33 protein-coding genes, 7 tRNA genes and 2 pseudogenes (2 of these 42 only partly in view) are annotated in these 57,671 nt (G+C 65.7%); 38 read left to right on the forward strand and 4 right to left on the reverse strand.

Features of this window, described 5'->3' with window-relative positions; translation table 11 throughout:
- From gltX to AC5QPF_RS09135, 11 genes are all read left to right on the forward strand, one after another.
- On the forward strand, nucleotides 1-1,072 hold the 3' portion of the coding sequence (gene gltX, locus AC5QPF_RS09085; protein WP_494962904.1) for a glutamate--tRNA ligase. Its footprint begins 410 nt before the window's first position; only the last 1,072 of its 1,482 coding nucleotides appear in the window; its start codon lies beyond the left edge, outside the window; its stop codon occupies nucleotides 1,070-1,072.
- Between the two features lie 299 nt (nucleotides 1,073-1,371).
- A tRNA-Ala gene (locus AC5QPF_RS09090) sits at nucleotides 1,372-1,447 on the forward strand.
- Nucleotides 1,448-1,523: 76 nt separating this feature from the next.
- Nucleotides 1,524-1,599: transfer RNA gene (locus AC5QPF_RS09095), tRNA-Glu, on the forward strand.
- A 53-nt stretch (nucleotides 1,600-1,652) separates the two neighbouring features.
- Nucleotides 1,653-1,728 (forward strand) — tRNA-Ala (locus AC5QPF_RS09100).
- Between the two features lie 44 nt (nucleotides 1,729-1,772).
- Nucleotides 1,773-1,848: transfer RNA gene (locus tag AC5QPF_RS09105), tRNA-Glu, on the forward strand.
- Between the two features lie 168 nt (nucleotides 1,849-2,016).
- Nucleotides 2,017-2,556, forward strand: coding sequence for a TetR family transcriptional regulator (locus tag AC5QPF_RS09110; RefSeq protein ID WP_494962905.1), 540 nt, complete (start codon nucleotides 2,017-2,019; stop codon nucleotides 2,554-2,556).
- Nucleotides 2,557-2,578: 22 nt separating this feature from the next.
- Nucleotides 2,579-3,412 carry an alpha/beta fold hydrolase gene (locus AC5QPF_RS09115; protein ID WP_494962906.1) on the forward strand — a complete coding sequence of 278 codons (834 nt, stop codon included), beginning with the start codon at nucleotides 2,579-2,581 and terminating at the stop codon, nucleotides 3,410-3,412.
- Nucleotides 3,413-3,456: 44 nt separating this feature from the next.
- On the forward strand, nucleotides 3,457-3,897 hold the full coding sequence (locus AC5QPF_RS09120) for a thioesterase family protein (RefSeq protein ID WP_494962907.1): 441 nt from the start codon (nucleotides 3,457-3,459) through the stop codon (nucleotides 3,895-3,897).
- Nucleotides 3,894-4,337, forward strand: a complete 444-nt coding sequence (locus AC5QPF_RS09125; protein ID WP_494962908.1) for a GNAT family N-acetyltransferase — start codon at nucleotides 3,894-3,896, stop codon at nucleotides 4,335-4,337. The genes AC5QPF_RS09120 and AC5QPF_RS09125 overlap by 4 nt, the downstream gene beginning before the upstream one ends.
- A gap of 103 nt (nucleotides 4,338-4,440) precedes the next feature.
- Nucleotides 4,441-5,427, forward strand: coding sequence for a tRNA-dihydrouridine synthase (locus AC5QPF_RS09130; protein WP_494962909.1), 987 nt, complete (start codon nucleotides 4,441-4,443; stop codon nucleotides 5,425-5,427).
- 91 nt (nucleotides 5,428-5,518) lie between these two features.
- A complete protein-coding gene (locus AC5QPF_RS09135) occupies nucleotides 5,519-5,962 on the forward strand; it encodes an Hsp20 family protein (protein ID WP_494962910.1) in 444 nt (147 codons plus the stop codon).
- Nucleotides 5,963-6,014: 52 nt separating this feature from the next.
- Here AC5QPF_RS09135 and AC5QPF_RS09140 read toward each other — a convergent pair whose 3' ends face one another.
- The 3 genes from AC5QPF_RS09140 to AC5QPF_RS09150 form a co-directional block, all read right to left on the reverse strand.
- Complete coding sequence (locus AC5QPF_RS09140) at nucleotides 6,015-6,251, reverse strand: hypothetical protein (protein ID WP_494962911.1); 237 nt, start codon at nucleotides 6,249-6,251, stop codon at nucleotides 6,015-6,017.
- A 41-nt stretch (nucleotides 6,252-6,292) separates the two neighbouring features.
- Nucleotides 6,293-9,223 carry an EAL domain-containing protein gene (locus AC5QPF_RS09145; protein ID WP_494962912.1) on the reverse strand — a complete coding sequence of 977 codons (2,931 nt, stop codon included), beginning with the start codon at nucleotides 9,221-9,223 and terminating at the stop codon, nucleotides 6,293-6,295.
- 63 nt (nucleotides 9,224-9,286) lie between these two features.
- Entirely contained in the window at nucleotides 9,287-10,165 is an 879-nt protein-coding gene (locus AC5QPF_RS09150; RefSeq protein ID WP_494962913.1) for a LysR substrate-binding domain-containing protein, read from the reverse strand.
- Between the two features lie 128 nt (nucleotides 10,166-10,293).
- On the opposite strand from AC5QPF_RS09150, the gene leuC reads away from it, so the two are divergent.
- The 24 genes and pseudogenes from leuC to AC5QPF_RS09270 all read left to right on the forward strand — a co-directional run bounded on the left by leuC (nucleotide 10,294) and on the right by AC5QPF_RS09270 (nucleotide 53,073).
- A complete protein-coding gene (leuC, locus tag AC5QPF_RS09155) occupies nucleotides 10,294-11,727 on the forward strand; it encodes a 3-isopropylmalate dehydratase large subunit (protein WP_494962914.1) in 1,434 nt (477 codons plus the stop codon).
- Complete coding sequence (gene leuD, locus AC5QPF_RS09160) at nucleotides 11,724-12,371, forward strand: 3-isopropylmalate dehydratase small subunit (protein WP_494962915.1); 648 nt, start codon at nucleotides 11,724-11,726, stop codon at nucleotides 12,369-12,371. Before leuC ends, leuD begins: the two co-directional genes overlap by 4 nt.
- Before the next feature lie 127 nt (nucleotides 12,372-12,498).
- Nucleotides 12,499-13,263, forward strand: a complete 765-nt coding sequence (locus AC5QPF_RS09165) for a methyltransferase domain-containing protein (RefSeq protein ID WP_494962916.1) — start codon at nucleotides 12,499-12,501, stop codon at nucleotides 13,261-13,263.
- Nucleotides 13,264-13,317: 54 nt separating this feature from the next.
- On the forward strand, nucleotides 13,318-14,400 hold the full coding sequence (gene leuB, locus AC5QPF_RS09170; RefSeq protein WP_494962917.1) for a 3-isopropylmalate dehydrogenase: 1,083 nt from the start codon (nucleotides 13,318-13,320) through the stop codon (nucleotides 14,398-14,400).
- 69 nt (nucleotides 14,401-14,469) lie between these two features.
- Nucleotides 14,470-15,582, forward strand: a complete 1,113-nt coding sequence (gene asd, locus AC5QPF_RS09175; RefSeq protein ID WP_489020867.1) for an aspartate-semialdehyde dehydrogenase — start codon at nucleotides 14,470-14,472, stop codon at nucleotides 15,580-15,582.
- A gap of 195 nt (nucleotides 15,583-15,777) precedes the next feature.
- A complete protein-coding gene (locus AC5QPF_RS09180; protein WP_494962918.1) occupies nucleotides 15,778-16,788 on the forward strand; it encodes an aspartate-semialdehyde dehydrogenase in 1,011 nt (336 codons plus the stop codon).
- 169 nt (nucleotides 16,789-16,957) lie between these two features.
- On the forward strand, nucleotides 16,958-19,975 hold the full coding sequence (locus AC5QPF_RS09185) for a FimV/HubP family polar landmark protein (RefSeq protein WP_494962919.1): 3,018 nt from the start codon (nucleotides 16,958-16,960) through the stop codon (nucleotides 19,973-19,975).
- 92 nt (nucleotides 19,976-20,067) lie between these two features.
- A complete protein-coding gene (gene truA / locus AC5QPF_RS09190) occupies nucleotides 20,068-20,940 on the forward strand; it encodes a tRNA pseudouridine(38-40) synthase TruA (protein ID WP_494962920.1) in 873 nt (290 codons plus the stop codon).
- Nucleotides 20,941-20,977: 37 nt separating this feature from the next.
- Nucleotides 20,978-21,598, forward strand: a complete 621-nt coding sequence (locus tag AC5QPF_RS09195) for a phosphoribosylanthranilate isomerase (RefSeq protein WP_494962921.1) — start codon at nucleotides 20,978-20,980, stop codon at nucleotides 21,596-21,598.
- A 240-nt stretch (nucleotides 21,599-21,838) separates the two neighbouring features.
- The gene (accD, locus tag AC5QPF_RS09200; RefSeq protein WP_494962922.1) at nucleotides 21,839-22,759 is read left to right on the forward strand and encodes an acetyl-CoA carboxylase, carboxyltransferase subunit beta; all 921 of its coding nucleotides are present in this window, start codon (nucleotides 21,839-21,841) and stop codon (nucleotides 22,757-22,759) included.
- Nucleotides 22,756-24,042: a bifunctional tetrahydrofolate synthase/dihydrofolate synthase gene (folC, locus tag AC5QPF_RS09205; protein ID WP_494962923.1), complete on the forward strand. Its 1,287-nt coding sequence runs from the start codon at nucleotides 22,756-22,758 to the stop codon at nucleotides 24,040-24,042. Before accD ends, folC begins: the two co-directional genes overlap by 4 nt.
- Before the next feature lie 4 nt (nucleotides 24,043-24,046).
- A complete protein-coding gene (locus tag AC5QPF_RS09210) occupies nucleotides 24,047-24,727 on the forward strand; it encodes an SPOR domain-containing protein (protein ID WP_494962924.1) in 681 nt (226 codons plus the stop codon).
- Between the two features lie 99 nt (nucleotides 24,728-24,826).
- Complete coding sequence (locus AC5QPF_RS09215; protein WP_494962925.1) at nucleotides 24,827-25,381, forward strand: CvpA family protein; 555 nt, start codon at nucleotides 24,827-24,829, stop codon at nucleotides 25,379-25,381.
- Nucleotides 25,382-25,422: 41 nt separating this feature from the next.
- Entirely contained in the window at nucleotides 25,423-26,928 is a 1,506-nt protein-coding gene (purF, locus tag AC5QPF_RS09220; RefSeq protein ID WP_458975854.1) for an amidophosphoribosyltransferase, read from the forward strand.
- A 16-nt stretch (nucleotides 26,929-26,944) separates the two neighbouring features.
- Nucleotides 26,945-28,156 (forward strand): O-succinylhomoserine sulfhydrylase, encoded by a 1,212-nt coding sequence (locus AC5QPF_RS09225; protein WP_494962926.1) that lies wholly within the window; start codon nucleotides 26,945-26,947, stop codon nucleotides 28,154-28,156.
- On the forward strand, nucleotides 28,153-28,926 hold the full coding sequence (locus AC5QPF_RS09230; RefSeq protein ID WP_494962927.1) for an SDR family oxidoreductase: 774 nt from the start codon (nucleotides 28,153-28,155) through the stop codon (nucleotides 28,924-28,926). The genes AC5QPF_RS09225 and AC5QPF_RS09230 overlap by 4 nt, the downstream gene beginning before the upstream one ends.
- 225 nt (nucleotides 28,927-29,151) lie before the next feature.
- A tRNA-Val gene (locus tag AC5QPF_RS09235) sits at nucleotides 29,152-29,227 on the forward strand.
- Nucleotides 29,228-29,305: 78 nt separating this feature from the next.
- Nucleotides 29,306-29,382 (forward strand) — tRNA-Asp (locus AC5QPF_RS09240).
- Nucleotides 29,383-29,480: 98 nt separating this feature from the next.
- Nucleotides 29,481-29,557, forward strand: a tRNA-Asp gene (locus AC5QPF_RS09245).
- A 319-nt stretch (nucleotides 29,558-29,876) separates the two neighbouring features.
- The gene (locus tag AC5QPF_RS09250; RefSeq protein ID WP_494962928.1) at nucleotides 29,877-30,647 is read left to right on the forward strand and encodes a thioesterase domain-containing protein; all 771 of its coding nucleotides are present in this window, start codon (nucleotides 29,877-29,879) and stop codon (nucleotides 30,645-30,647) included.
- Between the two features lie 65 nt (nucleotides 30,648-30,712).
- Nucleotides 30,713-49,381: pseudogene (locus tag AC5QPF_RS09255) on the forward strand (non-ribosomal peptide synthase/polyketide synthase); the annotation flags it as partial.
- A 117-nt stretch (nucleotides 49,382-49,498) separates the two neighbouring features.
- Nucleotides 49,499-51,301: pseudogene (locus AC5QPF_RS09260) on the forward strand (amino acid adenylation domain-containing protein); the annotation flags it as partial.
- 133 nt (nucleotides 51,302-51,434) lie between these two features.
- Complete coding sequence (locus AC5QPF_RS09265; protein WP_494962929.1) at nucleotides 51,435-52,829, forward strand: diaminobutyrate--2-oxoglutarate transaminase; 1,395 nt, start codon at nucleotides 51,435-51,437, stop codon at nucleotides 52,827-52,829.
- 22 nt (nucleotides 52,830-52,851) lie between these two features.
- Entirely contained in the window at nucleotides 52,852-53,073 is a 222-nt protein-coding gene (locus AC5QPF_RS09270) for an MbtH family NRPS accessory protein (protein WP_494962930.1), read from the forward strand.
- A gap of 69 nt (nucleotides 53,074-53,142) precedes the next feature.
- Here AC5QPF_RS09270 and AC5QPF_RS09275 read toward each other — a convergent pair whose 3' ends face one another.
- The gene (locus AC5QPF_RS09275) at nucleotides 53,143-54,333 is read right to left on the reverse strand and encodes a PepSY domain-containing protein (RefSeq protein WP_494962931.1); all 1,191 of its coding nucleotides are present in this window, start codon (nucleotides 54,331-54,333) and stop codon (nucleotides 53,143-53,145) included.
- A gap of 234 nt (nucleotides 54,334-54,567) precedes the next feature.
- Here AC5QPF_RS09275 and AC5QPF_RS09280 point away from each other — a divergent pair, with 234 nt between their 5' ends.
- From AC5QPF_RS09280 to AC5QPF_RS09290, 3 genes are all read left to right on the forward strand, one after another.
- Entirely contained in the window at nucleotides 54,568-55,548 is a 981-nt protein-coding gene (locus AC5QPF_RS09280; protein ID WP_494962932.1) for a TauD/TfdA family dioxygenase, read from the forward strand.
- A gap of 151 nt (nucleotides 55,549-55,699) precedes the next feature.
- Nucleotides 55,700-56,134, forward strand: a complete 435-nt coding sequence (locus AC5QPF_RS09285) for a hypothetical protein (RefSeq protein WP_494962933.1) — start codon at nucleotides 55,700-55,702, stop codon at nucleotides 56,132-56,134.
- A 136-nt stretch (nucleotides 56,135-56,270) separates the two neighbouring features.
- Nucleotides 56,271-57,671: the beginning of an amino acid adenylation domain-containing protein gene (locus AC5QPF_RS09290; RefSeq protein ID WP_494962934.1), read on the forward strand. The gene runs 1,965 nt beyond the window's last position; the window shows 1,401 of its 3,366 coding nt (coding positions 1-1,401); the start codon lies at nucleotides 56,271-56,273; the stop codon falls past the right edge of the window.

The following is a 57,671-nucleotide window of genomic DNA, read 5'->3' on the forward strand; positions in this document are numbered from 1 at the left end:
GTCGGCCGAGGAAGTCCAGCGCCGCCTGGCCGCCGGCGAGCCTCACGTGATCCGCATGAAGGTGCCGAGCGAAGGCGTCTGCGTGGTCCCGGACATGCTCCGTGGCGACGTCGAGATCCCGTGGGACCGCATGGACATGCAGGTGCTGATGAAGACCGACGGCCTGCCGACCTACTTCCTGGCCAACGTGGTCGACGACCACCTGATGGGCATCACACACGTCCTGCGCGGCGAAGAGTGGCTGCCCTCGGCGCCCAAGCTGATCAAGCTGTACGAATACTTCGGCTGGGAGCAGCCCAAGCTGTGCTACATGCCGCTGCTGCGCAACCCGGACAAGAGCAAGCTGTCCAAGCGCAAGAACCCGACTTCGGTGACCTTCTACGAGCGCATGGGCTTCATGCCGGAAGCCATGCTCAACTACCTGGGCCGCATGGGCTGGTCGATGCCGGACGAGCGCGAGAAGTTCTCCCTGGCCGAGATGGTCGAGCACTTCGACCTGTCCCGCGTGTCCCTGGGCGGGCCGATCTTCGACATCGAGAAGCTGTCCTGGCTCAACGGCCAGTGGCTGCGCGACCTGCCGGTGGAAGAGTTCGCCGCGCGGGTACAGAAGTGGGCATTCAACAGCGACTACATGATGAAGATCGCCCCGCACGTGCAGGGCCGGGTGGAAACCTTCAGCCAGATCGCCCCGCTGGGCGGCTTCTTCTTCGAAGGGGCGCTGAAGCTGGACGCGAAACTGTTCGAGCACAAGAAGCTGTCCGCCGACCAGGTGCGCCAGGTCATGCAACTGATCCTGTGGAAGCTGGAGAGCCTGCGCCAGTGGGAAAAAGAGCGCATTACCGCGGTCATCCAGGCCGTGGTCGAGGCCCTGGAGCTGAAGCTGCGTGATGCCATGCCGCTGATGTTCGCCGCGATCACCGGCCAGGCCAGCTCGGTCTCGGTGCTCGACGCCATGGAAATCCTCGGCCCGGACCTGACCCGCTATCGCCTGCGCCAGGCCCTGGACCTGCTGGGCGGCGTCTCGAAGAAAGAAAACAAGGAATGGGAGAAGCTGCTGGGCACCATCGCCTGACAGCCGACGCCTGTTTTTTCGCGGGGCGAATCCGCTGCCTGAGGCTCTGTGCCGGGGCAGGGGGTTCGCCCCGCGGCATTTCCGGGCCCTGCGCGGGAGCGTCAATCCCCCGCAAATACGGGGCTTTTGCCAGGGGAGGGCGGTAAGTGATTGTTATCTGGGAAAAATTTTTTGAATTTTGTTGAAAATATATTTGACAGGTCTGCAATCCGATCTTAATATGCGCCCCGTCCACAGCGATGAACGAAAACGAAACGCGAAGCACCCAGCCAAGCGGATCAAGTTCAAAGCGACATTGTGGGGCTATAGCTCAGCTGGGAGAGCGCCTGCATGGCATGCAGGAGGTCAGCGGTTCGATCCCGCTTAGCTCCACCAAATTCCAGATCGGCAGTCAATTCCAGCGACTGCGGTCAGATCGGTTCGAAGAACCGGTCAATGGTAGAAGGGTTGCGTCCCCTTCGTCTAGTGGCCTAGGACACCGCCCTTTCACGGCGGTAACAGGGGTTCGAGTCCCCTAGGGGACGCCAGTTTTGCACAAGCGATGTCGAAAGAGGTCGCTGGGCCGAGAGGCTAGAAATCCGGGGCTATAGCTCAGCTGGGAGAGCGCCTGCATGGCATGCAGGAGGTCAGCGGTTCGATCCCGCTTAGCTCCACCAATTCCGCCAGGATTCGTGAAAACGGATCTGCACGAAGGTTACAAGTCCCCTTCGTCTAGTGGCCTAGGACACCGCCCTTTCACGGCGGTAACAGGGGTTCGAGTCCCCTAGGGGACGCCATTTTATCCGCTCTGCGGAATTTCAAGGCTCATTCGATTATTGAATGAGCCTTTTGTTTTTTCCCTCGAAAAAGTTTTTTGCCCTGGCGCGACAAGCGGCCGGGCAAAAGGCTTGCCTTTAAATATTATGAGCATAATATTACCTCCATAATATTTTCAGGTGCCTGCCATGAGCGACAAGAAAGCCAAGACCCGTGAACGCATTCTCGATGCCGCCCGCTGCGCGCTGGTGCAGCACGGTCCTGCGGATCCCAGCGTCAACCAGGTGATGAACGCCGCCGGCCTGACCGTCGGTGGCTTCTACGCGCACTTCGAGAGCAAGGACGCGCTGATGCTGGAAGCCTTCCGCGAACTGCTCGGCGAGCGTCGCGCCTTGCTGGCCCAGGTCGACCCGGCGCTGGATGGCCAGGCCCGTCGCGCGCTGGTGGCGGCGTTCTACCTGTCGCGCAAGCACCGTGATTCCACCGAGGGCGCCTGTCCGTTGCCCAGCGCACTGAGCGAGATGACCCGCCTGCCGGATGCCTTCCGCGAAGTGCTCGCCGAGCACATCGAACTGATGGCCGCGGCGCTGGTAGACAGTCCCGAGGACGCCGACAAGTTCTTCGCCGACCTCGCCCTGATGGTCGGCGGCCTGGCCCTGGCCCGGGCCCTGGGCACCGATGAGCTTTCCGACCGCATTCTGCGTGCCGCCAAGACGGCGGTGATCTGATCCACCCCACTGGAGCGAAGCGATGAATACCTTGAGCTGGATTCGTGGCGTCAACGGCACCCTGGGGCGGCTGATCCCTGGGCATATCGCCAGCAAGATGCACCGGGCGTTCACCACGCCCTACACCCAGCCACCGCGGGACTGGGAACTGCCGGTGCTGGCGCGGGCCGAGCGCATCACCCTGCGCTTCGGGCTGTCCGCCCTGCGTTGGGGGCAGGGTCCGACGGTGCTGCTGATGCATGGCTGGGAAGGCCGGCCGACACAATTCGCGAGTCTGATCGACGCGCTGGTAGAGGCCGGCTACACCGCCGTGGCCCTGGACGGTCCGGGTCACGGGCGTTCGCCCGGTGACGAGGCGCATGTCGGCCTGTTCGCCCGGGCCATGCTGGAAGCTGCTGCCGAGTTGCCGCCACTGAAGGCGGTGATCGGTCACTCCATGGGCGGCGCCAGCCTGTTGCTCGCCTTGCAGTGGGGCCTGCGGGCCGAAGCCGTGGTCAGCATCGCTGCGCCATCGCGCCTGCTGGGCGTTGTGCGCGGTTTCGCCCGGCGCCTGAACCTGCCGCCACGGGCGCGGGCGGCGTTCATTCGCAAGGTCGAGCGGGACGTGGGCGTGGCCATCGAGCACCTGGATGTCAGCGGCTACCAGCTGGACCTGCCTGGCCTCATCGTGCACGCCAAGGATGACCAGTTGGTGCCAGCCGGCGAAGCGCAACTGATCCACGACGCCTGGTTCGACAGCCGTCTGCTGATGCTGGAGGAGGGGGGGCACCAGCGCGTGCTGTCCGACCCGCGTGTGGTGAGCGGGGTGCTCGACCTGCTGCAGCGCAGCGCCACGCCGGTGCGCCAATCGGCGTAAGCATCCGTTACACTCATGCCCGTTCATCACACAGGGGAGCGGGCATGAGCTGGGATCTGGCAACGCCATTCGTCATCGACCTGCGGGTCGCTGCCGAGGATATCGACGGGCTGGGGCACGCCAACAACGCGGTCTACGTCACCTGGCTGGAGCGCTGTGCCTGGCGCCATTCCCAGCGACTGGGGCTGGACCTGGTCGAATACCGTCGCCTTGACCGGGCCATGGCCGTGGTCCGGCATGAAATCGACTACCTGGCCAGTGCCTACGAAGACGACGAGCTGCAACTGGCGACCTGGATCGTCGACTGGGACCAGCGCCTGAAGATGACCCGACGCTTCCAGCTGGTGCGCCCGAGTGACGGCACCACGCTGCTGCGGGCCCAGACCACCTTCGTCTGCATCGAGTTGTCCACAGGCAAGCCCAAGCGCATGCCGCAGGAGTTTCTGGAGGGTTACGGGCAGGCGCTGCTGGAGAAGCAGGCGTGATTCGCCAGGCGCTGGAGGGTGACGAAGCTGCGGTGCATGCGGTGGTGCAGGCGGCTTACCTGCCTTATGTCGACAGCATCGGTGTCCGTCCGGGGCCGCTGGATGACGATTATGCCGACCTGGTTCACCAGCGGCAGGTCTGGTTGCTGGAGGATGCACAGCGGGTTTGTGCCGTGCTGGTGCTCTGCCCCGAGCCTGAAGCGATGCTGCTGTCCAATGTGGCCGTGGATCCCGCCTGTCAGGGGCGGGGTTTCGGCCGGCAACTTGTCGACTTTGCCGAAGTCCGCGCCCGTGAAGCCGGGTTCTCGTTGATTCGCCTGTACACCAATGCCGCCATGAGCGGGAACATGGCGCTCTACCAGCGCTTGGGTTACCGCGAGACCCACCGTGGTGTCGAGCACGGGTTCAACCGGGTGTTCATGGAAAAGAACCTGGCTTGAGCCAACTCCTACGGTCTTGCGTCCGTCATGTCGGCCTCTTCTCTTGTGGTTGTGGGAAACATCCCCGTTTACCATGTGTGCACTTTTTCCGAGGTTCTCCCCCATGCAAATTGCCCTGGCCCCGATGGAGGGGCTGGTCGACGACGTCATGCGCGATGTGCTGACTCGCGTCGGCGGCATCGACTGGTGCGTCACCGAGTTCATCCGCGTCTGCGACCGTGTCCTGCCCGAAGCCACGTTCCACAAGATGGCGCCGGAGCTCGAGCAAGGCTCGCGGACGCCAGTGGGTGTGCCGATGCGCGTGCAGTTGCTGGGTTCCGATCCCGCCTGTCTGGCCGACAACGCGGCCCTGGCCTGCGAGCTGGGCGCGCCGGTGATCGACCTGAACTTCGGCTGCCCGGCCAAGACCGTGAACAAGTCCCGCGGCGGTGCGGTGCTGCTCAAGGAGCCGGAACTGCTGTTTCAGATCGTCAGCGCGGTGCGCAAGGCGGTGCCGGCGCATATCCCGGTGACCTCGAAGATGCGCCTGGGCTTCGAGACCCCGGACGGCGCCCTGGATTGCGGCCGCGCCCTGGCCGAGGGCGGCTCGACGCACCTGGTGGTGCATGCGCGGACCAAGGTCGAGGGCTACAAGCCGCCGGCGCACTGGGAATGGGTGGCCAAGGTGCAGGACGTGGTCAAGGTGCCGGTGTTCGCCAACGGCGAGATCTGGACCCTTGAAGACTGGCGGCGCTGTCGTGAGGTCAGCGGCGCAGAGGACATCATGCTTGGCCGCGGCCTGGTCTCGCGCCCGGACCTGGCCCGGCAGATCGCCGCCGTGCGCGATGGCGTGGACTTCGTGCCGATGGACTGGCAGGCGCTGCTACCGCTGATCCAGGCCTTCTGGTGCCGGGTCCGGGTCGAACTGACCCCGCGCGCTGCGCCGGGCCGCCTCAAGCAGTGGGTGGCAATGCTGACTCGCACCTACCCGGAAGCCACCGCGCTGTTCAGCGAGCTGCGCCGGGAAACTGACTGCGACCGCATCGGCCTGCTGCTCGGCGTGCCGCCGCTGGTCGCTGGCCTGCAGGAAAATTTTCATACTGGTGCTTGAAATCGATTCGGTGGTCCACATCTAGGGAGTACGCGATGCCGAAGTCGGGTCGCGTAGTAACCCAACTCGCTGATATTCAGGAGATGTACCAATGACTACCGCTTTCTCTCTTGCTCCACTGTTCCGCCATTCCGTTGGCTTCGACCGTTTCAACGACCTGTTCGAATCCGCGGCGCGCAATGAGGCGGGTAGCAGCTACCCACCCTACAACGTTGAAAAACATGGCGATGACCACTATCGGATCGTTGTTGCCGCAGCCGGTTTCCAGGAGCAGGACCTCGACCTGCAAGTGGAAAAGGGCGTGCTGACCGTCACTGGCGGCAAGCGCGACAGCAGCAACGCCAGCGTCACCTACCTGCACCAGGGCATTGCCCAGCGTGCCTTCAAGCTGTCCTTCCGCCTGGCCGACCATATCGAAGTGAAGTCGGCGGGCCTGGCCAACGGCCTGCTCAGCGTCGACCTGCTGCGGATCGTGCCGGAAGAGGCCAAGGCCAAGCGGATCCCGATCAACGGGGACAAGCCTGCGCTGAACTGAGTCGCGGGTGAATGAAGAAGGGCGCCGAATTGGCGCCCTTTTTTGTGGTTCTTCACGGTATATCGGGAAACTTGGGGGTTGAATGTTCGGTGTCGGTGTCGGTGTCGGTGTCGGTGTCGGTGTCGGTGTCGGTGTCGCCCGCAATGGATAAGCTCGCGATACCGATACCGCCACTAAACCCAAAGCTTCCCGGTATTCCGTGATGAACCTTTTTTGTGGCTGCGGGATTTGTGTTGCTCTCTCCGGTCTCATCGCCGGCAACGCCGGCTCCCACAAGGACCGAGTGCACCGCCAGTCTCTGTGGGAGCCGGCGTTGCCGGCGATGAGGTCCTAGAGACCACCCTCGAAATCGGCGGGAGCCTCCAGTAACAGGGCTCGAAACGCATTCAACGGCAATGGCCGGCTATGCAGGTACCCCTGGTACAGGTGACACCCCTGCCGTTCCAGGAAATCCAGCTGCTCCGACAACTCCACCCCCTCCGCGATCACCGCCAGGTCCAGGCTGCGGGCCATGGCCACGATGGCGCGGACGATTTCCGCGTCGTTGGGGTCCACCGGCGCATCGCGGACGAAGGACTGGTCGATCTTCAGCGCATCCACCGGCAAACGCTTGAGGTAGGTCAGCGATGAATAGCCGGTGCCAAAGTCGTCCATGGCGAAACTCACCCCCAGCGCCTTCAGCTCGCGCATCTTGCTGATGGTGTCCTCCAGGTTCTGGATGACGATACCTTCGGTGATCTCCAGCTTGAGCATGCGATAGGGCAGGCGATAGTCGTCGAGGCTGCGCCGCACCCGCTCGACGAAGTCATTCTGGCGGAACTGCCGCGGGCTGATGTTCACGCACAGGCTGAAGTCCTCGGCATCGATCAGGCGGTCCTGCAGCATCCGCGAACAGGCATCGCAGGCCTCGTCGAGGATCCAGTTACCCACTTCGAGGATCAGCCCGCTTTCCTCCAGTACCTGGATGAACTGAGCCGGTGGTTGCTGGCCCAGCAGCGGGTGGTGCCAGCGCAACAACACCTCGGCACCGACGATACGATTGTCGCGGGCATCCACCTGGGGCTGGAAGTGCAGGGCCAGCTCGCCGCGGGTGAGAGCCATGCGCAGGTCGCTTTCCATGCGCAGGCGCTCGCTGGCGGCCTTTTGCATGGTGGTATGGAACAGTTGCGTGGTGTTGCGACCGGAATCCTTGGCCCGGTACAGGGCGATATCGGCACGCTTGAGCAGGTCGGCCGGGGTCGAGCCGTGGTCGGGGATCAGCGCCACGCCAATGCTCGGCGTCACCTGCAGGCGCTGGCCGTCAAGTGACATCGGCTCGGCCAGCAGCTCGCGCAGGGTGTCGGCCAGTTCGCGGACCTTGTCCGTGACCTCCTCGCGACTGCCTTCCAGGCCGCTGAGCAGCACTACGAACTCGTCGCCGCCGAGGCGCGCCACTGTGTCTTCCATGCGCACGCTGGCTTCCAGGCGCGCGGTGATGATTTTCAGCACCGTGTCGCCCACTGGATGGCCGAGGGAGTCGTTGATGTGCTTGAAGTGATCGAGATCGAGGAATAGCAGGGCGCCGCGCAGGTTATGGCGTTTGAGCAGGGCGATCTGCTGGCTCAGGCGGTCCATCAGCAGGGCGCGGTTGGGCAGGTTGGTCAGCGGGTCGTGATAGGCGAGGTGGCGGATCTGCGCCTGGGCGTTCTTCAACTGGCTGACATCGCGGGCGGTCAGCAGCAGGCAGTCGGTTTCGTTAAGGGTGATGGGCTCCACCGAGACTTCCAGGGTCAGCAGGTCACCGCTCTTGCTGCGCCCGAGCATTTCCCGGTGATGCACCCGCCCGCGCTCGCGGACCTCTGCTTCCAGCAGATCGTGCTGCTTGTCATCGGCCCATACGCCGACCTGCAGTGCGGTGCGCCCCAGCACTTCGCCGGCGCCGTAGCCGGTCAGGCGGCAGAAGCCGTCGTTGACCTCCACGTAGCGCCCGGTCTCGCGCTCGCTGATGGTGATGGCGTCGGGGCTGGAGTGAAACGCCTTGGCGAATTTTTCCTCGCTGGCCTTGAGCGCCGCCTCGGCGCGTTGCTGCTGGGTGATGTCGCGCAGGGTGGTGACGCTGCAGGTCTGGTCGTCGACCTTGATCAGGCGACTGGAAATCACGCAGGTCAGGGCCTGGCCGTTCTTGTGGTTGACCACCACGGCGACGTTGTTCAGCGCCTGGTCGCGGATCACCTGCTCGATGCGTCGCGCGCGCTGCGCCGATTCCGACCAGAGACCGATCTCCTCGGCACTACGGCCCAGCACCTGGTCGGCGCTCCAGCCGAAGGTCTGGGTGAAAGCCGGGTTGATTTCGATGAACTGGCCGTTGTCCTGGCGGGTGACGCAGATCGGGTCGGGGCTGACCTGGAACAGTCCGGCGAACTTCTCCTCCGAGGCGATCAGGCGCTGTTCCCGTTCCACCTGATCGGTGATGTCCAGCAAGGTCCCGGCCATGCGTAGCGGGTTGCCTTGTTCATCGCGGTACAGCCGCGCGCGGCTTTCCAGATAGCGCGAGCTGCCGTTTTCCAGCTGGATGCGGTAGGTGATCTGGTAATTGCCCGCCGGCCCCTCGCGCAGGCTGCGGTAGGCCTGGCGCATGCTGTTGCGTTCGTCTTCCGGGACGCCGTCGAAGAAGGCTTCGAAGGACTCGTGGAAAGGCACCGGCGGCAGGCCGTGCAGTTGCGCGGCGCGTGCCGAGCCGTAGAGCATGCCGCTGGGGATATGCCAGTCCCAGGTACCCAGTTGCGCCGAGTCCAGGGCCAGGTCGAGACGTTCCTGGCTGTCCTTGAGGGCGTCTTCGCGCTCGCGCTGCGCGGTGATCTCGCGGATCACCCCGATCATCTGCGGTCGTCCCTGCTTGTCCTGGGTCAGGCTGCCGTTGATCTCCAGCCAGTGCAGGCTGCCGTCGGGCCAGCGGATGCGATGGCGCATCGCCTGTTCTTGCGGCTCCCCGGCCAGCACTGCATGGAACGCCTGCAGGGTACGCACGCGATCCTCAGGGGGCAGCAGGTCAAGGTAGTCCAGGTCGTTGGGCAGCGGCTGGCGCGGATCGTAGCCGAACAGCGCCTGGGTGCCACGGGACCAGCTGATCCGGCCGCTCTCGACATCCCAGAACCAGGCGCCGAGGCGGGCGCCATTGAGGGCCGCCAATAGTTGCGGGGCGTTTTCCCAGGTTTGCTCCGACTCCTGGGGATCGGCTGCGTGGATGCGTGGAAGGCGCGGAAAACGTGTTGATTTGGGCATCGATACCAGACCTTTGGCGAATACGCTTCCTTGGTACAGGCCTTCCCGGAGCGACCGGTGGCCTCAGGGTTTTCTCGCATGGCTGTCGAGCAGTGCCATAAAGGCTCTGGCTGCGTTCGATAACGTTCGTTCCGTATGAAGTATGTAGCCTAGCTGGCGAGTCAGCTGTATGCCCGGCAAGCTGATGGAAGCCACCTGTTCGTCGAGCATGGTCCGCGGCAGAACGCTCCAGGCCAGGCCGATGGAGACCATCATCTTGATGGTTTCCAGGTAGTTGGTGCTCATGGCGATGTTCGGCGTCAGGCCTTGAGCCTCGAACAGGCGCTGGACGATATGGTGGGTAAAGGTGTTGCCACCGGGGAAAACCGCTGGATGGTGGGCGATATCGTCCAGACCGGCGGCGGCCTTCTGCGCCAGCGGGTGTTCCGGGGCCACCACGAAATCCAGCGGGTCATCCCACACCGGCACCGCACGCACCAGGCTGTGGGGCTCCGGGGCCAGGGTGATGACGGCGATTTCGGCGCGACCATGCAGGATTTCCTCGTAGGCTACTTCCGAATCGAGAAACTGGATGTCCAGGGCGACGGCCGGATACTGCCGGGTAAAGGCCCGCAGCAGCGGCGGCAGGCGATGCAGGCCGATATGGTGGCTGGTGGCCAGGGTCAGGCGCCCGCTGACTTCGCCGGTCAGGTTGGTCAGGGCGCGGCGGGTGTCGTCCAGCACATTGATGATCTGGTAGGCCCGGGGCAGCAGGGCGCGGCCGGCCTCGGTCAGGCTGACCTCGCGGCCCAGGCGGTCGAACAGGCGCACGTCCAGTTGTTGCTCGAGGCCGGCGATGCGTTTGCTGATGGCGGGCTGGGTCAGGTGCAGACGTTCGCCGGCCCCGGAGAAGCTGCCGGTTTCGGCGATTGCGATAAAGGCGTTGAGATTGGCCAGATCCATGGTTTCGGATTCCTTTTGGTTATCCAAAGCATAAAAATTATGAATTTGAGTTATCCAATCTATCGCCATACCATCAGCCGTACAAGCCAAGGGGTTATTGGCATAGAAAGACTGATGAGGAACGCCTGATGTCCGGCAAAACGCTCTACGACAAGCTCTGGGATTCGCACTTGGTCAAGCAGCGCGACGATGGTTCGGCGCTGATCTACATCGACCGCCACATCATCCACGAAGTGACCTCGCCACAAGCCTTCGAAGGCCTGCGCCTGGCGGATCGCAAACCGTGGCGCATCGATGCCAACATCGCCACCCCGGACCACAACGTACCGACCACGCCGGAGCGCAAGGGCGGCATCGACGCCATCGTCGACCAGGTGTCGCGCCTGCAGGTGCAGACCCTCGACGAGAACTGCGACGAGTATGGCATCACCGAATTCAAGATGAATGACGTGCGTCAGGGCATCGTCCACGTCATCAGCCCGGAGCAGGGCGCCACCTTGCCGGGCATGACCGTGGTTTGCGGCGACTCGCACACCTCGACCCATGGCGCCTTCGGCGCGCTGGCCCACGGCATCGGCACCTCCGAGGTGGAGCACGTGCTCGCCACCCAGTGCCTGGTCGCCAAGAAGATGAAGAACATGCTGGTGCGCGTCGAGGGCGTATTGCCCGTGGGCGTGACCGCCAAGGACATCGTCCTTGCCGTGATCGGCAAGATCGGTACCGCCGGCGGCAACGGCCATGCCATGGAATTCGCCGGCAGCGCCATTCGCGACCTGTCCATCGAAGGCCGCATGACCATCTGCAACATGTCCATCGAAGCCGGCGCTCGCGTTGGCCTGGTGGCCACCGACGAGAAGACCGTCGCCTACGTCAAGGGTCGTCCGTACGCGCCGAAGGGCGAGCAATGGGAGCTGGCCGTCGAGGCGTGGAAAGACCTGGTTTCCGACGCCGACGCGGTGTTCGATACCGTGGTCGAACTGGACGCTGCGCAGATCAAGCCGCAGGTCAGCTGGGGCACCTCCCCGGAAATGGTCCTGGCCGTCGACCAGCGCGTGCCGGATCCGGCTGCCGAGGCCGATCTGGTCAAGCGTGGCTCCATCGAGCGCGCCCTGAAATACATGGGCCTGAGCGCCAACCAGGCGATCACCGACATCCAGCTGGACCGCGTGTTCATCGGTTCCTGCACCAACTCGCGGATCGAAGACCTGCGCGCTGCGGCGGAAATCGCCAAGGGCCGCAAGGTGGCCGCGACCATCAAGCAGGCGATCGTGGTACCTGGCTCCGGCCTGGTGAAAGCCCAGGCCGAGCAGGAAGGCCTGGACAAGATCTTCCTCGAAGCCGGCTTCGAATGGCGTGAACCGGGCTGCTCCATGTGCCTGGCGATGAACCCGGACCGCCTGGAGAGCGGCGAGCACTGCGCGTCGACCTCCAACCGCAACTTCGAAGGCCGCCAGGGGGCCGGTGGTCGTACCCACCTGGTCAGCCCGGCCATGGCCGCCGCCGCCGCCGTCACCGGCCGTTTCATCGATGTACGCGAGTTGATCCAAGGGAGCGCAGCATGAAAGCCTTCAACCAACACACCGGCCTCGTCGCCCCGCTGGACCGTGCCAACGTCGACACCGACCAGATCATTCCCAAGCAGTTCCTGAAGTCGATCAAGCGCACCGGTTTCGGTCCGAACCTGTTCGACGAGTGGCGTTACCTGGATGTAGGCCAGCCGTACCAGGACAACAGCAAGCGGCCGAAGAACCCGGACTTCGTCCTCAACCACGACCGCTACCAGGGTGCCAGCGTGCTCCTGGCCCGCGAGAACTTCGGTTGCGGCTCGAGCCGCGAGCATGCTCCGTGGGCCCTGGAAGAATATGGCTTGCGCAGCATCATCGCGCCGAGCTACGCCGACATCTTCTTCAACAACAGCTTCAAGAACGGCCTGCTGCCGATCATCCTCAGCGATGCGGAAGTCGATGAGCTGTTCAAGCAGGTGGAAGGCAACCCTGGTTACCAGTTGACCATCGATCTGCAGGCACAGACCGTGACCCGTCCCGACGGCAAGGTACTGGGCTTCGAGATCGATGCGTTCCGCAAGCACTGCCTGCTCAACGGCCTGGACGATATCGGCCTGACCCTGCAGGACAGCGATGCCATCGGTGCCTTCGAGGCCCGCCACCGCGCCAGCCAGCCATGGTTGTTCCGCGACGCCAAGTAATTGATCGACGCGGTCTCCTTGTGGGAGCGGGTTTACCCGCGATGACGGTAGTGATGCCACCATCGCAATCGCGGGTGAACCCGCTCCCACAGGTTCCTCGGCAAGCCGGAAGTTTTTGGAGAGGCAAATGACCAACAGCACCCACAAAGACGTCGTCCAGCGCCAGTTCGGCGAACAGGCCAGCGCCTATCTGAGCAGTGCCGTGCATGCCCAGGGCAGCGAATTCGCCTTGCTCCAGGCCGAACTTGCCGGGCATGACACCGCACGGATCCTCGACCTGGGCTGCGGCGCCGGCCATGTCAGCTTCCACGTTGCACCGCTGGTCGCCGAAGTGGTGGCCTACGACCTGTCGCAGCAGATGCTCGACGTGGTCGCCGCCAGCGCCACCGAGCGTGGCCTGGGCAATATCGTCACCGAGCGCGGCGCCGCCGAACGCCTGCCGTTCGCCTACGCCTCCTTCGACTTCGTCTTCAGCCGTTACTCCGCGCACCACTGGAGCGACCTCGGCCTGGCCCTGCGCGAAGTGCGTCGGGTGCTCAAGCCGGGTGGCGTGGCCGCGTTCGTCGATGTCATGTCGCCGGGCAGCCCGTTGCTGGACACCTACCTGCAAAGCGTCGAAGTGCTGCGTGATACCAGCCATGTGCGCGACTACAGCGCCGCCGAATGGCTGCGCCAGGTCAGCGAGGCCGGCCTGTATGTGCGCAGCCACACCCGCCAGCGCCTGCGCCTCGAATACACCTCCTGGGTCGAGCGCATGCGCACCCCGGAGCCGATGCGCGCCGCCATCCTCCAATTGCAGCAGGCGATGGGCGAAGAAGTACGGCAGTATTACCAGATCGAAGCCGATGGTTCGTTCAGCACCGATGTCCTGGTGCTGTGGGCCGAGCGCTGAGTTTTTTCCGGCGGGCCATCGCGGCGCGCCGCTTGAATTGAAATAGAGGAAAGCATGAGCAAGCAGATTCTGATTCTCCCGGGTGATGGCATTGGTCCGGAAATCATGGCCGAAGCGGTCAAGGTCCTCGAACTGGCCAACGACAGGTTCCAGCTCGGCTTCGCCCTGGAGCACGACGTGATCGGCGGCGCCGCCATCGACAAGCACGGCGTGCCGCTGGCCGATGAGACCCTGGCGCGCGCACGCGCTGCCGACGCCGTGCTGCTGGGCGCCGTGGGCGGGCCGAAATGGGACAAGATCGAGCGTGACATCCGCCCTGAGCGCGGCCTGCTGAAAATCCGCTCGCAACTGGGCCTGTTCGCCAACCTGCGTCCGGCGATCCTCTACCCGCAACTGGCCGATGCCTCCTCGCTGAAGCGTGAAATCGTCTCCGGCCTGGACATCCTCATCGTCCGCGAGCTGACCGGCGGCATCTACTTCGGCGCGCCACGCGGCACCCGCGAGCTGGAAGGCGGCGAGCGCCAGTCCTATGACACCCTGCCCTACAGCGAAAGCGAGATCCGCCGCATCGCCCGCGTCGGCTTCGATATGGCCCGCGTGCGTGGCAAGAAACTCTGCTCGGTGGACAAGGCCAACGTCCTGGCCTCCAGCCAGCTGTGGCGTGAAGTGGTCGAGGAAGTGGCCAAGGACTACCCGGACGTCGAACTCAGCCACATGTACGTCGACAACGCCGCCATGCAACTGGTCCGCGCGCCGAAGCAGTTCGACGTGATGGTCACCGACAACATGTTCGGCGACATCCTGTCGGATGAGGCTTCCATGCTCACCGGTTCCATCGGCATGCTGCCGTCGGCCTCCCTGGATGCCAACAACAAGGGCATGTACGAGCCGTGCCACGGCTCCGCACCGGATATCGCCGGCCAAGGCATCGCCAACCCGCTGGCGACCATCCTCTCGGTGTCGATGATGCTGCGCTACAGCTTCAACCAGCAGGTTGCCGCCGAGGCGATCGAGAAGGCCGTCAGCGTCGTGCTGGACCAGGGACTGCGTACCGGCGACATCTGGTCCGACGGTTGCACCAAAGTAGGTACGCAGGAAATGGGCGACGCAGTAGTCGCAGCGCTGCGGAATCTGTAATCTCTCTGGCCCGCTGCCCAAAACACAACCAAGGGGCGGCGGCCCACTTTTAGCGAAGGTGTAGTTGCGATGAAACGTGTAGGTCTGATCGGTTGGCGCGGAATGGTCGGTTCCGTGCTCATGCAGCGGATGCTCGAAGAGCAGGATTTCGATCTTATCGAGCCAGTGTTCTTCACTACCTCCAACGTCGGTGGCCAGGGCCCTGCAGTGGGCAAGGACATTGCGCCGCTGAAGGATGCCTACAGCATCGACGAGCTCAAGACCCTGGACGTGATCCTGACCTGCCAGGGCGGCGACTACACCAACGAAGTCTTCCCCAAGCTGCGCGAAGCCGGCTGGCAGGGCTACTGGATCGACGCCGCCTCGTCCCTGCGCATGCAGGATGACGCGGTCATCGTCCTTGACCCGGTCAACCGCAAGGTCATCGACCAGCAACTGGACGCCGGCACCAAGAACTACATCGGCGGCAACTGCACCGTCAGCCTGATGCTGATGGGTCTGGGCGGCCTGTTCGAAGCCGGCCTCGTCGAGTGGATGAGCGCCATGACCTACCAGGCGGCCTCCGGCGCCGGCGCGCAGAACATGCGTGAGCTGATCCGCCAGATGGGCGCCACCAACGCCGCCGTGGCCGATGAACTGGCCAATCCGGCCAGTGCCATCCTCGACATCGACCGCAAGGTCGCCGAGGCCATGCGCAGCGACGCCTACCCGACCGAGAACTTCGGCGTACCGCTGGCCGGCAGCCTGATCCCGTGGATCGACAAGGAACTGCCGAACGGCCAGAGTCGCGAAGAGTGGAAGGCCCAGGCCGAGACCAACAAGATTCTCGGTCGCTTCAAGAGCCCGATCCCGGTGGATGGCATCTGCGTGCGCATCGGCGCCATGCGTTGCCACAGCCAGGCGCTGACCATCAAGCTGAACAAGGACGTGCCGCTGGCCGATATCGAAGGTCTGATCAGCCAGCACAATCCGTGGGTGAAACTGGTGCCGAACCAGCGTGAGATCAGCATGAAGGAGCTGACCCCGACCAACGTTACCGGCACCCTGAACATCCCGGTGGGTCGTCTGCGCAAGCTGAACATGGGGTCCCAGTACTTGGGCGCCTTCACCGTCGGCGACCAGCTGTTGTGGGGCGCGGCAGAACCGCTGCGTCGCATGCTGCGGATCCTGCTGGAGCGTTGATCGCTTCCTGATGACACGAAAACCCGTGCTGGCAACAGCGCGGGTTTTTTGTTTTTCGCGTACAGTGCGCTCCCCCAAAATTCGCGGGGCCCCAATCGCGGGCAACGCCCGCTCCCACAATGTCTGCGGCGACGCTGAACCTGTGGGAGCGGGCGTTGCCCGCGATGAGGCCCTGAAGGCCAGAGGAAATTCCAGATGACCCAAACCTTCGACATCGCCGTGATCGGCGCCACCGGCACCGTCGGCGAAACCCTTGTGCAGATCCTCGAAGAGCGGGATTTCCCGGTGGGCACTCTGTATCTGCTGGCCAGCAACGAATCTGCCGGCAGTGCCGTGACCTTCCGCGGCAAGAACCTGCGCACCCGTGATGTCGACGACTTCGACTTCGCCAAGGTGCGCCTGGCCTTCTTCGCCGCCGGTCCGGCGGTCACCCTGAGCTTCGCCCCACGCGCCACCGCGGCCGGCTGCACGGTGATCGACCTGTCCGGCGCGCTGCCCGCCGAGCAGGCGCCCGCCGTGGTTCCGGAAGCCAACCCGCAGTTACTGGACGGCCTCAAGACCCCGGCGGTCATCCACAGCCCCAGCGCTGCCGCCGTCGCCCTGGCCGTGGCTCTCGCGCCGCTGAAGGGCCTGCTGACCCCGCTGCACATCGGTGTCACCGCCTGTCTTGCCGTCTCCGCCCAAGGTCGCGAAGCGGTCAGCGAACTGGCCCGGCAGACCGCCGAACTGCTCAACGCGCGCCCTCTGGAGCCGCGTTTCTTCGACCGGCAGATGGCCTTCAACCTGCTGGCTCAGGTCGGCGCCAGCGACGAGCAGGGTCACGGCCTGCTGGAACGTCGCCTGGTGCGCGAGTTGCGCGAACTGCTCGGCATGCCTTTACTCAGCATTTCAGTGACCTGCGTTCAAGTCCCGGTGTTTTTTGGCGATAGCTACACTGTGACGCTGAATACTCAGGACGCGGTGGATCTTGCCGCGGTGAATGCGGCACTGGACGCAGCCGAAGGTATCGAACTGGTCGAGGAGGGGGACTACCCGACGCCAGTGGGCGATGCCGTCGGCCAGGACGTGGTGTATGTGGGACGTGTGCGCGGCGGTATCGACGAGGCGCGGCAACTCAATCTCTGGCTGACTACCGACAACGTGCGCAAAGGCGCGGGATTGAACGCCGTACAGCTGGCTCAATTGTTGATAAAAGACCTTGTGTAAAAGATACTTGGCGACACTTTGCACACTGACCGTTAAATGCCGCAGGCAACTAGCCGGCGGCCAATAATGGCAGTTTGAACATGACAGCGATCATGTCGGTATTTAGCCTCAACGGCGGTTCTTCACTTCTTCTCGGATACCGGGGAAGTTTCAAACAAAGGATGAGGTCATGCTTCGAATTCGCAAACTGGTATTAGCAATAGCCGCCGCGTCGGCGCTGTCTTCCGGTATGGCGCATGCCCTCGGGTTGGGCGAGCTGACTCTCAAGTCGGCGCAGAACCAGCCACTCAATGCGGAAATCGAACTGCTCGACGTGCGCGACCTGAGCGCCGCCGACGTCAAGCCGAGCCTCGCCCCGGCGGAAGAATTCGCCAAGGCCGGCGTCGAGCGCCAGCCGTTCCTCAATGACCTGACCTTTACCCCGGTGATCAACCCGGCGGGCAAGAGCGTGCTCAAGGTTACCTCCAGCCAGCCGCTGCCGGAGCCGATGGTCAAGTTCCTGGTCCAGGTGATGTGGCCACAGGGGCGCCTGCTGCGCGACTACAGCGTGCTGCTGGACGCCTCCAAATTTTCCCCGGAAACCGCCCAGGCCGCCGCAGGCGTCACTCCGGCGGTCAGTGCACCGAGCAACTACACCACGGTGCGCCGCGACACCCTCTGGGAAATTGCCTCGCGCTCGCGCCAGGGCGGTTCCGTGCAGCAGGCCATGCTGGCGATCCAGGCGCTCAACCCGGATGCCTTCATCAACGGCAACATCAACCAGTTGAAGACCGGTCAGGTCCTGCGCATGCCGGACCAGCAACAGATCCAGGCCATCCCGCAGGCCCAGGCGGTGAAAGAGGTCAACGAGCAATACGCCGCCTGGCGCCAGGGCCGTCGCCTCGGCCCGCAGGCACGCCAGCTCGACGCCACTCGCCGTGACGCCACCCAGGCCGCACCGGCACGCATCGCCCAGCAGGACAACCTCAAGCTGGTCGCCCCCGGCGGCAAGGGCGCGGGCAGTGACAAGGCGCTGAGCGACAAGCTGGCGATGACCCAGGAAAACCTCGACACCAGCCGTCGTGAAGGCGACGAGCTGAAAAGCCGCGTGGCCGACCTGCAAAGCCAGTTGGACAAGCTGCAGCGCCTGATCGAACTGAAGAACGACCAACTGGCTCGCCTCGAGGCGCAGAGCAATTCGCCTGCCGTGCCGGTCGCCACGGCTCCGGTCATCGACGCGCAACTGCAACCGAATCCGGCACCGACCGCCGAGCCGGTGGTGACCCCGCCGCCGGCAGCGGTCGACACCGAGCCGCAGCAGGCCGCCACCCCGGCGCCAACCGATACCGCCGCCACGCCGGCCGTGGAGGAGGGCAACCCGAGCGCGCTGGACAACATTCTCGGCAATCCGCTGCTGCTGGCGCTGATCGCCGGCTCCGCGCTGCTGGTATTGCTCCTGCTTCTGTTGTTGCTGGCGCGCAAGCGCAAGGCCCAGCAGGAAGCGGAAAAACACATGCGCATGGCCCGCGCCCTGGCTGAGGAAGGCGAGCTGGGCCCAGACCTGGACCTGCCACCGAGCAGCTTCGACGGCCTCGACATTGCCCCGCCGACGGTCACGCTGGCGCCTGCCGTGGTTGCCGCCTCGGCTGCGGCGGCCACTGCCGCCGAACAGGTCAGCGAGCCGCGTGCGGTCGAGCCGAAGGTCGATCCGTTCATGGCCGAGATCGACGACTGCATCGCCCATGGGCGCCTGATGCAGGCCTCCAACCTGCTGGAGCCGGCGGTGGAGAAATTCCCGCAGCGCAGCGATCTGCGCCTGAAGCTGATGGAGGTTTATGCTCGCCAGGGCGACCGCGACGGTTTTGTCAGCCAGGAGCGCCAGTTGCAGGCCAACCCGCAGAATCTCGCCGAGGTCGAATCGCTGAAGAGCCGTTTCCCGGCCATGATCGCCCTGGCCGCCGCGGCTGCTGGTGCTGCCGTGGCTTCCGGGCTGGACGAGAAGTTCGTCGAAGACCTCATGTCGGACGAGCCGCAGCCAGAAGCGGACGCCGAACTTAAAGCCGACGACGAACTGGACAGCGCCTTCGACCTGAGCCTCGACGACCTCGATGGCCTGGAGTTGGAGGCTCCGGCCGACCAGGCAGCAGTCGCCGCCAGTACCCAGGCGTCGGCCGAGCCGTCGCTGGACGACCTTGATTTCGACACCCTGCTGCAGGACAACCCGGAAGCACCGCAGGCCGAGCCGCCACAGCTCGACCCAGAGCCGGCCGGCCTCGCCGACGACCTGGACTTCGACAGCCTGCTGCAGGAGCACGCTGCTGCCCAAGCCGCCGAACCCGAGCCCGAGCCCGAGCCGCAGCCCGTGGCCGCGGACGACCTGGACTTCGACAGCCTGCTGCAGGAGCACACGGCTGCCCAGGCTGCCGAGCCGGAGCCGCAACCTGAGCCAGAGCCACCGGTGGTGGACGACCTGGACTTCGACAGCCTGCTGCAGGAGCACACGGCTGCCCAGGCTGCCGAGCCGGAGCCGCAACCTGAGCCAGAGCCATCGGTGGTGGACGACCTGGACTTCGACAGCCTGCTGCAAGAGCATACTGCGGCCCAGGAACAGCCTGCCGCGCAGCCTGAGCCGGAACTGTCGGCACTCGACGACGACCTGGACTTCGACGCGCTGCTCGACGAGCACACCAAAGCACCGTCCGCTGCCTCCGATGACCTGGCCGACTTCGACCTGAGCGTTCCCGACGAGACCCCGGCCGTGGCGACTGAAAACCATCCACCGCTGGATATCGAAGCGGAGCTGGCGGCGTTCGACAACGACCTGGGCCTGGAGGCCGACCTGCCGGATCTGGAGTTACCGGACGACTTCGACCTGTCTCTGCCGGGCGAGGATGATGCCGCGTCGAAGAACTTCGCTGCCGAGCTGGACAACGTCAATGCCGAGCTGGACAAGCTGTCCGCCAGCCTGGAGACGCCGTCGCTGGAGCCGCACTTCACTGCTGAAGACGCCGCCAGCCTGCCGCCGGAAGATGCCGAGTTCGACTACCTGTCCGGCACCGACGAAGTCGCCACCAAGCTCGACCTGGCCCGTGCCTATATCGACATGGGCGATCATGACGGCGCCCGCGACATCCTCGACGAGGTCTACAAGGAAGGCGACAAGGACCAGCGCCGCGAGGCCAACGAGCTGCGTTCCAAGCTTTCCTGAGGTGTGATCCATTTGGGGCCGCAAAGCGGCCCCAATGCTGTTGACTGTCGCTATAATCGCCGCCATTGCGTAACCGACAGGCTCTCACTCCCTTGGAAATCATCGAAAACCCCGCCGAAGTTGCGGCCGAAGGCTATTCCCGCATCGCTCTGGGCGTCGAATACAAAGGCACCCGCTACCGTGGCTGGCAGCGCCAGGGCGATGGCGTGATCAGCGTCCAGCAGACCCTTGAAGAAGCCCTGTCGAAAGTAGCCGACGAAACTATCACCATCCAGTGCGCCGGCCGCACCGACGCCGGCGTTCACGCCAGCGGCCAGGTGGTGCATTTCGACACTCGCGCCATCCGCAACCCCAAGGCCTGGACCATGGGCGCCAACAGCCATCTGCCCCATGACATCAGCGTGACTTGGGCGGAAACGATGCCGGCCAACTTCCACGCCCGCTTCAAGGCCTTCGCCCGTCGCTACCGCTACGTGATCTACAACGATCAGATCCGCCCGGCGCACCTCGGCGACCAGGTCACCTGGAACCACCGCCCGCTGGACGTCGAGCGCATGGCCGCCGCCGCCGCTTGCCTGATCGGCACCCACGACTTCAGTGCCTTCCGCGCCGGCCAGTGCCAGGCCAAGTCGCCGATCAAGACCATTCACCACCTGCGGGTCACCCGCCACGGCAAGATGATCGTCCTCGATATCCGTGCCAGCGCCTTCCTCCACCATATGGTGCGCAACATCGCCGGGGTGCTGATGACCATCGGCGCCGGCGAGCGCCCTGTCGAGTGGGCGGCCGAGGTTCTGGCCAGTCTCGACCGGCGTTCCGGCGCACCGACCGCTCATCCGTTCGGCCTCTATCTGGTGCAGGTGGAATACCCCGAAGAGTTTGCCCTGCCGCAGCGTTTCATCGGGCCGCATTTCCTCACCGGTTTCGATGCCCTGACGGCTGACGACCCGGTGGTCATTTGCTAACATCCGGGACTTTCGCGTCAAAGGAGATTCCCTGGCCATGTCTGCCGTTCGCAGCAAGATCTGCGGTATTACCCGCGTCGAGGACGCGCTGGCCGCGGCCGAGGCGGGGGCTGACGCCATCGGCCTGGTGTTCTACGCCAAGAGCCCGCGGGCAGTGACGGTAGAACAGGCACGGGAGATCATCGCCGCGCTGCCGCCGTTCGTGACCACCGTGGGCCTGTTCGTCAATGCCAGCCGTTGCGAGCTCAACGAGATCCTCGAAGCCGTACCGCTGGACCTCCTGCAATTCCACGGCGACGAGACTCCAGCCGACTGCGAGGGCTACAACCGGCCCTGGATCAAGGCCCTGCGGGTGCGTGCCGGCGATGACCTGGAAGCCAGCTGCAAGCTGTACGCCCGGGCCAGCGGCATTCTTCTCGACACCTACGTGGCAGGCGTTCCCGGCGGTACCGGCGAAGCCTTCGACTGGGCGTTGGTGCCCGAGCACCTGAGCAAACCGATTATCCTCGCTGGCGGCTTGTCCCCCGACAACGTCGGCGCGGCCATCGCCCAGGTGCGGCCGTACGCGGTGGACGTCAGCGGCGGGGTGGAGCAGGCCAAGGGTATCAAGGACGCGGCCCGTATCGACGCCTTCCTCGCCGCGGTACGCCAGGCGTGATGCGTGTCGATGTGACGACAGCCAGCATGGCATCGTCCATAACGTTCGCAGCCCCGTGCTGCCAGGTCAGGCCCACGGGCCGGCCACACGAATTGACGAGCGGTCGCACGCCGTCCGGGCCAGCGCTCTCGGCGCGCCCACGGATGCGGCCGTTCTTCCCGAATCATTTTTGAAGCTCAAGGGCATACGCGCGACCCGGCACTCAATGCCTGCCGGCCGCCGCTACTGGAGAAATAAAGCATGAGCAACTGGTTAGTAGACAAACTGATCCCATCGATCATGCGTTCCGAGGTGAAGAAGAGTTCGGTTCCCGAAGGCCTGTGGCACAAGTGCCCGTCCTGCGAGGCCGTACTGTACCGCCCGGAACTGGAAAAGACCCTGGACGTCTGCCCCAAGTGCAACCACCACATGCGTATCGGTGCCCGCGCGCGCATCAACATCTTCCTCGACCCGGAAGGCCGTAACGAACTGGGCGCCGAGCTGGAGCCGGTGGACCGCCTGAAGTTCCGCGATGGCAAGAAGTACAAGGACCGCCTGGTCGCCGCGCAGAAATCGATCGGCGAGAAAGACGCCCTGATCTCCATGAGCGGTACCCTGATGGGCATGCCGATCGTGGTCAGTGCCTTCGAATTCTCCTTCATGGGCGGTTCCATGGGCGCCGTGGTCGGCGAGCGCTTCGTCCGCGCGGCCAACTATGCCCTGGAAAACCGCTGCCCGATGGTCTGCTTCTCCGCTTCAGGCGGTGCGCGCATGCAGGAGGCGCTGATCTCCCTGATGCAGATGGCCAAGACCTCCGCTGCCCTGGCGCGCCTGCGCGAAGAAGGCATCCCGTTCATCTCCGTACTGACCGACCCGGTCTACGGCGGCGTTTCCGCCAGCCTGGCGATGCTCGGCGACGTCATCGTCGGTGAGCCGAAGGCCCTGATCGGCTTCGCCGGCCCGCGCGTCATCGAGCAGACCGTGCGCGAAAAACTGCCGGAAGGCTTCCAGCGCAGCGAATTCCTGCTGGAGCACGGCGCCATCGACATGATCATCCACCGTGCCGAACTGCGTTCGCGCCTGGCCAGGATCCTGGCGCAGATGACCGGCAAGCCGGCCCCGGCATTCGTGCCTTCGGCCGTCGACGCTGTGGTCGTACCGCCGGCGCCTGCCACCGTATGACCCCGCGCACCCTTGGCGACTGGCTCGCCTACCTCGAGCAACTGCATCCGTCGGCCATCGACATGGGCCTGGAGCGCTCCCGCGAGGTAGCGACCCGGCTCGGGCTGGGCAAGCCGGCGCCACGGGTGATCACCGTCACCGGCACCAATGGCAAAGGCTCGACCTGCGCCTTCATCGCCGCGCTGCTCAAGGCGCAGGGGCTGAAGGTCGGGGTCTACAGCTCGCCGCACCTGCTGCGCTACAACGAGCGGGTGCAGATCGACGGCCTTGAAGCCAGCGATGAGCAACTGTGCGAAGCCTTCGTTGCCGTCGAGGCGGCTCGCGGCGAAACCTCCCTGACCTACTTCGAAATGGGCACCCTGGCAGCCTTCTGGTTGTTCAGTCGTGCGGCGCTGGACGCCGTGGTCCTCGAAGTCGGTCTGGGCGGACGTCTGGATGCGGTCAACCTGGTGGACGCGGATCTTGCCGTGGTCACCAGCATCGGTGTCGACCATGCCGACTGGCTGGGCAACACTCGCGAGTCGGTGGCCTTCGAGAAGGCCGGGATCTTCCGCCAGGGCATACCCGCCTTGTGCGGCGACCTCAACCCGCCGCAACCGCTGCTGGACAAGGCCCGCGAGTTGGCCTGCCCGTTCTTCCTGCGCGGCCGCGACTTCGACCTGGCCTACACCGAGCAGCGCTGGCAATGGCGCGGTGTCGATGCCCGTGGCGCCGAGGTCGAACTGCGCGACCTGCCGCTGCTCGACCTGCCGATGGAAAACGCGGCGCTGGCCCTGCAGGCCTACCTGCTGCTGGACCTGCCGTGGAGTGCCGCTTGTGTCGCCCAGGCCCTGCAGGACGCGCGGATCGTCGGTCGCCTGGATCGCCGCCAGTTCACCTGGCAGGGCAAGCGCCTGAACATCCTCCTTGACGTCGGTCACAACCCGCACGCTGCCGAGTACCTGGCCGAGCGCCTGGCTGCGCGCCCCGTCGCCGGTCGACGCCTGGCAGTGTTCGGCCTGCTGTCGGACAAGGACCTGGAAGGCGTGATCCAGCCGCTGCTGTCACATGTCGGCAGTTGGGCGGTCGCTACACTGGAGACTGCACGCAGCCGTCCGGCAACGGAACTGCAGGCGGCGCTGGCGAACCTTGGTGCCGTGGTGCAGTCCTATTCCAGTGTCGCACAGGCCCTGGAAGGGCAGTGCGCGCAGGCGACAGCGGATGATGAAATCCTGCTGTTCGGATCATTTTTCTGTGTCGGCGAAGCCCTGCAATGGCTGAGCCGGCAGGCCATGGAGGACTGAGTCAATGGCGGGGCTGGACAAGGTCATGAAGCAACGCATGGTCGGCGCGCTGGTATTGGTGGCGCTGGCGGTGATTTTCCTGCCGATGCTGTTCACCAAGGAAGACGAACTGCGTCAGGTTCAGGTCGAGGCGCCGCAGGCGCCGGCGGTCCCGGCCTTGCCGCAGGTCCAGGTGGAACCGGTGCAGGTGCCGGAACCTCAGGTCATTCCCGAGAGCAGTGTGGCGAACCAGCCAGTGACGGCACCGAGCACGCCGATCGCTCCGGTGCCGTCCGCACCGGTGGCGGAAACGCCGAAGCCGACTACGCCGCTGCCCACTCCGGCGCCGGCCACCAAGCCTGCGCCGGCCCCTGCGGTCGCCGCTGCACCGGCCAAGCCAGCGGCAGCGCCGGCCCCGGTACCCGCTGCGACCCAGGCGTCCGCGAACAAGGTCGACCCCAACGGCCTGCCGGTGAGCTGGTCCGTACAGTTGGCCAGCCTGTCCAACCGCGCTAGCGCCGACAGCCTGCAGAAAACCCTGCGCAGTCAGGGCTACAACGCCTATGTACGCTCTGCCGATGGCATGAATCGGGTGTTCGTCGGCCCGGTCATCGAGCGTGCCGAGGCGGAGCGCCTGCGCGATGTCATCAGCCGCCAGCAGAAACTCAAGGGTTTCGTGGTGCGCTTCCAGCCAGAACGCGGTTGAAGGCTGCCGTCCAGCCCCGCGCCGGACGGTAAATCACCGCTTACCGATAGTCCCTCGCTCTGGTAAAATGCCCGGCCTCAACCGTTTGCAGGCAACACCGTGGCTTTTACCTGGGTCGACTGGGCGATTCTCGCGATCATCGCCATTTCTACGCTGATCAGTCTCAAGCGCGGCTTCGTCAAGGAAGCCTTGTCCCTGCTCACCTGGATCGTCGCCGGTGCAGTGGCGTGGATGTTCGGCGGTTCGGCCGCGCAGTATCTGGACAGCTACATCCAGACGCCTTCGGCGCGGGTCATCGGTGGCTGTGCAATCGTCTTCGTCGCCACCCTGCTGGTGGGGGCAATGGTCAATTTCCTTCTGGGCGAGCTGATTCGCGTCACCGGGCTGTCCGGGACCGATCGCTTCCTCGGCATGGCCTTCGGCGCCGCTCGCGGCGCCTTGTTGGTTGTGGTGGCCGTCGGGCTGCTGAGCCTGGGGCCGGTACAACAGGATCCATGGTGGCAGGAGTCGCGACTCCTGCCCCAATTTCTATTGGTGGCTGACTGGTCGAAAAACCTCATCCTGGGGTTGACCAGCCAGTGGCTAGCCAGCGGGATCAGCGTTCCTGCTGATATTCCGTTCAAGGAACAGCTCATGGCGCCAAAAGCACCCTGAGTACCGTTCAATCCAGTTTCATTAAGTAGGGGTTGCGTCGCATGTGTGGCATCGTCGGTATCGTCGGTAAGTCGAACGTCAATCAGGCGCTGTATGACGCGCTAACCGTCCTCCAGCACCGCGGCCAGGACGCTGCCGGTATTGTGACCAGCCATGATGGCCGGTTATTCCTGCGCAAGGACAACGGCCTGGTCCGTGATGTCTTCCAGCAGCGCCATATGCAGCGCCTGGTCGGCAACATGGGCATCGGTCACGTGCGCTACCCGACCGCGGGCAGCTCGACCTCGGCCGAGGCCCAGCCGTTCTACGTCAACTCGCCGTACGGCATCACCCTGGCGCACAACGGCAACCTGACCAACGTCGAACAGTTGGCCAAGGAGATCTACGAGTCCGACCTGCGCCACGTCAACACCAACTCCGACTCGGAAGTCCTGCTCAACGTCTTCGCCCATGAACTGGCGGTGCGCGGCAAGCTGCAACCGACCGAGGAAGACGTATTCGCCGCGGTCACCGACGTGCACAACCGCTGCGTTGGCGGCTACGCCGTGGTGGCGATGATCACCGGCTACGGCATCGTCGGCTTCCGCGACCCGAACGGCATCCGTCCGATCGTCTTCGGCCAGCGTCACACCGACGAAGGCGTCGAGTACATGATCGCCTCCGAAAGCGTCTCCCTCGACGTGCTCGGCTTCACCCTGATCCGCGATCTGGCCCCGGGCGAAGCGGTCTACATCACCGAGGAAGGCAAGCTGCACACCCGTCAGTGCGCGACCAATCCGAAACTTTCGCCGTGCATCTTCGAGCACGTCTACCTGGCCCGTCCCGATTCGATCATCGACGGCGTCTCGGTGTACAAGGCGCGCCTGCGCATGGGCGAGAAACTGGCCGAGAAGATCCAGCGCGAGCGTCCGGACCACGACATCGACGTGGTCATCCCGATTCCGGACACCAGCCGCACCGCGGCCCTGGAACTGGCCAACCATCTGGGTGTGAAGTTCCGCGAAGGCTTCGTCAAGAACCGCTACATCGGCCGGACCTTCATCATGCCGGGCCAGGCAGCGCGCAAGAAGTCCGTACGCCAGAAGCTCAACGCCATCGAACTGGAATTCCGCGGCAAGAACGTGATGCTGGTGGACGACTCCATCGTGCGCGGCACCACCTGCAAGCAGATCATCCAGATGGCCCGCGAAGCCGGCGCCAAGAACGTCTACTTCTGCTCGGCCGCTCCGGCCGTGCGTTTCCCCAACGTCTACGGCATCGACATGCCGAGCGCCCACGAGCTGATCGCTCACAACCGCAGCACCCAGGACGTCGCCGACCTGATCGGCGCCGACTGGCTGGTCTACCAGGACCTGCCTGACCTGATCGAAGCGGTTGGCGGCGGCAAGATCAAGATCGAGCACTTCGACTGCGCGGTATTCGACGGCCAGTACGTCACCGGCGACGTCGACGCAGCCTACCTGGAACGCATCGAGCGAGCACGCAACGACCTCGCCAAGGCCAAGAACCAGGCGGTCAGCGCGATCATCGACCTCCACAACAACTGATAAGGGGAGCAACGGCATGACACAGGAATGGGATGCCGGGCGCCTGGACAGCGACCTCGAAGGGGTCGCTTTCGATACGCTGGCGGTTCGCGCCGGCCAGCATCGCACGCCGGAAGGTGAGCACAGCGATCCGCTGTTCTTCACCTCCAGCTACGTGTTCCGTACCGCGGCCGATGCCGCGGCGCGGTTCGCCGGCGAGGTTCCAGGCAACGTCTATTCACGCTACACCAACCCCACCGTACGGGCTTTCGAGGAGCGCATCGCCGCCCTGGAAGGCGCCGAGCAGGCAGTGGCGACCTCCACCGGCATGGCGGCGATCCTCGCCACGGTCATGTCGTTCTGCAGCGCCGGCGACCATGTGCTGGTTTCGCAGAGCGTGTTCGGTTCGACCATCAGCCTGTTCGAGAAGTACTTCAAGCGCTTTGGCGTGCAGGTGGACTATGTACCGCTGGCCGACCTGAGTGCTTGGGAACAGGCGATCAAGGCCAACACAAAGCTGCTTTTTGTTGAATCCCCATCCAACCCGCTGGCCGAACTGGTCGATATCGCCGCGCTGGCGGAAATCGCCCACGCCAAGGGCGCCCAGCTGGTGGTGGACAACTGCTTCAGCACCCCGGCCCTGCAGCAGCCGCTGCAACTGGGCGCGGACATTGTGGTGCACTCGGCGACCAAGTTCATCGACGGCCAGGGCCGTTGCATGGGCGGGGTGGTTGCCGGCCGCAGCGAGCAGATGAAGGAAGTGGTCGGTTTCATCCGTACCGCCGGTCCGTCGCTCAGCCCGTTCAACGCCTGGATCTTCCTCAAGGGCCTGGAGACGCTGAACCTGCGCATGCGCGCCCACTGCGCCAATGCCCAGGAACTGGCCGTGTGGCTGGAGCAGCAGGACGGAATCGAGAAGGTGCATTACGCCGGTCTCGAAAGCCACCCGCAGCACGAGCTGGCCAAGCGCCAGATGAAGGGCTTCGGCGCGGTGGTGAGCTTCGAGGTCAAGGGCGGCAAAGAGGGCGCCTGGCGCTTCATCGACGCTACGCGGCTGATCTCGATCACCGCCAACCTCGGTGACGCCAAGACCACCATCACCCACCCGGGCACCACTTCCCACGGCCGTCTGTCGCCTCAGGAGCGTGAAGCGGCTGGTATCCGCGACAGCCTGATCCGGGTTGCCGTGGGCCTGGAAGACGTGGCCGACCTCAAGGCCGACCTCGCTCGCGGGCTGGCCGCGCTGTGATCGACTGGTCGGTTGCCGAGAGCAGCCATAACGGTCGCGTGGCGCTGGTTACCGGTGCTGCGCGCGGCATCGGCCTGGGCATTGCTGCCTGGCTGATTGCCGAGGGCTGGCAGGTGGTCCTGACCGACCTTGACCGTGTACGCGGCTCCAAGGTCGCCAAGGTCCTCGGCGACAACGCCTGGTTCGTCGGCATGGATGTGTCCGACGAGGTCCAGGTCACCCTCGGCGTGGCCGAGGTGCTGGGTCAGTTCGGTCGTCTCGATGCACTGGTGTGCAACGCGGCGATCGCCAATCCGCACAACACCACCCTGGAAAGCCTCAGCCTGCAGCACTGGAACCGCGTCCTGGCGGTCAACCTGAGCGGGCCGATGCTGTTGGCCAAGCACTGTGCGCCTTATTTGCGCGCGCATTGCGGGGCCATCGTCAACCTGACCTCGACCCGGGCCATCCAGTCCGAGCCGGACACCGAGGCCTATGCGGCGAGCAAGGGTGGCCTGCTGGCACTGACCCATGCCCTGGCCATGAGCCTGGGCCCTGAAATCCGCGTCAATGCCGTCAGTCCCGGCTGGATCGATGCCCGTGATCCTTCGGTGCGACGTGCCGAGCCGCTGAGCGAAGCCGATCATGCACAGCATCCGGCGGGCAGGGTTGGGACGGTAGAAGATGTGGCGGCGGCGGTTTCCTGGTTGCTGTCGAAGAATGCGGGGTTCGTTACCGGCCAGGAGTTCGTGGTCGACGGCGGCATGACCCGGAAGATGATCTATCAGTAACCGTCGGAGTTTCTGGTGGTCGAGGTTGCGAAGCGGAAAGTTTGTGCTACCGCCTGAGGTCGAGGGGGCAGCGGAGGAAATGAACTTTTTTGCCCTTTTTGAAAAAAACTTCAACAGGGGTATTGACTTAGGTTCGTTACCTGCGTAAATTTCGCGGCCTCAGCGAAGCAAACGAAACAAAGCGAAACAGCAACAGCAGTGACGCGATGTGACGTAGGTTACGAAGGGTGATTAGCTCAGCCGGGAGAGCATCTGCCTTACAAGCAGAGGGTCGGCGGTTCGATCCCGTCATCACCCACCACTTCCTGAGACGTTCCTGACCCGGATCGCTTCGAAAGAAACGGTCTACCAGAGAGGAACAGGACGCAAGTCCACATGCGCAGCGGTAGTTCAGTCGGTTAGAATACCGGCCTGTCACGCCGGGGGTCGCGGGTTCGAGTCCCGTCCGCTGCGCCACTTTTCTCCAGATCGCTCGATGAGCGATTTGAGGTCCGAAGGTACCGAAGCCTTCAGGCCAGATCCCAGTTTCAAACGAACGCAAGTTCGTGCGATACGCAGCGGTAGTTCAGTCGGTTAGAATACCGGCCTGTCACGCCGGGGGTCGCGGGTTCGAGTCCCGTCCGCTGCGCCATATCCGCTTCGAGGCCCTTGAACTCCTCGAAGCAAAACGAAGAAAGCGACCTTAGGGTCGCTTTTTTCGTTTCCGGGGTTTCTGTTCTGGAACCCTGTCCAAAGGCTGGTCGCGATCCCTGTGGGAGCGGGTTCACCCGCGATTGCGATGGTGAATCCACTACCGTCATCGCGGGTAAACCCGCTCCCACAGGGATCACGTCGCTCCTGGCATCTCGTTCGGTAGATGCGACTAATTATTTCTACATGCCATCCGTTCTTCTGGGAGACAAGCCCGGCCGTTGTCATGGCCGGGGCGTGCACCTACAGGAAAACGATAAATGGGCATCGAACGCGACGCACCCGGCCTGACCCTGTTCTGCCTGCCTTATTCCGGCGCCAGCGCCACCTGCTACAGCCCGTGGAAGGCCAGGATGCCGGCCTGGCTCAAGGTGCGGCCGCTGGAACTGCCCGGTCGCGGCCTGCGCATGGACGAGCCGCTGCAGACCGACATGGTGCAACTCGCCCACCTGCTGGCCGGGGAAATCGCCGGCGAACTACAGCGCCCCTACGCCCTGTTCGGCCACAGCCTCGGCGGCCTGCTGGCCTTCGAGCTGGCCCACGCTCTGCGTGATCGCGGCCTGCCGGCGCCGCTGGCGCTGTTCACCTCGGCCACCGCCGGCCCGTCGCGGCGCGATGTCAGTGAATACGCCATCGCCAAGACCGACGAAGAACTCATCACCCGCCTGCGCCAACTGGGCGGTACCAGCGAAAGCGTGATCGCCAACGAAGAGCTGCTGGAACTGGTGCTGCCGATCCTGCGCGCCGACTTCCTGCTCTGCGGCAGCTTCGCCTACGGCCAGCGCCAGCCGCTGGCGGTGCCGATCCACGTGTTCGGCGGCAAGCGCGACACGGTCAAGGTCGACGAACTGCTGGACTGGCAGGACGAGACCAGCACCGGCTTCTCCCTCGACATGTTCGAAGGCCATCACTTCTACCTGATCGACGAACAGGCCCGCCTGCTGCGCCAGTTGCGCCGCTATGCCGACCAGCACCTGGCACGCTGGCGCAACCGCAGCGCGCGCCGCCTGGCCGCCCGCGCCACCGGTTGAGCCCGCGCCAGCCCCTTCGTCACCCCGACCCTTTTTTGCCACGCCGAATTCAGCAGGAACCCCTCATGGACGCGTTCGAACTTCCAGCCACCCTGGCCCAGTCCCTTCAACGTCGCGCCGCGCAGACACCGGACAAGCTGGCCCTGCGTTTCCTCTCCGACGAACAGGACCAAGGCATCGTGCTGACCTACGCCGACCTGGACCTGCGCGCGCGCACCATCGCCGCCGTCCTGCAAGGCCACGCCGCACTGGGCGACCGCGCGATCCTGCTGTTCCCCAGCGGTCCGGACTACGTCGCGGCGTTCTACGGCTGCCTGTACGCCGGGATCATCGCCGTGCCGGCCTATCCGCCGGAGTCCAACCGCCGTCACCACCAGGAGCGCCTGCTGTCGATCATCGCCGACGCCGAGCCGAGCCTGGTCCTGACTGCCTCGGCCCTGCGCGATAGCCTGCTGGAAGTGGCCGAACTCAAGGCCGAGGGCGCCCCGGTGCTGCTCTGCGTCGACGGTCTCGACAGCGCCGCTGCCGCCAATTGGCAAGCCCCGGAACTGAGCGGCGACGACATCGCTTTCCTGCAATACACCTCCGGCTCCACCGCACTGCCCAAGGGCGTGCAGGTCAGCCACGGCAACCTGGTGGCCAACGAAAAACTCATCCGCCACGGTTTCGGCATCGATATCAACCCGGACGACGTGATCGTCAGCTGGCTGCCGCTGTACCACGACATGGGCCTGATCGGCGGCCTGCTGCAGCCGATCTTCAGCGGCGTGCCGTGTGTGCTGATGTCCCCGGCCTACTTCCTGACCCGGCCGCTGCGCTGGCTGGAAGCGATCAGCGAGTACAAGGGCACCATCAGCGGCGGCCCGGACTTCGCCTACCAGCTCTGCGCGGCGCGGGTCAGCGACGCGGCCCTGGCCCGTCTCGACCTGAGCGGCTGGCGCGTGGCCTATTCCGGTTCCGAGCCGATCCGCCTGGACAGCCTCGACGCCTTCGCCGAGAAATTCGCCGGCTGCGGCTTCGACGCCAGCAGCTTCTTCGCCTCCTATGGCCTGGCCGAGGCGACCCTGTTCGTTACCGGTGGCAAGCGTGGCCAGGGCATTCCACACCTGTGCCTCGACGAGCAGGCCTTGTCGCGCAACGTTGCCGAGCCAGGGCAGGGCAGCCCGGTGATGAGCTGCGGCACCAGCCAGCCGGAACACGGCGTGCTGATCGCCGACCCGCAGAGCCTGGCAATGCTCGGCGAGAACCAGGTCGGTGAAGTCTGGGCCTGTGGCCCGAGCATCGCCCACGGCTACTGGCGCAACCCGGAGGCGACGGCGAAAACCTTCGTCCAGCACGACGGCCAGACCTGGCTGCGCACCGGCGACCTCGGCTTCCTGCGCGACGGCGAGCTGTACATCACCGGCCGCCTGAAGGACATGCTCATCGTCCGCGGCCAGAATATTTATCCACAGGACATCGAGCAGACCATCGAGCGTGAAGTGGATGTGGTGCGCAAAGGCCGCATCGCCGCCTTCGCGGTGACCCAGGACGGTATCGAGGGCATCGGCATCGCCGCCGAGATCGGCCGCAGCGTGCAGAAGAACGTGCCTGCCGACGAACTGATCAAGACCCTGCGCCAGACCGTCGCCGACGCCTATCAACAGGCGCCGAGCGTGGTGGTGCTGCTCAATCCCGGCGCCTTGCCGAAGACGTCCAGCGGCAAGCTGCAGCGTTCCGCCTGCCGCACCCGCCTGGCCGACGGCAGCCTCGACAGCTACGCGGTGTTCCCGCAGCAGGCGGCCGGGGAGAAGGCCAGCGCCGCGACCCTTGCCAAGTCCGACCTGAGCGAACTTGTGGCGCGCACCTGGCGCGAGCACCTGCAGGTCGAGGACATCGCCGCCGCCGATCACTTCTTCCTGCTCGGCGGCAACTCCATCCTGGCCACCCAGGTCGTTGCCAGCCTGCGTGAAGCCCTGGGCGTCGAGCTGAACCTGCGCCTGCTGTTCGAAGCACCGACCCTGCAAGGCTTCGTCGCCGCCCTGGAAGGCGCGCAGTCCGGCGCCCAGGCCGACGAGCGGATCCTGCGCCTGCCGGGCGAGCTGGACCTGCCGCAATCCCTGGCGCAGAACCGCCTGTGGTTCACCTGGCAGCTGGACCCGCAAAGCAGCGCCTACAACATCCCCGCCGGCCTCAACCTGCGCGGCGAGCTGGACGAAACCGCTCTGCGCAGCGCCTTCCAGCGCCTCACCGAACGCCACGAATCCCTGCGCACCCGTTTCTACGAAAAAGACGGTGTGGCCCTGCAACGCATCGACGCTGCCGGCCCGTTCGATATCCAGCGCATCGACCTTAGCGACCTCGACGAAGACGAACGCCGCCAACGCGCCCAGGCCATCCGCGAGGAACAGGCCCGCCTGCCGTTCGACCTGGAAAACGGCCCGCTGCTGCGGGTTCAGCTGGTCTGCCTCGACGAGCAGGAACACCAGTTGTTGGTGACGATGCACCACATCATCGCCGATGGCTGGTCGCTGAACGTGCTGATCGACGAGTTCTCGCGCCTGTATGCCGCCGCCGTGCAGGGCCAGCCGCTGACCCTGGAAGCGCTGCCGGTGCGCTACGCCGACTACGGCCAGTGGCAACGCGAGTGGCTGGCCCGTGGTGAAGCGCAACGCCAGCTGGACTACTGGAAGCAGCAACTGGGCGAGGAACAGCCAAGCCTGAATCTGGTCACCGACCACCCGCGTTCGACCCGCCAGCAGCACAGCGCCTCGCGCTACAGCCTGCGTTTGAGCGCCGAGCAGAGCAAGGCGGTGAAAGCTGCGGCGCAGAGCCACGGCTCGACGCCGTTCATGCTCCTGCTGGCCGGCTTCCAGAGCCTGCTGCACCGCTACAGCGGGCAGACCGATATCCGTATCGGCGTGCCGGGTGCCAACCGTCCGCGCCAGGAAACCCAGGGCCTGATCGGCTTCTTCATCAACACCCTGGTGCTGCGCGCCGAGCTGGAATCGCGCCTGCCGTTCGCCGAGCTGCTGACCCGCACCCGTCAGGCCGCGCTGGAAGCCCAGGCTCACCAGGACCTGCCGTTCGATCAACTGGTCGAGGCCTTCCCCCAGGCCCGCGAACACGGCCTGTTCCAGGTCATGTTCAACCACCAGCAACGTGACCTCGGCGCCCTGCGTCGCCTGCCGGGCCTGCTCGCCGACGAACTGCCGTGGCATAGCCGCGAAGCCAAGTTCGACCTGCAACTGCACAGCGAGGAAGACCGTAGCGGCCGCATCAACCTGTCCTTCGACTACGCCGACGAGCTGTTCGAGCGCGCCACCATCCAGCGCCTTGCCGCTCACTATGTGCGCCTGCTGGCCCAGGTCAGCGACAACGCGACCATCGCCCTGGGCGACCTGCAACTGCTGGACGACAGCGAGCACGCACGCCAGGCCGCCTGGAGCGTGGCCCCGTGCACCCCGGCCAGCCACTGGCTGCCGGAACTGCTGAACGAACAGGCCCAGCGCAGCCCCGAGCGCACCGCCCTGGTCTGGGACGGCGGCAGCCTCGACTACGCCGGCCTGCACGCCCAGGCCAACCGCCTGGCCAACTACCTGCGCGACAAGGGCGTCGGCCCTGACGTGAAAGTGGCCATCGCGGTGGAGCGTTCGCCGCAACTGCTGATCGGCCTGCTGGCGATCATCAAGGCCGGCGGCGCCTACGTGCCGCTGGACCCGGACTACCCGAGCGAGCGCCTGGCCTACATGCTCGCCGACAGCGGCGTATCGCTGCTGCTGACCCAGAGCCACCTGCTGGGCGACATGCCGAGCGCCGACGGCGTCAGCGCCATCGCCCTCGACACCCTCAAGCTGGACAACTGGCCCAGCCACGCGCCCGGTCTGCACCTGCACGGCGACAACCTCGCCTACGTGATCTACACCTCCGGCTCCACCGGTCAGCCGAAAGGCGTGGGCAATACCCACGCGGCCCTGGCCGAGCGCCTGCAATGGATGCAGGCCACCTACAAGCTGGATGACAGCGACGTGCTGATGCAGAAGGCGCCGATCAGCTTCGACGTCTCGGTGTGGGAGTGCTTCTGGCCGCTGATCACCGGCTGCAAGCTGGTACTCGCTGCACCCGGCGAGCATCGCGATCCGCACCGCATCGCCCAGCTGGTACAAGAGCACGGCGTGACCACGCTGCACTTCGTGCCGCCGCTGCTGCAACTGTTCATCGACGAGCCGCTGACGGCCAACTGCACCAGTCTGCGCCGGGTCTTCTCCGGAGGCGAGGCGCTGCCTGCCGAATTGCGCAACCGCGTACTGGCGCAACTGCCCAACGCCCAACTGCACAACCGCTACGGCCCGACCGAGACCGCGATCAACGTCACCCACTGGCACTGCCAGACCAGCGACGGTGCGCGTTCGCCGATTGGCCGGCCGCTGGGCAACGTGATCTGCCGCGTTCTCGATGGCGAACTGAATGCCCAGCCGGACGGCGTTGCCGGCGAGCTGTGCATCGGCGGCATCGGCCTGGCCCGTGGCTACCTGGGCCGCGCCGCGATGACCGCCGAGCGCTTCGTTCCGGATGCCGCTGGCGAGCCGGGTGCCCGTCTGTACCGCACCGGTGACCGCGTGCGCTGGGCAGCCGATGGCGCCCTGGAGTACTTCGGCCGTCTTGACCACCAGGTAAAACTGCGCGGCTTCCGCGTCGAACCGCAGGAAATCGAAGCGCGCCTGCTGGCCCTGGACGGTGTCGGCCAGGCCGCGGTGCTGGTGCGCGAAACTGCCGCCGGTGCGCAACTGGTGGGTTACTTCACCGCCGAGGCGGGCGAGGAGGGCGAGGCTGCGCAGATCGCCCGGCTCAAGGCCGAACTGGCCCTGGAACTGCCGGAATACATGGTCCCGGCGCAACTGGTGCGCATGGACGTGATGCCCCTCGGCCCGAGCGGCAAGCTGGACCGCCGCGCGCTGCCCGAGCCGCAATGGCACTCCCGCGAGCACATCGAACCCGAGACCGAGCTGCAGCGCGGCATCGCCGCGATCTGGCGCGACGTACTGGGCGTGCCACGAGTCGGCCTGGCCGATGACTTCTTCGACCTCGGCGGCCATTCGCTGCTGGCCACCCAGATCATTTCCCGCGTGCGCCAGGCGTGCGACGTCGAGCTGCCGCTGCGGGTGCTGTTCGAGCACCGCGAGCTGGGCGCCTTTGCCAGCGCGGTCGCCGCGCTGCAAGCCGACGGCCAGCGCAACAGCCAGCAGGCCATCGCCAGCGTCGACCGCAGCCAGCCGGTGGCGCTGTCGTATTCCCAGCAACGCATGTGGTTCCTCTGGCAGATGGAGCCGGACAGCCCCGCCTACAACGTCGGCGGCATGGCGCGCCTGAGCGGCGCCTTCGACATCGGCTGCTTCGAGGCGGCGTTGCAGGCGCTGATCCTGCGCCACGAAACCCTGCGCACCACCTTCCCGAGCATCGACGGCGTGGCCTGCCAGAACGTCTCCGAGGAGACCGGCGTGGCCATGCAGTGGCTGGATATCTCCGCGCTGCCCGCCGCCGAACGCCAGGTACGCCTGCAGGCCTTCGCCGACAGCGAGGCGCACAAGCCCTTCGACCTGGAAACCGGTCCGCTGCTGCGTGCCTGCCTGGTCAAGGCCGGCGAGCAGGAGCACTACTTCGTCCTGACCCTGCACCACATCGTCACCGAAGGCTGGGCGATGGACATCTTCGCCCGCGAACTGGGCCTGCTCTACGAAGCCTTCCTCGACGGCAAGCCATCGCCGCTGGAACCGCTGGCGGTGCAGTACCTCGACTACAGCGTGTGGCAGCGCCAGTGGCTGGAGTCCGGCGAGCGCCAGCGCCAGCTGGACTACTGGACCGCGCAACTGGGCAACGAGCATCCGCTGCTGGAGCTGCCGGGTGACCGCCCGCGTCCTGCGGTGCAGAGCCACCAGGGCGAGCTGTTCCGCTTCGACCTGAGCGACGACCTGGCCGGCCGCGTGCGTGCCTTCAATGCGAAGAACGGCCTGACCCTGTTCATGACCATGACCGCCGCCCTGGCCGTGTTGCTCTACCGCTACAGCGGGCAGACCGACCTGCGCATCGGTGCGCCGGTAGCCAACCGTATCCGCCCGGAAAGCGAAGGGCTGATCGGCGCCTTCCTCAACACCCAGGTCCTGCGGGTGCAACTGGACGGGCAGATGAGCGTCGGCGAGCTGTTCGAGCAGGTACGCCACACCGTGATCGAAGGCCAGTCGCACCAGGACCTGCCCTTCGACCACCTGGTGGAAGCCCTGCAACCACCGCGCAGCGCCGCCTACAACCCGCTGTTCCAGGTGATGTGCAACGTGCAGCGCTGGGAGTTCCAGCAGAGCCGCGAGCTGGCCGGGATGACCGTGGAGTACATCGTCAACGATGCCCGCGCCACCAAGTTCGACCTCAACCTGGAAGTCACCGAGCTGGACCACCGCCTGGGTTGCTGCCTGACCTACAGCACCGACCTGTTCGATGAACCGCGCATCGCGCGCATGGCCGGACACTGGCGCAACCTGCTGCAGGCGCTGCTGGCCGATCCGCAACAGCGCCTTGGCGAACTGCCGCTGCTGGCCACCGACGAGCGCCAGCAACTGATCGACAGCCTGGGCGCCGAAGCCGGCGAGCAACGCCTCGACCAGTGCATCCACAGCCTGTTCAGCGAGCGGGTGAAAGCCGATCCGCAGGCCGGCGCGCTGACCTTCCGTGGCGAAACCCTCAGCTACGCCGAACTGGACGCCCGGGCCAACCGCCTGGCCTGGATGCTCCGCGAACGCGGCGTCGGCCCGCAGGTGCGGGTGGGCCTGGCGCTGGAGCGGTCGCTGGAGATGGTCATCGGCCTGTTGGCGATCCTCAAGGCCGGCGGCGCCTATGTGCCGCTGGACCCGGAGTACCCGCTGGAACGCCTGCACTACATGATCCAGGACAGCGGCGTGCGCCTGCTGCTCAGCGACACCACGCTGCTGGACGCCCTCGGCGAGCTGCCTGAAGGCGTGGCGCGCTGGTGCCTGGAGGACGACGCGGCGCAACTGGCGTCCTACCCGGACAGCGAGCCGCCGTTCGTCAACCTGCCGCAGCACCAGGCGTACCTGATCTATACCTCCGGCTCCACCGGCCTGCCGAAAGGCGTGGTGGTCAGCCATGGCGAGATCGCCATGCACTGCCAGGCGGTGATCAAGCGCTTCGACATGCGCCCGGACGACTGCGAATTGCACTTCTATTCGATCAACTTCGACGCCGCCACCGAGCGCCTGCTGGTGCCGCTGCTGACCGGTGCGCGCCTGGTGCTGCGTGCCCAGGGCCAGTGGGACGCCGAGGAAATCTGCACGCTGATCCGCGAGCAGGGCGTCAACATCCTCGGCTTCACCCCGAGCTACGGCAGCCAGCTGGCGCAGTTCCTAGCCACCCAGGGGCAGCAACTGCCGGTGCGCATGTGCATCACCGGTGGCGAGGCGCTCACCGGCGAGCATCTGCAGCGCATCCGCGCGGCCTTCGCGCCGGAGCTGTTCTTCAACGCCTATGGCCCGACCGAAACCGTGGTCATGCCGCTGGCCTGCCTGTCGCCGGCCGAGCTGGAAGAGGGCCAGGCCAGCGTGCCGATCGGCAGCGTGGTGGGGGCGCGGGTCGCCTATATCCTCGACACCGACCTGGCCCTGGTGCCGCAGGGCGCCACCGGTGAGCTGTATGTCGGCGGGGCCGGCCTCGCCGTGGGTTACCACGAGCGTCCGGGCCTGACCGCCGAACGCTTCGTCGCCGATCCGTTCTCCCGTGAAGGCGGGCGCCTGTACCGCACCGGCGACCTGGTGCGCCAGCGCGCCGACGGCCAGGTGGAATACATCGGCCGGGTCGACCATCAGGTGAAGATCCGCGGCTTCCGTATCGAGCTGGGCGAGATCGAGACCCGCCTGCTCGACCATGCCGCCATCCGCGAAGCGGTGGTGCTGGCGCTGGACACCCCGGCCGGCAAGCAACTGGCCGGTTACCTGGTCAGCGACGTGGCCAGCCAGGACGAGGCGGCCCAGGCAAACCTGCGCGATGAGCTGAAAGCCGCGCTCAAGGCACAGTTGCCGGACTACATGGTGCCCACCCACCTGATCCTGCTGGAGGCCATGCCGCTCACCGCCAACGGCAAGCTCGACCGCCGCGCCCTGCCGGCGCCGGACCCGGAGCTGAACCGCCAGCAGTACGTGGCACCGAGCAGCGAACTGGAACTGAGCCTGGCGCGTATCTGGGGCGAGGTGCTCAACGTCGCCCAGGTCGGCCTCAACGACAACTTCTTCGAACTGGGCGGCGACTCGATCCTGTCGATCCAGGTGGTCAGCCGTGCCCGTGCGGCCGGCATCCACTTCAGCCCGCGCGACCTGTTCCAGCACCAGACCGTGCAGACCCTGGCGGCCGTCGCCACCACCCACGAAGTGGTCCGCGCCGAACAGGGCCTGCTCAGTGGTGAATCGGCGCTGACGCCGATCCAGCACTGGTTCTTCGAAACGCCGATCAGCAACCGCCAGCACTGGAACCAGGCGGTGCTGCTGGAGCCGACCCAGACCCTCGATGCGGCCTTGCTGGAGCAGGCGCTGCAAGCCGTGCAACAGCAGCACGACGCCCTGCGCCTCGGTTTCCGCGAGCAGGCCGGCGCCTGGCAAGCTGAATTCCGCAACGGCAACGATGCGCTGCTGCGGGTCGCCCAGGTCAACGACATGGCCGACTGCGCCGCGCTGTACGACGAGACCCAGCGCAGCCTCGACCTGCAACACGGCCCGCTGCTGCGTGCCTTGCTGGTGGACGGCCCGCAGGGCGAGCAGCGCCTGCTGCTGGCGATCCATCACCTGGTGGTGGACGGCGTGTCCTGGCGCGTTCTGCTGGAAGACCTGCAGTCCGCCTACCGGCAACTGCCGCTGCCGGCCAAGACCAGCGCCATGCGCGACTGGGCGCAGCGCCTGCGCACCTATGCCGGCAGCGAATCGCTGCGCGAAGAACGCAACTGGTGGCAAGCCCAGCTGGGCGACACCGGCATGCCGCTGCCGGGCCTCGACCCGGCGGGTGGCCAGCAGAACCGTCATGCCCACAGCGTCAGCGTGCGCCTGGATGCCCCGCGTACCCGCCAGTTGCTGCAACAGGCGCCGAGTGCCTACCGCACCCAGGTCAACGACCTGCTGCTGACCGCCCTGGCCCGCGTGCTCTGCCAGTGGACCGAGCAGCCGTCGGCGCTGGTCCAGCTGGAAGGCCACGGCCGCGAAACCCTGTTCGACGAGATCGACCTGACCCGCAGCGTCGGCTGGTTCACCAGCGCCTACCCGCTGCGCCTGACCCCGGCCGGCGAGCTGTCGGAATCGGTCAAGGCGATCAAGGAACAACTGCGCGCAGTACCGCACAAGGGCCTCGGCTTCGGCGTGCTGCGCTACCTTGGCGACGACGCCAGCCGCGGCGCCATGCAGGCCTTGCCGGTAGCACCGGTGACCTTCAACTACCTCGGCCAGTTCGACCAGAGCTTCGCCAGCGATGCGCTGTTCCGGCCGCTGGAGGCGTCCGCCGGCACCGCCCATGACCCGCAAGCGCCGCTGCCCAACGAACTGAGCATCGATGCCCAGGTCTATGCGGGCGAACTGGTGCTGCGCTGGACCTTCAGCGCCGAGCGCCATCAGGTGGCGACCATCGAGGCCATCGCCAACGCCTACCTGGCGCAGTTGCAGGCGGTGGTCGAGCACTGCGTTGCCGACGGCAGCGGCGGCCTTACGCCGTCCGACTTCCCGCTGGCCAGCCTGACCCAGGCCGAGCTGGATGCGCTGCCGGTGCCGGCAGCGCAGATCGAGGACGTATTCCCGCTGACGCCGATGCAGGAAGGCATGCTCCTGCACACCCTGCTGGAGCCGGGCACCGGCCTGTACTACATGCAGGACCGCTACCGCATCAACAGCGACCTCGATCCCGAGCGCTTCACCCGCGCCTGGCAGGCCGTGGTCGCCCGCCACGAAGCGCTGCGTGCGTCGTTCTGCTGGGATATCGGCGAAGGCATGCTGCAGGTGATCCACAAGCCGGGCGACACCCCGGTGGAATACCTCGACTGGCGTGACGTGCCGGCCGACGAGCAGGAGCCGAAGCTGCAGGCCCTGCACAAGCACGAGCGCGAGGCCGGCTTCGATCTGCTGCACCAGGCGCCGTTCCACCTGCGCCTGATCCGCGTCGGCGAGGCCAGCTACTGGTTCATGATGAGCAACCACCACATCCTCATCGATGCCTGGTGCCGTTCGCTGTTGATGAACGACTTCTTCGACCTCTACATGGCCCTCGGCGAAGGCCGTGACGCCCAGCTGGCGCCGGCACCGCGCTACCGCGACTACATCGGCTGGCTGCAACAGCGTGGCCTTGCGCAGGCGCGAACCTGGTGGCGCGACAACTTGCGCGGCTTCGAGCGGCCGACGCCGATCCCGAGCGATCGTCCGTACCTGCGCGAGCATGCCGGGGAGCATGGCGGCATGGTGGTGGGTGATGTCTACACCCGCCTCGACATGGCTGATGGCGCTCGCCTGCGGGAACTGGCGCAGCAGCACCAGCTGACCGTCAACACCTTCGCCCAGGCCGCCTGGGCCCTGACCCTGCGGCGCATGAGCGGCGACCGCGACGTGCTGTTCGGCGTCACCGTGGCCGGGCGTCCGGTGGACATGCCGCAGATGCAGCGCACCGTCGGCCTGTTCATCAACACCATTGCCCTGCGCGTCGGCCTGCCTGCCGACGGCGAGCGGCGCAGCGTGCGCCAGTGGCTGAACGGCCTGCTGGACAGCAACATGCAACTGCGCGAGTACGAATACCTGCCGCTGGTGAATATCCAGGAGCTGAGCGAACTGCCCAAGGGCATGCCGCTGTTCGACAGCCTGTTCGTGTTCGAGAACGCCCCGGTGGAAGTCTCGGTGCTGGATCGGGCGCAGAGCCTGAATGCCACCTCGGATTCCGGCCGGACCCACACCAACTATCCGCTGACCGCGGTGTGCTACCCGGGCGATGACCTGGGGCTGCACCTGTCCTACGACCAGCGTTACTTCGACGAAGGCACCGTGCAGGGCATGCTGGCCGAGTTCAAGCGCCTGCTGCTGGCGTTGGTGCAGGGCTTCCATGGCGATATGGCCGAGCTGCCGCTGCTGGGTGAGGCCGAGCGTGAATTCCTCACCGAGGGCTGCAATCAGAGTGCTCGCGAGTATCCGCTGGAGCGCAGCTATGTGTCCTTGTTCGAAGAACAGGTGGCGCTGCATCCGCAGCGAGTTGCGGTCAGCTATCTCGGCGAGCGGCACAGCTACGTCGAACTCAACGCTGCCGCCAACCGCCTGGGCCATGCCCTGATCGCTGCGGGCGCGGGCTTCGACCAGCCGATCGCGCTGCTGGCCGAACGCGGCCCGGACCTGCTGGGCATGATCGTCGGCAGCTTCAAGGCTGGTGCGGGTTACCTGCCGCTGGACCCGGCGCTGCCGAACCAGCGCCTGAGCGGCGTGATCGGGCAGAGCGGGGCGCCGGTGCTGGTGTGCAGCGCTGCCTGTGAAGCCCAAGCCCGTGAACTGCTGGTTGGCCTGGAAGGCGTGCAACTGCTGGTCTGGGAACAGGTCCAGCAGAGCGATGCCACCAACAATCCAGGCCGCTACAGCCGTCCGGACAACCTGGCCTACGTGATCTTCACCTCCGGTTCTACCGGCCTGCCGAAGGGCGTGATGGTCGAACAGCGCGGCATGCTCAACAACCAGCTGAGCAAGGTGCCGTACCTCGATCTGAGCGACAAGGACGTGATCGCCCAGACCGCCTCGCAGAGCTTCGATATCTCGGTCTGGCAGTTCCTCGCCGCACCGCTGTTCGGTGCCCGGGTAGATATCGTGCCGAACGACATCGCCCGCGATCCGCAGGTGTTGCTGGCCCATGTTCAACAGCAGGGCATCACGGTGCTGGAAAGCGTCCCGTCGCTGATCCAGGGCCTGCTGGCCGAAGAGCGGGTCAACCTCGACGGCCTGCGCTGGATGCTGCCGACCGGTGAAGCCATGCCGCCAGAATTGGCCAAACAATGGCTGCTGCGTTATCCACAGATCGGCCTGGTCAACGCCTACGGTCCGGCGGAATGCTCGGACGACGTGGCCTTCTTCCGCGTGGATCTGGAATCGACCCGGAGCACCTACCTGCCGATCGGCACCCCGACCGACAACAACCTGATCTACCTGCTGGACGATGCTCTGGAACTGGTGCCGCTGGGCGCCGTCGGCGAGCTGTGCGTCGCCGGCACCGGCGTCGGCCGTGGCTACGTCAGCGACACCCGCCGCACCGTCCCGGTCTTCGTGCCGAACCCCTTCGGTGCCCCGGGCGAGCGCCTGTACCGCACCGGTGACCTGGCCCGCCGTCGCGCCGATGGCGTGCTGGAATACGTCGGCCGCGCCGACCACCAGGTGAAGATCCGCGGCTACCGCATCGAACTGGGCGAGATCGAAACCCGCCTGCTGGAACATCCGGCGGTCCGTGAAACCGTGGTCCTCGATATCGACGGTCCGCAAGGCAAGCAGCTCGCCGCCTATCTGGTCCCGCGTAGCGAGATCAACGTCGACCAACTAAAGGCCACGCTCAAGGCCAACCTGCCCGACTACATGGTGCCGACGCATTTCATAAAGCTCGACGCCATGCCGCTGACGCCAAACGGCAAGCTGGACCGCAAGTCCCTGCCACAACCCGACACCAGCCTGTCGCAGACCGCCTACGTGGCCCCGGTCAGCGAACTGGAGCAACAACTGGCCGCCATCTGGGCCGACGTGCTGAAGATCGAACGCGTCGGTCTCGACGACAGCTTCTTCGAATTGGGCGGCCACTCGCTGCTGGCGACCCAGGTGATCTCCCGCGTGCGTCAGGCCCTGCAGATCGAGCTGTCCCTGCGCAGCCTGTTCGAAGCGAAAGACCTGCGCGGCTTTGTCCGTCAGGCGGAACAAGCTGCAAGCTGCAAGTTGCAAGCGATAAGCAAAGCGGATCGCAGCCGGCCGTTGGCTTTGTCCTATGCCCAGCAACGCCAGTGGTTCCTCTGGCAGCTGGAGCCGCACAGCGCCGCCTATAACATGCCGGCTGCCCTGCGCCTGCGTGGTGCACTGGATATCGCCGCGCTAGAGCTGAGCTTCGAAAGCCTGATCGGCCGCCACGAAACCCTGCGCACCACCTTCCGCCAGGACGGCGGCCAGGCCGTGCAGATCATTCACGAGCCGGCGCCGTTCGTGCTGGCGCTGGAGCAACTGCCGGCGTCCGACCTGCCCCGTGAAGAACAGGTCCGCCTGTTCATCGAGGACGAGACCCTACGGCCGTTCGACCTGGAAACCGGTCCGCTGTTGCGGGTGCGCCTGCTCCACCTGGACGCCGACGAGCATGTGCTGGTACTGGTCCAGCACCATATCGTCACCGATGGCTGGTCGATGCCGATCATGGTCGACGAACTGATGCGCCTGTACGCCGGCTACAGCCGGGGCGAAGACGTGCCACTGGCGCCGCTGGCGATCCAGTACGCCGACTTCGCCCTGTGGCAACGGCAGTGGATGGAAGCCGGCGAGACCGCCCGCCAGCTGGCCTACTGGACCGCGCAACTGGGTGGTGAGCAGCCGGTGCTGGAGCTGCCTGTCGACCACCCGCGGCCGCCGGTGCAGAGCACGGCGGGGGCGCAGTTCAACTTCCGTGTCGACCCCGTATTGGCCGCGCGCCTGAACGTGGTTGCCCGGGAGCAGGGCGTGACCCTGTTCATGCTCCTGCTGGCCTCGTTCCAGACCCTGCTGCACCGCTACTCGGGCCAGGCCGACGTGCGCGTCGGCGTGCCGATCGCCAACCGCAACCGCGCCGAGACCGAGGCGCTGATCGGCTTTTTCGTCAACACCCAGGTGCTCAAGGCCGAGTTCGATGCCCGGGCCTCGGTCGCCACCGTGCTGCAACAAGTCAAGCGCCATGCCCTGGACGCCCAGGCCCATCAGGACCTGCCATTCGAGCAACTGGTGGAAGCCCTGCAACCGGAGCGCGACCTGAGCCGCAGCCCGCTGTTCCAGGTGATGTACAACCACCAGAGCGAGGCGCCACGGCTGGCCCCGCAACTGGCCGGCCTGAGCCTGGAAGCGGTACCGTCGCAGAAGCACACCGCGCAGTTCGACCTGATGCTGCACACCGTGGAGCAGGACGACGGCCTGAGCGCGTCGCTGACCTACGCCACCGCACTGTTCGAGGCGGACACCATCGCCCGCATGGCCGCGCACTGGCAGCACCTGCTGCAATCGATGAGTGCTGATGTGCAACAGCGCATCGGTGAGCTGGCGCTGCTCGACGACGCGGGACAGCAGCGCATCCTGCGCGACTGGAACGCCACCGCCGCCGAGTTCCCGGGCCAGAGCTGCATCCACCAGTTGTTCGAAGCCCAGGCCGCCGCGACCCCGGACGCCACGGCGCTGGTATTCGCCGGCGAGCAACTGAGCTATGCCCAGCTCAACCGCCGTGCCAACCAGCTGGCGCACAAGCTGCGCGAGCAGGGCGCGACCCCGGATGCCCTGGTCGGCCTGGCCGTGGAGCGCAGCCTGGAAATGGTCATCGGCCTGCTGGCGATCATGAAGTCAGGCGCCGCCTACGTGCCGCTGGACCCGGATTATCCACAGGATCGCCTGGCCTACATGATCGAGGACAGCGGCGTGCAACTGCTGCTGACCCAGCAAGCGCTGCGCGAGCGCCTGCCGATTCCGGCCGGGGTGCAGGCGCTGAGCCTGGACTGCCTCGATCTGACGTCGTACAGCGACGCCAACCCGGTACCGCGCAGCGTCTCTGACAACCTCGCCTACGTGATCTACACCTCGGGCTCCACCGGCAAGCCGAAGGGCGCCGGCAACAGTCATCGTGCGGTGATCAACCGCCTGCACTGGGGGCAGAAGGCCTACCCGCTGGACGCCAGCGACCGTGTGCTGCAGAAGACCCCGTTCAGCTTCGACGTGTCGGGCTGGGAGTTCTACTGGCCGCTGCTGGCCGGCGCGTGTCTGGTGGTGGCCCAGCCGGGCGAGCACCGCGACCCGGATCGCCTGCTGGCGACCATCCGCGAACACGGCATCACCACCGTGCACTTCGTGCCGTCGATGCTGCAGGCGTTCATGATTCACGAGGACGTGGAACGCTGCACCAGCCTGCGCCGGGTGATGTGCAGCGGCGAGGCGCTGCCAGTGGAACTGGCGGCCCAGGTGCTCAAGCGACTGCCCCACGCCGACCTGCACAACCTGTACGGACCGACCGAAGCGGCGATCGAGGTCACCCACTGGACCTGTTCCCTCGACGACAGCTACGTGCCGATCGGCCATCCGATCGACAACATCAAGACCCATATCCTCGAGGACGACCTGCTGCCGGCCGCGCCGGGCTGTGCTGCCGAGTTCTACCTGGGAGGCGTCGGCCTGGCCCGCGGCTACCACAACCGCCCGGCACTGACCGCCGAACGCTTCGTGCCGGACCCGTACTCCACCGACGGCGGCCGCCTGTATCGCACCGGCGACCTGGCCCGCTACCGTGGCGAAGGCACCATCGAGTACGCCGGACGTATCGACCACCAGGTGAAGATCCGCGGCCTGCGCATCGAGCTCGGCGAGATCGACGCGCGGCTGCAGGAACACCCGGCAGTGCGCGAGGCCAGTGTCATCGATATCGACGGCCCCAACGGCAAGCAGCTGGCGGCCTATCTGGTCGCCCGTGACCTGAGCCAGGACACCGCCGAACTCAAGGAAATCCTAAAGGCCCACCTCAAGGTCCACCTGCCGGAATTCATGGTGCCGAGCCACTTCGTCTGGCTGGAGCAGATGCCGGTGAACGCCAACGGCAAGCTCGACCGCCGCGCGCTGCCCAAGCCGGACCTGAATCAGGCGCGGGACGCCGTGGTCGCTCCGACCACCGCCGTGGAAGCGCAACTGGCGGCGATCTGGGCCGAGGTACTGAAGCTGGAGGAGGTCGGCATCACCGACAACTTCTTCGAGCTGGGTGGCGACTCGATCATCTCCATCCAGGTGGTCAGCCGTGCCCGCCAGGCCGGCATCCTGTTCAGCGCCAAGGACCTGTTCCAGCGCCAGACCATCCAGGGCATCGCCCAGGTGGCCGGGCGCACGTCGGCGGTGCGTATCGAGCAGGGACCGCTGAGCGGGCCGACGCCGTTGCTGCCGATCCAGCGCTGGTTCTTCGACAGCCCGGTGCCCGAGCGTCATCACTGGAACCAGTCGGTGCTGTTCACCCCGACCGTGGCGCTGGATGCCGCGCGCCTGGAAAACGCCTTGCAGCGCCTGGTGGCGCACCACGACGCCCTGCGCCTGAGCTTCGTCGACGGCAACGCCAGCTTCCGCGACGCGGCGGCCGGCGAGTTGCTGTGGGTCCGCGAACTGGACAGCCGCGACGGCGTGCGGACGCTGTGCGATGAAACCCAGCGCAGCCTCGACCTGGTCGATGGCCCGCTGCTGCGCGGCCTGCTGGTCAACCTGCCGCAGGGCGAACAGCGCCTGCTGCTGGTGATCCATCACCTGGCGGTAGACGGGGTGTCCTGGCGCATTCTGTTGGAAGACCTGCAAGCGGCTTACAACGGTGCCGCGCTGGCCGACAAGACCCACTCGGTGCGGGCCTGGGCCGAGCAACTGCAAGCCTGGGCCGCCACTCCGGCGCTGGCCGCCGAGCTGGACTGGTGGCAGGCGCAGCTTGCGGGCGTCAGCGAAGCGCTGCCGCTGGACAACGCCGACGGTGGTCGTCTGCACAAGCATGAAGTCACCCTCAGCACCCGTCTGGATGCCGGTCTGACCCGGCAACTGCTGCAGGACGCCCCGGCGGCCTACCGCACGCAGATCAACGACCTGCTGCTGACCGCCCTGGCGCGGGTGATCGGACGCTGGACCGGACAGGACGACACCCTGGTGCGCCTGGAAGGCCATGGTCGCGAAGAGCTGTTCGACGGTATCGACACCACCCGCACCGTCGGCTGGTTCACCAGTATGTACCCGGTGAAGCTCAGCGCTGCCGCCGATCTGGCGACCTCGCTGAAGACCGTCAAGGAGCAACTGCGCGCGGTCCCGCACAAGGGCCTCGGCTATGGCGTGCTGCGCTGGCTCGGTGACGAGTCGGCACAGCGCCAACTGGCGGCGCTGCCTCAGGGCCAGATCGTGTTCAACTACCTCGGCCAGCTGGATGGCAGCTTCGCCGGTGACGATGCGCTGCTGGCGCCGTCCGGTGAAGGCAGCGGCCAGGGTCAGGGCGACGAGTCGCCGCTGGACAGCCTGCTGGCGATCAACGGCCAGGTCCTCGACGGCCAACTGGAAATGCTCTGGAGCTTCAGTGGCGAAGTGTTCAATAGCGCCACCGTGCAGAGCCTGGCCGATGCCTATGGCGTCGAGCTGCGCCAACTGATCGAGCACTGCCTGGACGCGAAGGCGGGCGGCGTGACGCCGTCGGACTTCCCCCTGGCCGGTCTCGACCAGGCGCAGCTGGACAGCCTGCCGCAGGCCGCGGGCATCGCCGATATCTACCCGCTGTCGCCGATGCAGCAGGGGATGCTGTTCCACAGCCTGTACGAGGAAGATTCGCCGAGCTACGTCAACCAGATGCGCGCCGAAGTGCGTGGTCTCGACGAGCAGCGTTTCCGCGCCGCCTGGCAGGCGGTGCTGGATGCCCACGAGGTGCTGCGTGCCAACTTCGTCAGCCACCTGGGCCAGCCGTTGCAGGTGATCCGCAAGCAGGTCGCGATCCCGCTGGAGATCCACGACTGGCGTGGTCGTAGTGATCTCGACGCGGCCGTCGCTGCGTTTGCCGAGGCTGACCGTCAGCGCGGTTTCGACCTCGAAGGCGAATGCCTGCTGCGCCTGACCCTGCTGCGCACCGACAACGATGTGCATCAGCTGGTGTTCACCTGCCATCACATCCTGCTGGACGGCTGGAGTGGTTCGCGGATGTTCGGCGAGGTGCTGCAGCGCTATCACGGCGACGTGGTGCCGGCGCCGAGCGGTCGCTACACGGACTACATCCACTGGCTGCAACGCCAGGATGTCGCGGCCAGCGAACGCTTCTGGAGCGGCCAGCTGGCCGAACTGGACGCACCGACCCGCCTGGCGCCGTGCTTCCACGCGGCCGAGGCGGGGCAGGGCCATGGTGAACTGCGCCATGACTTCAGCGCCGCGATCACCGCGCAACTGGGCGAGTTCGCCCGCGAGCAGCGGGTCACCCTCAACACCCTGCTGCAGGCCAGCTGGATGCTCCTGCTGCAACGCTACACCGGCCATGCCACGGTGACCTTCGGCGCCACGGTGGCCGGGCGTCCGGCGGACCTGCCGGGGGTCGAAGAACAGCTCGGGCTGTTCATCAACACCCTGCCGGTGGTCGGCAGCCCGCGTGCCGAACAGTCGGTGGCGCACTGGGTGGAAGAAGTGCAGGCGCTCAACCTGACCCTGCGCGAGCACGAGCACACGCCGCTGTACGAAGTGCAGCGCTGGGCCGGTTGGGGTGGCGAGGCGCTGTTCGATTCGATCATGGTGTTCGAGAACTACCCGATCGCCGAGGCCCTGCAACAGGCATCGCCGCGTGCGCCGAGCTTCGCCAGGGTGATCAACCAGGAGCAGACCCACTATCCGCTGACCCTGGCGGTGGAGGCCGGCGAGCAGTTGTCGCTGGCGCTGAGCTACGACCGCCGGTACTTCGACGCGGCCGCCATCACGCAACTGGTACGTCACTTCGAACACCTGCTGTTGGCCCTTGCCAGCGACGGCCAGGCGCTGCTGGGCGAATTGCCGCTGCTCGACGAAGCCGAGCGCCAGCACCTGCTGCACGACTGGAACGCCACGGCGGTGGCTTATCCACAGGCCTGCGTTCACGACCTGATCGAGGCGCAGGTACAAGCGACGCCAGAGGCGCCGGCACTGATCCTGGGCGAGCTGCAACTGAGCTATGCCGAGCTGGATCGCCAGGCCAACCGCCTGGCCCATCGCCTGGTGGCACTGGATGTCGGCCCGGACGTGCTGGTGGGCATCTCGCTGGAGCGCAGTCTGGAGATGGTGGTTGGCCTGCTGGCGATCCTCAAGGCCGGCGGCGCCTACGTGCCGCTCGATCCGGCTTACCCGCGCGAGCGCCTGGACTACATGGTCCGCGACAGCGGCATCCGCCTGCTGCTGACCCAGTCCTCGCTGCTGGGCGACCTGCCGCTCAACCCGGGCGTGCAGAGCCTGAGCCTGGACGAACTGATCGACTGGCAGGACCTGGCCGAAGCCGTGCCGCCGCAGGTGAGCCTGGGCGCGGACAACCTTGCCTACGTGATCTATACCTCCGGCTCCACCGGCCGGCCGAAGGGCGTGGAAATCCGCCACGGCGCCCTGGCCAACCACATGCTGTGGATGCAGGACGAACTGCAACTGACGCCACGGGATCGTGTGCTGCAGAAGACCGCGTTCAGCTTCGACGCCTCGGTCTGGGAGTTCTGGTTACCGCTGATCAACGGTGCGCAACTGGTCCTGGCCAGCCCGGCGCTGAGCGACGACCTGTCGTTGCTGTGGAACGAGGTGGCCGAGCATGCCGTCAGCATCCTGCAGTTGGCGCCGTCGGTGCTCCAGGCCCTGCTGCCGGGTGTGCAGGCCGGCCAGCTGGATTCCCTGCGCACCCTGGCCTTCGGCGGCGAGGCGCTGAGCGCTGCGTTGGTGGAACAGCTGCGCGAGCAGTGGGGCGGCCAGGTGTACAACCTGTATGGCCCGACCGAAGCCACCATCGACACCAGCAGCCTGCGCATCGACGGTCCGGTGGACAGCACCATCGCCGCCATCGGCCGGCCGATCGCCAACGTGCGCACCTACGTGCTCGACGCGAACCTGCAACCCTGCCCGGTGGGCAGTGCGGGCGAGCTGTATGTCGGCGGCGATGCCCTGGCCCGTGGTTACCACAAGCGTCCTGACCTGACCGCCGAGCGCTTCGTGCCCGATCCGTTCACCCCGGGCGCGCGCCTGTACCGCACCGGCGACCTGGCGCGCTACCGCGCCGATGGGGTGATCGACTACCTCGGGCGTATTGACCATCAGGTGAAGATCCGCGGCCTGCGTATCGAGCTGGGCGAGATCGAAGCCCTGCTGCTGCGCCAGCCGGCGGTGCGCGAAGCGGTGGTGTTGCCGCGCGAGAGCGCCAACGGCACGCAACTGGTGGCCTGGATCGTGGCCGGGCAGGACGTGGTCAGCGCAGATGAACCGGCCCATGAGCTCAAGGCGTCGCTGGCCCAGGACCTGCCGGGCTTCATGGTGCCCACCCAGTGGTTGTTCCTTGAACAGCTGCCGCTGACGCCCAACGGCAAGCTCGACCGCAAGGCCCTGCCGCAGCCGGATATCGGCCATGCCCATGCGGCCTATGTGGCGCCGGTCAGCGAGCTGGAACAGCAACTGGCCGCGATCTGGGCCGAGGTGCTGAAGGTGGAGAAGGTCGGCATGAGCGACGACTTCTTCGAGCTGGGCGGGCACTCGCTGCTGGCCACGCAGATCGTCAGTCGGGTGCAGAAGGAATTGGGCTGCCATGTGCCGCTGCGGGCGATGTTCGAGCTGAACACCTTGCAGGCGCTGGCGGCGTATATCGAAGGGCAGCAGGACAAGCGGGTCGACGAGGCCAAGGTGGATCGCTTGTCGGATCTGATGGCGGAACTGGAGGCGCTGTAAAGGCTGGGACCGCGCAGCGGTCCCATTTGGCCCCACTGACAAAAACCTGCTCCACCCAGTAAATCCCCACCACGCTGGTGCGTTTTTCAATCAAGGAAATCAGCCTCATCCATCTTTTTCGAGGGTTGCACAGATGTCAGTCGCTATCAGGATTGCCGAGGACCAGGACGCCGGCGAAACGCTCTACCAGTTCGACGAGTCGCCGCTGCTGGCCCGGCAAAGCCGCCAGGAATCCAACGCGCGCAGCTACCCGCGGCGTATCCCGCTGGCGCTGAAACGCGCCCGTGGCCTCCATGTCGAGGACGTCGAAGGCCGGCGCTTCATCGACTGCCTGGCCGGCGCCGGTACCCTGGCCCTGGGGCACAACCACCCGGTGGTGATCGAGGCCATCCAGCAGGTGCTGGCCGATGAATTGCCGCTGCACACCCTGGACCTCACCACCCCGGTCAAGGATCAGTTCGTCCAGGACCTGTTCAGCATTCTCCCGGCCGAGCTGGCGGCGGAGGCCAGGATCCAGTTCTGCGGCCCCACCGGCACCGACGCGGTGGAAGCCGCGCTGAAACTGGTGCGCACCGCCACCGGGCGCAGCACCGTGCTGTCGTTCCAGGGCGGCTACCACGGCATGAGCCAGGGCGCCCTGAGCCTGATGGGCAGCCTTGGGCCGAAGCGTCCGCTGGGTGCGCTGCTGAGCAATGGCGTGCAGTTCATGCCGTACCCCTACGACTACCGTTGCCCGTTCGGTCTGGGTGGCGCGGCCGGGGTCAAGGCCAACCTCAACTACCTGGAAAACCTGCTGAGTGATCCGGAAGCCGGCGTGCAGTTGCCGGCGGCGGTGATCGTCGAAGTGGTGCAGGGAGAGGGCGGGGTGATCCCGGCGGACCTCGACTGGCTGCGCGGCGTGCGGGCGATCACGGCCAAGGCCGGCGTGGCGCTGATCGTCGACGAGATCCAGAGCGGCTTTGCCCGCACCGGCAAGATGTTCGCCTTCGAGCACGCCGGGATCATCCCCGACGTGGTGGTGATGTCCAAGGCCATCGGCGGCAGCCTGCCGCTGGCGGTGGTGGTCTATCGCCAATGGCTGGACAGTTGGGCGCCGGGCGCCCATGCCGGTACCTTCCGCGGCAACCAGATGGCCATGGCGGCGGGTTCGGCGGTGATCCGCTACCTCAAGGAACACGATATCTGCACCCACGCCGCCGCCATGGGCGGGCGCCTGGCCGGGCACCTGCGCGAGCTGCAGCAGGCTTATCCACAGCTGGGGGACATCCGCGGGCGCGGGTTGATGATCGGCGTCGAGTTGGTGGACCCGAATGGCGAAGTGGATGCCTTGGGTCATGCCCCGTACTTCCCGCGTCTGGCACCTTTGGTCCAGCGCGAATGCCTCAGGCGCGGGCTGATCCTCGAACTGGGCGGCCGCCATGGTAGCGTGGTGCGTTTCCTGCCGCCGCTGGTGATCACCGCCGAGCAGGTCGACGAGGTCGCGGCGATCTTCGCCCGGGCGTTGGCGGCGGCAGTGGCCAGCCTTTAACTGATAATCACGGAGAACAGCAATGACTTCAGTATTCGACCGCGACGACATCCTGTTTCAGGTTGTGGTCAACCATGAAGAGCAATATTCCATCTGGCCGGACTACAAGGAAGTCCCGGTGGGTTGGCGCACCGTGGGCAAGAGTGGTCTGAAGAAGGACTGCCTGGCCTATATCGAAGAGGTGTGGACCGATATGCGGCCGTTGAGCCTGCGCAAGAAGATGGAAGAGCAGGTAGGGCGCTGACCCTACCGGCCTCATCGCTGGCAAGCCAGCGATGAGGCCCTTGAGAGCAAGGAAAGTTTCACTCCTTGCTCACAAGGAATTCTCCGCCGTACGGGCGGACCGCGCCTTGCGCTCCCCGCGGGCCTCACGCTTGAACGCCGCCGCCGTCGCCAGCGCAGTCCGCTTGCTCCAGATCAGCAGCCCGCTGAGTACCATCAGCGACAGCACCAGCCCGAAGAACGCCCAGATCGCCTTGATCCAGAACCCGCCGAAATCACCGGTATGCAACGGCCGCATCGACTCGGTGACGAACTCGATCGGCGTGCGGTCCGACAGCAGTCGCGACGAGGTGATCTCCCCGGTATAGGGATGGATGTCCACCGACTGCCCCATCAACGGATACCAGCTGCGCCCGGCGGCCTGCAGGGTGCCGTAGGTGTTGCTGGGCAGGAAGAGGTTGGTGGCGTCGAGCCCCGGGATTTTCTCCTGGGCGACGCTCAGGGCCTGGTCGAGGCTGATCATCGGCGGCGGATTGCCGTCCGCGCTCAGCGGCACGCTGGCGTGCGGGATCACCGAGGTCACCGGCGAATAACTGGAAATGCTGATCTGGTTGTCGCTGAGGATCGCCTGGATCAGGAACCAGGTGCCGGTGATGGAAATGGTCGCGATGAACCAGATCGACCAGATGCCGCTGAGCCGGTGCAGGTCGCCCCAGAAGATCCGCGCACCGTGGCGCAACCGCAGCACCGGCTTGAAAAAGCCTTTCCAGAAACGCTTGTAGACCACCAGCCCGGTCACCAGCGAGGCCAGCATCGGCAGGCCGAGGAAGGCCACCAGGTACCAGCCCCACGAATAGCCGTTGGTGAACGGCACCAGCCACCAGCCATGCAGGGCGCGGGTGAAGCGGCGGAAGTCGAAGTCCGGCGCGTAGCCCTGGATCGCCCCGCTATAGGGGTTGATGTAGGCGGTGGTGGCGCGGCCGCCGGGCAGCGTCAGGCTGGCGCTGAGGGCGAAGTAGTCGCCGTCCGGCTGGTACAGCGAACTGAGGATTGCCTCCGGGTGTTCCTTGTCCAGGTGCTCCTTGAGCTGCTGGAAACTCAGGCGCTCGGCATCGTCCGTCGGTGCGGTGGCGCGCATCTCGGGGTAGGCCAGCCACATGATTTCCTTGCTCACCACTGCCAGCGTCCCGGTGACGCAGACGATCAGCACGAAGAACCAGATCGGCAGGGCCAGCCAGCTGTGCACCAGGAACCAGAGTTTCGAGCGGGACTTCTTCGACATGGGTTGCGCTCTCGCTTGCGGTGTCCGTGAAAGCGGCCGCGAGGGACCGCTGCATCCATTTCTCTACGAACGAGCACGGGCTCCATTTAGGGGCTGGTTGCAAGTAAATGTTTCTGCGGCAGGATGACGCGCCCGCCGGGATTAATTTTCCGCCACGGCCAAACGTTCCATCTGCACAGGGTGCGTGCCCGGCCGCTGGGGTTCGGGCGTTCGCACCGATCAGGGAGAATCTTCATGAGTGAAGCGTTGAGTTTGGACATCCGGCCCTTGCTGGGCGGCGCGGGCACCTTGCCGCTGTTGATCGAAGCGCCGGAGCCAGGGCTGGACCTGATGGAGGCGCTCGGTGAGTTCAAACCGCTGGTGGCGCAGCACCTGCACACGGCGGGTGGCCTCCTGTTCCGTGGCTTCGAGGTCGGTGGTGCCGAGCGCTTCCGCGAGTTCGCCGCGGGTTTCGGTGATCCGCTGCTCAGCTACGAGTTCGGCTCGACCCCACGCAGCAACGTGACCAAGGGCGTCTACACCTCCACCGAGTACCCGGCGCACCAGAGCATCCCGCTGCACAACGAGCAGGCCTACACCCTCGACTGGCCGATGCGCATCTGGTTCTACAGCATGATCGCCGCCGAGACCGGCGGCGAAACACCGATTGCCGACAGCCGCGAGATCTACCGGCGCATCCCGGCGCGGATCCGCGAGCGTTTCGTCGAGAAAAAGCTGATGTACGTGCGCAACTACGGCAACGGCCTCGATGTGGAATGGAGCCAGGTGTTCAACACCGAGGACGAAAGCGTGGTCGAGGCCTACTGCCGTGCGCACTCGATCCAGTGCGAGTGGAAGGACGACGGCGAACTGCGCACCCGGCAGATCTGCCAGTCGGTGGCGCGGCATCCGGTGACCCAGGACATGGTCTGGTTCAACCAGGCGCACCTGTTCCACGTCTCCAACCTGCCGCCGGAAGTACGCGAAAGCCTGCTGGACGTGGTGGAAGAGGACGAGTTGCCGCGCAACGTCTACTACGGCGACGGCTCGCCGATCGAGGTGGACCTGCTGGACGAAGTGCGCGGCGTGCTGGACGAATGCACCATCAAGTTCCCGTGGCTGGAAAACGACGTGATGATGCTCGACAACATGCTCGCCGCCCATGCGCGTTCGCCGTTTACCGGGAAGCGAAAGGTGGTGGTGGCGATGGCGCGGGGGCATTCCGAGCGCGGATAGTCGCCCCGGTGGGACTGTAAGTGCGCCGCGACCGGTGTGGGAGCGGGTTCACCCGCGATTGCGATAGTGAATTCACCATCGCAATCGCGCCTCGAAGCGCAGGTGGCCGACACACACCTTCCTGAAGAAAATGAGGAAGGAGGCGGTTGGCATGTCGCAAACAGGTGCGCCGGAGTATGTTCCTGAATGCCGGTTGACCAATCCGCGTACAGTCGTCACCCAATCGTTTGGTCACGTTGCGGGTGATGTTCCGGTCACTTTCAGGAACGACAACATGAGCAAACCAGTCCCCGATCCACCTTGCACCGCCCACTCCCGCTTCGGCACCTGCAGCGGTCACCATCCACCGCTATTCAGCGTCTGCGAAGGCATCAGCCTGGAAGATGCCCTTGTGCACCTGGCGATGTCTCTTACCTCAGCCTACGAAACCAACTACCAGGTCTGCGAATCCGCCGACAGGCCGTTACAGGCCGTTACAGGGCCTTCGCCAGCAATGAAAAAAGACCGCCGGGATCATCTCGGCGGTCTTTCTGAATGTCTGGTTCCCGAATTTCAGCGATCAACCGCTATTTGGATACCTGCCTGAATCCCACGGGGTCCACGTCCGCTACTTCCTCGAAGCCCCGACGGCCGCCGTCATTCCTTGCTAAATATTTCCTTTGCAGTTCGTTCTTGTTGATACGACCAGCCCAAGGTCACGCCGATCAGCAAGGACCCACTGCATGAATCCCGAACAAGCCCGCAAGCTCGCCCGTCGTTTCGTCGAGTTGCCCGCCGAGAAGCGCAGCCTGTTCCTCGACGCGCTGCGTCGGGAAGAGGTGGACTTCGCCCTGTTTCCGATCCCCTCCTGCGAAGGGCTCGCCGAGCGCGACGGCCTGTCCCATGCCCAGCAACGCATGTGGTTCCTCTGGCAGTTCGATCCGCAAAGCCCCGCCTACAACCTGCCGCTCTCGGTGTGCCTGAACGGCCCGTTCGACCTGGCCGCACTGGAGCGCGCCTTCGCCCTGCTGGTGCAGCGCCATGAAAGCCTGCGCACCACCTTCGCCCAGGACGGCGAGCAGGCGGTGCAGCACGTGGCCGACACGGGCGTGGTGGATATCGACCTGCACGACCTGAGTGGACACAGCGACCCATGGCCGGCGGCCCGCGCGGAAATGGCCCGCCAGGCCCTGCAACCCTTCGATCTGCAGGCCGGCCCGCTGTTTCGCGTGCGCGTGCTGCGCCTGGGCGAGCAGCAGCATGTGCTGCTGCTGACCCTGCACCACATCATCACCGACGGCTGGTCCATGGGCGTGCTGGTCGACGAGTGCCTGGGCTACTACGACGCCCTGGCCAGTGGCCGCTCGCCGCAGATCGAGCCACTGCCGGTGCAGTACCGCGACTACGCCCTGTGGCAATGCGCCTGGCTGGAAGCCGGCGAGCAGGCGCGGCAACTGGAGTACTGGCGCGGGCACCTGGGCGACGAGCATCCGGTGCTGGAACTGCCCACCGACCGACCACACCCGGCGCTGCCCAGCCAGCAGGGCAAATGCCTGGAAATCGCTCTCGACAGCACGCTGCTGAAAAACCTCCAGGGCCTCGCCCAGCAGCAGGGCGTGACCCTGTACGTGGTCCTGCTGGCCTCGTTCAAGGCGCTGTTGCACCGCTACAGCGGCCAGCGCGATATCCGCGTCGGCGGCCTGATCGCCAACCGCACCCGCAGCGAGACCGAAGGCCTGATCGGCTTCTTCGTCAACACCCAGGTGCTGCGCAGCGAAATCACCGGGCAGACCCGTTTCGACGCGCTGCTGCAAAGCGTGCGCGAGGCAGCCATGGGCGCCCAGGCGCACCAGGAGCTGTCCTTCGACGCCATCGTCGAGGGCCTGCAGATCCCGCGCAGCCAGAACCGCAATCCGCTGTTCCAGGTGATGTTCAACCACCGTCCGCTGGTCAATGCGATCCAGGGCCGGCAACTGGCTTGCGGGCTCGGCGTGGCCAGCCTGACCCCGGAGCAACTGGGCGAAGACCAGCGCCCGCAGGCCGCAGGCAGCGACCTGATGCTGGACACCAGCGGCGAAGGCGAGCAACTGAAGGCCTCGTTCACCTACGCCACCGATATCTTCGACGAGGCCACCGTGCAACGC

The sequence above is a fragment of the Pseudomonas sp. Con_6 genome (genome assembly GCF_059379395.1).

Bases quoted from the DNA above. Each gene is read 5' to 3' on its own strand.
- AC5QPF_RS09110 (WP_494962905.1), top strand. From the start codon at position 2,017: ATGAGCGACAAGAAAGCCAAGACCCGTGAACGCATTCTCGATGCCGCC.
- AC5QPF_RS09115 (WP_494962906.1), top strand. From the start codon at position 2,579: ATGAATACCTTGAGCTGGATTCGTGGCGTCAACGGCACCCTGGGGCGG.
- AC5QPF_RS09120 (WP_494962907.1), top strand. From the start codon at position 3,457: ATGAGCTGGGATCTGGCAACGCCATTCGTCATCGACCTGCGGGTCGCT.
- AC5QPF_RS09130 (WP_494962909.1), top strand. From the start codon at position 4,441: ATGCAAATTGCCCTGGCCCCGATGGAGGGGCTGGTCGACGACGTCATG.
- AC5QPF_RS09135 (WP_494962910.1), top strand. From the start codon at position 5,519: ATGACTACCGCTTTCTCTCTTGCTCCACTGTTCCGCCATTCCGTTGGC.
- AC5QPF_RS09145 (WP_494962912.1), bottom strand. From the start codon at position 9,223: ATGCCCAAATCAACACGTTTTCCGCGCCTTCCACGCATCCACGCAGCC.
- AC5QPF_RS09150 (WP_494962913.1), bottom strand. From the start codon at position 10,165: ATGGATCTGGCCAATCTCAACGCCTTTATCGCAATCGCCGAAACCGGC.
- leuC (WP_494962914.1), top strand. From the start codon at position 10,294: ATGTCCGGCAAAACGCTCTACGACAAGCTCTGGGATTCGCACTTGGTC.
- leuD (WP_494962915.1), top strand. From the start codon at position 11,724: ATGAAAGCCTTCAACCAACACACCGGCCTCGTCGCCCCGCTGGACCGT.
- AC5QPF_RS09165 (WP_494962916.1), top strand. From the start codon at position 12,499: ATGACCAACAGCACCCACAAAGACGTCGTCCAGCGCCAGTTCGGCGAA.
- leuB (WP_494962917.1), top strand. From the start codon at position 13,318: ATGAGCAAGCAGATTCTGATTCTCCCGGGTGATGGCATTGGTCCGGAA.
- asd (WP_489020867.1), top strand. From the start codon at position 14,470: ATGAAACGTGTAGGTCTGATCGGTTGGCGCGGAATGGTCGGTTCCGTG.
- AC5QPF_RS09180 (WP_494962918.1), top strand. From the start codon at position 15,778: ATGACCCAAACCTTCGACATCGCCGTGATCGGCGCCACCGGCACCGTC.
- AC5QPF_RS09185 (WP_494962919.1), top strand. From the start codon at position 16,958: ATGCTTCGAATTCGCAAACTGGTATTAGCAATAGCCGCCGCGTCGGCG.
- AC5QPF_RS09195 (WP_494962921.1), top strand. From the start codon at position 20,978: ATGTCTGCCGTTCGCAGCAAGATCTGCGGTATTACCCGCGTCGAGGAC.
- accD (WP_494962922.1), top strand. From the start codon at position 21,839: ATGAGCAACTGGTTAGTAGACAAACTGATCCCATCGATCATGCGTTCC.
- folC (WP_494962923.1), top strand. From the start codon at position 22,756: ATGACCCCGCGCACCCTTGGCGACTGGCTCGCCTACCTCGAGCAACTG.
- AC5QPF_RS09210 (WP_494962924.1), top strand. From the start codon at position 24,047: ATGGCGGGGCTGGACAAGGTCATGAAGCAACGCATGGTCGGCGCGCTG.
- purF (WP_458975854.1), top strand. From the start codon at position 25,423: ATGTGTGGCATCGTCGGTATCGTCGGTAAGTCGAACGTCAATCAGGCG.
- AC5QPF_RS09225 (WP_494962926.1), top strand. From the start codon at position 26,945: ATGACACAGGAATGGGATGCCGGGCGCCTGGACAGCGACCTCGAAGGG.
- AC5QPF_RS09250 (WP_494962928.1), top strand. From the start codon at position 29,877: ATGGGCATCGAACGCGACGCACCCGGCCTGACCCTGTTCTGCCTGCCT.
- AC5QPF_RS09265 (WP_494962929.1), top strand. From the start codon at position 51,435: ATGTCAGTCGCTATCAGGATTGCCGAGGACCAGGACGCCGGCGAAACG.
- AC5QPF_RS09270 (WP_494962930.1), top strand. From the start codon at position 52,852: ATGACTTCAGTATTCGACCGCGACGACATCCTGTTTCAGGTTGTGGTC.
- AC5QPF_RS09275 (WP_494962931.1), bottom strand. From the start codon at position 54,333: ATGTCGAAGAAGTCCCGCTCGAAACTCTGGTTCCTGGTGCACAGCTGG.
- AC5QPF_RS09280 (WP_494962932.1), top strand. From the start codon at position 54,568: ATGAGTGAAGCGTTGAGTTTGGACATCCGGCCCTTGCTGGGCGGCGCG.
- AC5QPF_RS09285 (WP_494962933.1), top strand. From the start codon at position 55,700: ATGTCGCAAACAGGTGCGCCGGAGTATGTTCCTGAATGCCGGTTGACC.